This window comes from Benzoatithermus flavus, from assembly GCF_037908215.1.
Classification (GTDB): Bacteria; Pseudomonadota; Alphaproteobacteria; order Geminicoccales; family Geminicoccaceae; genus Benzoatithermus; species Benzoatithermus flavus.
Window position 1 is genome coordinate 1 of record NZ_JBBLZC010000025.1, and the last position, 54,196, is coordinate 54,196.

Below are 54,196 nucleotides of genomic sequence, written 5' to 3' on the forward strand. Positions count from 1 at the left end.
GACGGACGCGGATATAGCCACCCCCGGCACCCGGCGCAAGACCTTTCGTGAAACTCGCCCGACAAAAAACACCGCCCAAGACAAGGCCGGCCTCCACCCACTACCCGGGAACGGGTCCGGATCCGGGCGGGCCGTCGCTTCGCGCCGATCCGATCGGGGAGAAGGGCATCCGCCGCCGCGAGAGGCCGGGCGGCCTGCTCCTGGCTGGGCGCGCTCGAGCCGTTTGCAGGAGGCCGCCGGCGGGCCGCGGCCGGGCGCCCGGCCGTGCAAGGCAAGGGGAGAGGAGGGACTTCAGGAGAAAGACTGGCAAGGGATGAAGCTCGTGGCATCTCCGCTTCTCGTCCTCCTTCTCGTCCTCGCTGCCTTCGCCGTTTCTTTTTGGGTTTTCCGTCCTCTTTCCCTGCCGCTCGCACCTTCCTGTCGGGTCGGTGCCGTCGCTTCGAGCTGCCGCCCTCTTGCAAGCTTTTTTCACCCCGTCGCTGTGCACCGCGTCGGGGGGGTTATCCACAGGCGGCAGGGTTATCCACAGGTCGGGGGCGGGCGGGGGAGCGTTAGAAGAGTTATATATTTGTTAGATATAAGTTAGAGGGCGGGATTCGCCTTACCGATCAAGGGGTTACGGCGAAAAATGTTAATGATGTACCGAATCGATGTTAATGATGTACCGAATCGATGTTAATGATGTACCGAATCGATGTTAATGATGTACCGAATCGGGGTATCCATCGTATGTTATTCAAGTCTAATATGTGGATAACTCCGGCAGGCGTGAACGATGTACCGAAAGAGGGGGCGGGAGGGGGTGGCAGACCCGCCCGGGCGGGGGCGCGGCGGCGAACAGGTCTAGGATTTAAATGCTATGAGCCCGGGGGTTCACGCTTTGTGAATGATATACCGAACCGGTGGTTCGCGTGTGAATGATGTACCGAATCAGAGCAGGGCCGACACCGGTTCGGCCGGGCGCTCCGGCGTCTGCCGGGGCCAGAAGCAGACGACGATGCGCTCGTTGCTCGCCCAACGCCTGGCCTCCGTCCGCTCCGTGCCGGACATGCCGCCCTCGGGCGCATCGCAGCGCAAGGCGATGTGATAGTCGGGCAGCGCATCCTCCTCGACCACCCGCCTGAGCTGCAGCTTGAAGAAGCGGGGCTCCAGCACCGAGCCGCATTTCTCGATCAGGCGCGGCAGCGCGATCATCCAGCGGTCCTGGTAGCCGCAATGCTTCCTCGCCAGCTCGTAGAGCCGCCGCTCGAGACCCATGGTCAGGTTGAAGTAGGCCGGGTTGATCGTCAGCACCCGCCGGTCCTTGACGATGGCACGGAACATCCAGTCGTTGAGCGTGATCTCGCAGGCCGCCATCACCTTCTTGCCGGCCTTGTTGCGCCGCTCGATCACGCGGAAGGTCTCGATCCAGCCGAAGCCGCGCCGCTCCTTGATCTCGTCGGCTTCGATCGTGGTGACGATCGTGGTCGAGCGCAGGCGGAACATGGCATCCAGAAGCAGTTCGTAGGCGCGCTTGCCGGAGCCCCGGCCCGTCACCTGCAGAAGGTTGTGGGCGTTGAAGCGGATGGTCTTCTCGACCGGCAGCCCGCGCTCGAGCCGGTCGTTGATGATCGAGGCGAGATAGATCAGGACGTCCTTGTCCCAGATCGTGGCGATCCCCTTGTCGCCGGGGCGCACCTCGACCTTGATCTTGCCGTCGTCGTAGACGAGCGGCTTCATCCTGGGCGCCTTCTGCAGGGAGAAGAACGGGAACTCCATCAGCGCCCGGTCGTCCTTGATCGGGGCGTTGATCAGGCTGTCGAGGAAGAGATCGACCTGCTTGCCCGTCATGCCGCGCGCTCGCTCATGGGCGCTCTCCCGGTCTGGCGCGGCGGCGCGATGGATCGAGCACGGCCCTAGGCCACGCGACCGGCGGTCGTCTCGCGCCGGCGCCGGTCGCGGATCTCGCCGGCCGGCACGGCGTAGCCGGCGCCGGCGAGCGCTTCCAGCACCAGGGCGCGCAAGGTCGTCTCTTCGGCCGCCATCCGGGCTCGGAGCTGCCGGACCACGCCCGCCGGCAGGCTCAGCGTGAGCTTGCGGTCGGGCCCGCCGGCCATGGCCGGACCGGCCGCTTCGTCCCCGATCGGTGCCCGTGCCAGCATCGTTGCCGTTCCCCCCTCGTCGGGCTCGCCGCACCAGCCATTGCCATACTTACGGATATCCGCAAGAAGTAAATTATGGTTGATCATGATCCAGATTGTCTAGGCTGGAGATTATCGGCCCCATGACCGAACCCGGGATTGCCCGCCGGCTGTCCGCCTTGTCGCCCCGGTAGCCGGGCGACTAGCCTGCCGCCGCCTGCCGGGCCGCCGCGCGGCCGGCAGCGAGCGATCACCCGAGAGAACGGAACATGGCACACGAAGGCGAGGACGGCCGCGCGCGGTGCCCGCGCCTGCTCCTGGGCGCGATCCTGCTCCTGGGCGCGCTCTTGCGGGTGCTGGCGCTCGGCGCCGAATCGCTCTGGAGCGACGAGGGTTTCACCTGGTGGTGGGCGCAGCAGCCGCTGGTCGAGCTGTGGGGGGCCAACGGCCGGCTCGAGACCAACCCGCCACTCTACTACACGCTGCAGCATCTCTGGCTGGTGTTCGGCGATTCCGAGACGGCGCTGCGCTCGCTGCCGGCCCTGTTCGGGATCGCGACGATTCCGCTCGCCTACGCGGCGGGTCGGGTCGTGGGCGGCCGCCGTGCCGGCCTGCTCGCGGCGCTGCTCCTCGCGACCTCGGCCGTTCACGTCTATTACAGCCAGGAGGCGCGCGCCTACACGCTCCTGACCGCGGCCGCGACTCTGGCCGTCCTCGGCTTTCTGCGCTTTCTCGCCACCAACGACCCACCGCCCGCAACGGGTGGCCGGCAGGGCCTTGCCGCCTACGCGCTCGGCACGACGGCGGCCCTCTACGCCCACAATACCGCCCTGTTTCTGCCGCTGATCGCGAACCTCGCCGCCCTTCTCTGGTGGGTCGCGCGCGCCCGTCGGGAGCGCCGCTTCCTCCTCGCCTGGCTCCTCGCCAATCTCGGTCCGTTCCTGCTCTGGCTGGGCTGGCTGCCGGTGGTCCTGACGCAGGCGGGGGGAGCGCCCACGATCGCATGGCTGCAGCAGCCCGCTCTGCCGAGTGCCGTCCGCGAGGCCTTGCGGCTCTACAGCTTCCGCTACCTCGCCGCCCCCTGGCTCGACCTCGCGGCACCCGTGGCGCTCCTCGCCGGCTGGGGGGTCCTCGCCGCCCCCCCTCGGCGGCGACCGCTGGCACTCGTGCTGCTCGCCTTCGTCGCCGGCGTTCCGGCCCTCACCTACCTCGCCGGGCTCCTCGGCCGGCCGCTCTGGGTCGAGCGCACCCTGCTCTGGCCCCTGCCGCTCGGGCTCGCCCTTCTCGCCACGGGCCTTCTCGCCGTCCGTCCGCGCGGCCTCGGGCTCGTGCTCCTCGCCCTTCTCGCCGTCATCCAGGCCGGCAATCTCCGGGGGCTCCACGCCCTGCCGCAGAAGCCGCCCATGAGGGCGCTCGCGGCCGATCTCGCGCGCGACTGGCGGGCCGGCGACGGGCTCCTCCTCCTGCCGCAGGGGATCCAGTTCTCGGCCGCCTACTATCTCCGCCGCCACGGGCGCATGCTCGAGGCCGTGGGTCTCGGCGAGGACCCTGAGCGGTTGGCGCCCAGCCCGCTCGTCCTGGCCCACCCGCTCCGGCCGCCTGTGGGCCTGCCGGTCGTCCATGCGAGCCTCGCCACGCTGGACGAGCGGCTGCAGCGGTGGGAGCGGGTCTGGCTGCTCGCCCGGCGGCGCGACCGGCTCGATCCCGACGGCAGGGTGATGGCGAAGCTCGCGAGATTCGGCCCGGTGGCCCGGGTGCAGCACTATCCGCCTTATCTCGAGCTGATCCTGATCGATCGCGCGCGCGGGCCCTGAGCGCCCGCCTCCCGTCGCCGCTGCTTTCGCGCTACCTTTTCCGACGGAACGACGGGAGGAGGGGCCGTCATGCAGCTCGACCCCGGCCAGCGCAGCCTCGACGGCATTGCGCTGCTGCGAGCGCTGGCACCGGCCGACCGGACGGCGCTGGCGGCGCGCTGCGGCTGGCGGCGCCACAGGACCGGCGAGCTGATCTTGAGCCCGGAATCGGCCAGCCGCGACGTGCTGTTCGTCGTCGAGGGCCGGGTACGGGTCGTGACCTATGCCGCCTCGGGGCGCGAGGTCGCGTTCGCCGTGCTCGCCGCCGGCAGCCACGTGGGCGAGCTCTCGGCGCTCGACGGCGCCCCCCGCTCGGCCGCGGTCGAGGCGCTCGAGCCCTGCCTCGTCGCCTCGCTGCCGGCCACGGCGTTCCAGGCCCTCCTCCTGGCGCAGCCTGCCCTCGCCCTCGAGCTGCTCAAGGCCCTGGCGGGGGTGATCCGTCGGAGCGACGAGCGCATCGCCGAGCTCAGCGTGCTGGGTGCCATGCCCAGGGTCTATCGCGAGCTGCGCCGGCTCGCCCGGCCGGAAGGGAAGGGGGCCGTGATCGTCCCGCTGCCGACCCAGGAGGCGCTGGCGGCGCACGTAGGTGCCACCCGCGAGACGGTGGCGCGGGCCTTGGGCCAGCTCGTCAAGGGCGGGGTCGCCGTGCGCCGCGGCCGCGAGCTCCTGATCCGCGACCTCTCGCTGCTCGAAGCGCTCGGCGAGCCCGAGACGTGAGGGCTCAAAGGGTGCGCGTCACCTTCTGCAGGCCCCGCGGCCGGTCCGGATCGCGCCCGCGCCGGCGGGCCAGGGCCGCGGCCAGCGGGTAGAAGGCGAGAAGGGCCGGGATCGGGTCGAGCAGAGGGTGCAGAGGCGGCGGCAGCGGCAGCGGCCGGCCGGCAGCTGACACGGGCGTCGCGCTCGCGAGCAGCACCTCGGCCCCGACCCCGGCGAGCTCGGCCGCGAACGCCCGCACGTCCTCGCCGCCGGGGTCGGCGAGCCCGTAGGCCAGGACCGGAAAGCCCGGCCCGATCACGGCCTTCGGGCCGTGCCGGATCTCGGCGGCGCTCAGGGCCTCGGCGAGGAGGCCCGTGGTCTCCTTGAGCTTCAAGGCGGTCTCGGATGCCACGGCGAGGCCGGGGCCGCGGCCGACGACATAGAGGCAGGACGCCCGCTCCAGCACCGGCAGGGCCGGCGTCCAGTCGCAGGTCAGGGCCGCCGCCAGGCGCTCCGGCAGGCGGGCGAGGGCAGTGAGGAGAGCCCGGTCCTGCTGCCAGGTCGCGACGAGCCGGGCCGCGGCCGCGAGCGTCGCGACGACGCTCTTCGTGGCGGCGACGCTCCGCTCCGGCCCGGCCTGCTGCGGCAGGACGTGCTCGGCGGCCTGCGCCAGGGGCGAGCCTGTGTCGTTGACGATGGCGGCGGTGATCGCGCCGCCGGCGCGGGCGGCCGCGAGCGTGTGCACGAGGTCGGGGCTGGCGCCGGACTGGGAGAGGGCGACGACGAAGCCGTGGCGGAGGTCGAGCTCGGCGCCGTAGCGGGTGACGAGGGAGGGTGGCAGCGAGGCCGTGACCCGGCCGGCACGGATACCGACGAGGCTCGCGAGATAGGCGGCGGCGTGGTCGGAGCTGCCGCGCGCCACGGTCGCGACGAACGCGGGCTCGCGGCGGCGCAGGGCCGCGGCGAGAGCCGCGTAGCGCTCCTCGTCCTCGGCCAGGAGCGCGGCGACGCGCTCGGGTGCCGCCCTGGTCTCCTGCAGCATCAGCGAGGTCAAGGCGGTCTTTCCTTCATGCGACGTCCGGGAACTCCGGCGGCGCGGCGCCGGTGGCGACGAGCCAGGCCCCGCGCAGCGGCGCCGGCTTTTGCACCGCCGGCAGCACGGCACCTGGAAACGCGCCCGCGATCGACGCCCGGTAGGCCTCGGCGAGGCCGCCGCCGAGGCAGAGCGGGGCCGCAGGCTCGGGCGCCAGCGCCCGGGCCAGCCTCAGGAGATGCGCCGTCCCCTCGGCGAGCAGGCCGGCAGCCAAAGGGTCGTCCGCTCCGGCCGCGGCCACGATCGCGGGTGCCAGGGCCGCGAAGTCGGCGGCACGCGCCCGCTCGAGCCAGGCGAGCACGCCTTCGCGCGCGCGGCCGAGCCGAGCTTCCACGGCGGCCCACAGCGGGCTCGGTGCCGTGACGGCGGCGCAGCCGTCGAGATGGTCGAGATACTCGCCCACGAGCCGGAAGCCGAGCCAGGCGCCGCTGCCGCGATCGGCCACCGGAAAACCCCAGCCGCTCCTGATCTCGAGCGGCCCGCCAGCGGCCCGCCGGTAGGCGGTCACACCCGTCCCGACCGCGAGCAGCACACCGGGCCCGGCGCCGAACACGCCTGTAAACGCCGTGTAGCCGTCGCTCGAGAGGCGGCGCCCGGCGAAGCCCGCAAAGGCCGCGGCGAAGGCGTGCCGCTGTGCGGGGCCGCTGATCCCGGCGAGGCCGGCGCTCACCACGGTGCCGGGGGCGGTCGCCTCGGGCGCGAGCCCGGCCGCGGCACACGCGCACCGCCAGGCCGCGTCGACGGCAGCGAGCCCCGCCGCCGGATCGCGGTAGAGGTTGGCCGGCCCGGCGCGGCAGGCGGCGAGCTCCCGCCCCTCCCAGGTCAGCAGGGCCGCGGCGGTCTTGGTGCCGCCGCCGTCGACGGCGAGGACGTAGCGGGTCCGGCGCATGCGGCGACGATAGCAAAGGGATGTCGGCGGGCAAGGACGGCAGGAAAATCCGGCTCTGGTTGCCGATTGGCATCGCACTGATATCCTGATCGCCCGACAGGAGGCGTCATGGACACCGAAGCCAGGCTCGAGCGCTACCGCGATGCCGATCTCTGGCCCGCCGAGCGGTCGCTCGCGGCCATGCTCGAGAACCAGGAGAGCGCCTTCGCGGCGGTGAGGCGCGCCCTGCCGCAGCTCGCCGCGGCGGTCCGCGCCGCGGCGGCCCGCCTGCGGGCGAACGAGCAGGGCCGGCTGGTCTATGTCGGTGCGGGAGCTTCCGGCCGGCTCGCGGTCCAGGACGGGGTCGAGCTCCATCCCACCTTCGGCTGGCCGCACGAGCGGCTCGCCTGCCTCGTCGCCGGCGGTGCGGTGGCGCTCACCCGCTCGGTCGAAGGGGCCGAGGACGATGCGGCGGCGGCCCGTGCCGCGGCTTCGGCGCTGCGCCTGGGCGAGGGCGACGTCGTGATCGCGGTCGCGGCCTCGGGCGCCACCGCCTACACGCGCGCGGCGCAGGCCGTGGCGCGGGCGGCGGGCGCTCTCACGGTGGCGCTCGCCAGCAACCCGCAGGCCCCGCTCCTGGCCGAGGCCGAGATCCCCGTGCTGCTCGCGACCGGCCCCGAGTTCCTCGCCGGCTCGACCCGCATGACCGCCGGTACCGCACAGAAGATCGCCCTCAACCTGCTCTCGACCCAGCTCATGATCGAGCTCGGCCGGGTCTACGACGGCCTTATGGTCAACGTCGTGCCGGCCAACGCCAAGCTCGTGCGCCGCAGCCACCGCATCGTCCAGGCGATCGCGGGCGGCAGCCTCGAGGAGGCCGCGGCGGCCTGGGAGCGAGCCGGGCGCGACATCCGCCTCGCCGTGCTGCTCCGCGACGGGCTCGATCTCGCGGCGGCGAAGGACCGGCTCGCCGCGGCCGGGGGCGATCTCCGCCGCGCCCGGCCGCGGCGGCGCTGAGCACCGCCACCGGACGGGAAGGCCGGTCGTGCCGAGCTCGGCATTCCGCCCGGCAGCCCGGTGACGGCGACCGTGTGCCACGGCTGTCTCGCCAACGGCGGGCCGATCGGGCTCATCCGCCCGGTCGATCGCGACGACCGCTACGGCTTCGTCGCCGAGCTGCGCCGCGGCTGACCTTCGAGCAGGACCGATCCCATGGAAACGACCGTCCTTTCCGGCCAGATCCTCACGCCGGCGGGCTGGATCGCCGGCACCTTGCGGGCGAGCGCGCAGATCCTCGGCATCGAGCCCGGTGCGGCGCCCGTGGATCGCTTCGTCGTTCCGGGCTTCGTCGATCTCCACGTCCACGGCGGCGCGGGGGCCGACTGCATGGAAGGAGCGGATTCGGTCCGCCGCATGGCCCGCTTCCACGCCCGCCACGGCACGACGGCGCTCCTTGCCACCACCGTCACGGCGGCGGCCCGAGATCTTCGCGCCGCCATGGCCGGGATCGCGGCGGCGATGGCAGCACCGGCGGCTTCCGCCGCCCGCGTGCTCGGGGTCCATCTCGAAGGCCCCTTCATCAATCCCGCGGTCCTGGGCGCGCAGCCGCCCTTCGCCATCCCGCCCGATCCGGCGCTGCTCGAGGAGCTGGCGGCGGCCGCTCCGATCCGGGTCGCGACCTACGCCCCCGAGATCGACCCGGACGGTGCGCTCCTCGCCTGCTTCCGCCGCCTCGGCATCAAGGCGCAGATCGGTCACACCGCTTGCAGCTACGCCGAAGCCAGCACGGCGCTCGCCGCCGGGGCCGCGGGCTTCACCCACCTCTTCAACGCCATGTCGGGCCTGCATCACCGCAAGCCCGGTGCCGTGGGCGCTGCCCTGGCCCATGCCGAAGCGGCCGAGCTGATCCTGGATTTCCAGCACGTCGAGCCGGGTGCCGCGCTCGTCGCCCTTCGCGCCGTCCCGGGGCTCTACTGCATCACCGACGCCGTGGCCGCGGCCGGCATGCCGGACGGCACTTACCGCCTCGGCAGGCGTGCGATCACGAAGCGCGGGTCTTGTGTCCGGCTCGAGGACGGCAACCTCGCCGGCAGCGTGCTGACCATGGACCGGGCCCTGCGCAACCTGCTCGCGCTGGGCCTCCCGCTCGCCGAGGCCGCCCGCCGGTGCAGCACGCTTGCCGCCGATCATCTCGGCCTTGCCGATCGCGGCCGGCTCGTTCCCGGTGCCGCCGCCGATCTCGTCGTGCTCGACGCGCACGGCCGGCTGGAAGCGGTGCTGGCCGAGGGTAGGCCGGTCGAACCTGCCACCGCCTGAGGGGCGGAAGCCGGCCGGCGGCGGCCTGGGCACGATTTCATGATGCCCACCCGGCCGGGCGCACTATGATAAAGCTTCTTGTCATGGATTGCCGCGTTCCCACCCGCACGGGTGCGAAGCGCGCGAAGGAGGATCCTATGGCGGAGATATTGGGCTCTGATTTCAACGATATCCTGATCGGCAGCGACGACAGCGACCAGATCTACGGCTTTCAGGGCGACGACCTGCTCCTCGGCATGAGCGGCAACGACGAAATCCATGGCGAGGAAGGGGCCGACCTGCTCGTCGGCCTCGACGGCGACGACCTGCTCTATGGCGGCAGCGATGCCGACGTCTTCGCCTTCGGCGAGGGCAGCGGGCACGATACGATCGCCGACTTCGCGGACCAGCAGGACCGGATCGATCTGACGAGCCTCACGACCCTTCACGATTTCGGCCAGATCCTGGCGCACAGCAGCCAGAGCGGGGCGGACACGGTGATCGATCTCGGCGCCGCGGCGGGCCATGCCGGTGGGGAGGACGTGCTGACGCTCGCCGGCTTCGATATGGCCCGTCTCGATGCGAGCGATTTCATCCTGAGCTGAGCCCGCGGCACGGGGACCGGCGCACGAGACGCGCCCGCTCCTTAAGAATATCGGCTCCCGGCCGGCGGGACGGGGCTTTCGGCCTGCCGGCGGCGGCCCGGCCTTCTCGGAGCGGGCCGCCGGGAAGGAGCGCGCGTGCCGTGCCGGCTTCAGGTCTGGAACTTGCCCTCGACGTACTTCAGGAGCAGTGCCAGGCAGTCCTCGACCGGGAGTTCGTCGGTCGGCACCACGAGCTCCGGGCTCTCGGGCGGCTCGTAAGGGCTGGTGATGCCGGTGAATTCCGGGATCTCGCCCGTGCGCGCCCGGCGGTAGAGGCCCTTGGGGTCGCGGCTCTCGCAGGCTTCCAGCGAGGCCTTGACGTAGATCTCGTGGAACGCGTCCTTCGCCGCCTCGCGCGCCCGCTCGCGATCCGCGCGGTAGGGCGAGATGAACGAGCTGATGACGAGAAAGCCGGCATCGGCGAACAGCGCCGCCACCTCGCCGACCCGGCGGATGTTCTCGGCCCGGTCCTCGGGGCTGAAGCCGAGATTGGCGTTGAGGCCGGAGCGGATATTGTCGCCATCCAGCACGTAGACCTGATAGCCCTTGGCGAACAGCTCGCGCTCGAGGGCGAGGGCCAGGGTCGACTTGCCGGCGCCCGAGAGCCCGGTGAACCAGAGCACGCCCCCTTTGTGCCCGTTGCGCGCGGCACGGGCGTCGCGGGTCACGGCGTGGCCCACGGCGGTGATGTTGGTCGACTTCACCGTGACCAGCCGACGCTGGTCCGGATAGCCCTCCATCGAGATGATGCCGCCGCCCACGGGCAGGTAGTCCTCGACCAGGACGAACCGGCCGGTGACCGGATTCGCGTCGTGCTCGTCGAGTGCCAGGAGCCGCTTGGTGCGCAAGACCACCTCGCCCGCCCCGTTGCGCTCGATCCTGTCGGCGGGCCGGGTCGAGAGGTCGGTCGTGTCGATCACGTGCTCGATCGCCTCGACCGTGACCGGGGCCTCGAGCGTGCCGAGCTTCAGCGTGTAGCCGTTGCCGATCCGCAGCGGATGGTGACCGAGCCAGAACAGGCGCGCCTTGAACACGTTGCTCTCGATCGGCGCCTGCTCGAGGTGGCTCATCACCTCGCCGCGCTCGACGAAGATCTGCTCGGTGAGCGTCACACCGATGCTCTGCCCGGCCTCGGCGGTCTCGGGCACCTCCGGCACGTGCCAGGCCTCGATCGACTTGATCCGCGCGGTCTTGTTGGAGGGCGAGAAGATCACCGCGTCGCCCACCTTGAGCCGGCCGCTCTCGATCCGCCCGGCGATGATCCGGCGCTGGTCGAACTTGTAGACGTCCTGGACCGGCATGCGCAAAGGCCGCTCGGTCGGCAGCTCCCGGTGCTCGAAGCCGTCCAGGGCCTGGATCACGGTCGGGCCCTGGTACCAGGGCATCCGGGCCGCGTGCTCGACCATGTTGTCGCCCTCGCGGGCGGAGATCGGGATGATGCAGGAAGGCACCACGCCGAGCCCCTTGAGGTAGGCGCGGTAGTCCTCGGCGACCTCGCCGAACCGATCGGCCGAGTAGCCGACGAGATCCATCTTGTTGACCAGGACCGCGACCTGCTTCACGCCCAGAAGCGAGAGCAGGTAGCCGTGCCGGCGCGACTGCTCCTGGACACCCTCCTGCGCGTCGATCAGGAGCAGCGCCGCTTCGGAAGAAGCGGCGCCGGTCACCATGTTCTTGAGGAACTCCTTGTGCCCCGGCGCGTCGATGATGACGTAGGGGCGCTTTTGCGTCTTGAACCAGATCTGGGTGGTGTCGATCGTGATCCCCTGGTCGCGCTCGGCCTGGATCGCGTCCAGAAGGAAGGCCCACTCGAACGGCATGCCGCGCCGCTCCGACATGGCCTTGATCGCCTCGTATTTGCCCTCGGGGAGCGAGCCGGTCTCATGGATCAGCCGGCCGACGAGCGTGGATTTGCCGTGATCGACGTGGCCGACGATCACGATCCGGAGCGGGCGGGTCTCGCGTGCGGTCTGGGTCATGGGCTCGCTCCCGCCTCACATGTAGCCGGCGGCGCGCAGCCGCTCGAACGCGTCCTCGCTCTCGTGGTCCATGGCCCGGCCGGCGCGCTCGGGGATCCGTGTGGTCTCGAGCTCGGCGATGATGGCGTCGAGCGAATCGGCGTTGCTTTCGATCGGGAAGGTGATGTCCTGGTCGCCCAAGGAGCGGTAGCGCTTGCCGTTCTTGGCGAAGTAGAGGTCGATCACCGGGATGTTCTCGCGCTTCGTGTACTTCCAGATGTCGACCTCGGTCCAGTGCAGGAGCGGGTGCACCCGGACGTGCGTTCCTTCCGGGAAGCTCGTCATGTACTGGTTCCAGAACTCCGGCGGCTGGTCCTTCAGGTTCCAGCTGTTGTCCTCGCTGCGCGGGCTGAAGTAGCGCTCCTTGGCGCGGATCGCCTCCTCGTCGCGCCGGATGCCGAGGATCAGGCCCTTGAAGCCGTGCTTGGCGATCGCGGCCTTGAGGCCCAAGGTCTTGCGCGCGGCCGAGCGGGCGGCCGGCGGCAGGGTGGGATCGGTCTCCTCCACCGGCGGGCAGAGCTCGCGGATGAAGTTGAGCTTCCACTCCTTGGCGTAGCGGTCGCGGAAGGCGTACATCTCGGGGAACTTCTTCTCGGTGTCGACGTGCATCACCGGGAAGGGAACGTGGCCGAAGAAGGCCTTGCGGCACAGCCACAGGACGACGTTGCTGTCCTTGCCGAGGGACCAGAGGATGGCGAGCTTGTCGAGCTTCGCGAACGCCTCGCGCAGGATGTAGATGCTTTCCGCTTCCAACGCGTCGAGATGGTTCATCCCAAGGATCCCAAGATGAGCGGCGGGCCGGGGCAGGGGCTCGGCAGGGCGGAACGCGGCGGCGCAGCCCGACCGGCCCGCGCGGCCATCATCCGGTGGGGTTGCGGTTTCCTCGGTGGCCGGCCGGCAGCGCCGGACGGGACGCGTGCCGACGCCCCGTCTCGCCGGTGCGAGACGGGGCTTTATTCACATCTCCCGGCCCGGCGTCAACCCGCCCGCGCGCCACAGCCGGTGTGGAATGGCCCGGCCGCCATCCTCCGGGGTGACGGGCCGCTACCAGTAGCGGACACGGCCCGTGTCGACGTGGACGAAGTCCGAGGCCGGGTAGTAGCCGACGCCGCCGCGCCTCAGGCTGATCGCGGCGAGGCGCAGGCTCCGCAGGCTACGGTCCGGCACCCGCAGGTCGACCGCCATGGCCCGCATGTGCAGGCTGTTGCGGGCCACCCCTTCGCTGCGGCGCCGCAGCATGGCGTTGGTCTCGGGCGTGCGGTAGCCGCAGACCACTTGGATCGGCGCCTTCGATTCCAGCCGCTGCCGCAGCGCCCAGAGCAGATCGAGCAGCTCGGGATCGATCGGGCGGGCGCGATCGACCCGCCAGTCCCGCAGGTGATGGGTGAAGGCCCCGAGGCCCTCGGGCAGGTAGCGGCCGTCGGCGAAGTAGACGGCGTTCAGGGTCTCGCCGGTATGGAGATGATGGAGGAGCAGCGAGCGCTCGCGCCGCGCGGCTTCCGCCTGCCGGGGGGCGAGGCCCAAGAGCGCGAGCATGGCGGGCGTCATCAACGAAAAAGTGAAATTTCGCCGCGAAAGGCGTCCCTCGAGGCCCTGTCCGTTCATGGCTCTTCCCTGTGGCGAGGCTCGTTATTGGCCGATCTTGAACCAACGTCGCAAGATCGGCGATCGATCGTCGCCCCCGCAGTACGCAGGCGAGGAAATCGTGTCAACCGCGACAACGTGCCGGTGGCCGGGCCCGCCTCAGCCGAGCGCGGCCTTGACGAGCGCGCTCGCGGCCCGCGCGTCGAGCGCGTCGCCGTGCCGGGCCTTCAAGGCCGCCATCACCTGGCCTATGGCCTTGGGCGAGCGCTCCGGCAGCCCGGCCACGATCTCCTGGACGCTGGCCGCGAGCTCGGCCTGGGTCAGCGCGCGCGGCAGATAGGCCTCGAGGATCGCCCGCTCGGCGCGCTGCGGGCCGGCGTCCTGGCCCTTGCTCTCGAGGAGCGCGATCGTCTCCTCGAGCGACTTCAGGAAGGAGCGGATCGTGCGCGTGACCGCGGCATCGTCCGGAACCTTCGCGTCCTTGGTCGCGGCGGCGACAAGCGTGCCGAGGAGGTTCTTCCTGAGCTCGTCCCTGGCCTTCATGGCCGCGAGCCGGTCGGCCCTGATCCGCTCGATCAGCATGGCAGCTCACCCTTCGCCCTTGCCGCTGCGGCGGCTTCCTGCCACGGGGCCCGCCGCCGATCCAGCCCGGGGCGAAAGCCCGAGCGCGGCATCGAGATGGCAGCTCTGCGGACCGAACACCCAGGAGGTGACGTTTCCGGCCAGGCGGCACTCGGCGATGCGCCAGCCGGCCGGGCTCTCGAGGCAGACCCGCTCGCCGAGCCCGTAGCTGCGGCCATGGGCCCGGCAGGTGCAGGGGCGCGTTCCGGGCGGGCCGAGCTCCTGGGCGCTGGCGGCTGCCGCGAGCACTGCCAGCAGGACGAGCCCGAGCCGGCCGCGCGCGAGGAGAAGCCCGATGCCGCCGTCCATCGCCGCCTCCCGTCCGCCCGAAGGTTCCGGCCACCGGCCGCCACGGGCAGATCCCGTACCATCCGGCAAGACTGGCCGGAAACGGCTGGCCTGTCCACGGCACCGCTGCCCGCGACGTCGATGCCGGCTATCCTGCCCGCTCGCGCCAGGGAGGATCGGGACGACCGACCATGACCGCCGCCACGCTCGCCCGGGGCTTTCTCGCCGGGTTCCTCGCCGTGCCGCTGTTCCACCAGACGGCGCTGCTCCTTCTGCGCCTCGCCGGCATCGCCCCGGGAGCGACACCCTGGGATCCGGCACCCGTGCCGCCCTTCGGCGTGCCCGCGGTGATCTCGGCCGCGTTCTGGGGCGGACTGTGGGGCATCCTCCTCGCCCTCCTCGCCCCCCGGTTCGGGGAGAAGGCCGGTGCCTGGTGGCTGGGCGCCCTCCTGTTCGGGGCGGTGGCACCCACGCTCGTCGCCTGGTTCGTCGTCCTGCCGCTGAAGGGGCGCCCGCCGGGCGGCGGCTTCGCCTGGCCCGGGATCGTGGTCGGCCCCATCGTCAACGGTGCCTGGGGCCTGGGTGCGGCCTGCCTGCTCGCGGTGCTGGGAGCCGCCCGCCCGGGACCGGCACCCGGCCGCGGCGCAACCCGGCCATGACACGGCCCTGCTGGCCGGCGGCCGGACCGCCCATTATATAAGGAAAGTCTTAATTAGAACGGGACCGCCGATGAGCAAGGACTTCCTGGCGCTCGAGAAGGAGTACGTCGCCCGCTCGCGCGCGCTGCACAAAGACGGCGGCGCGCCGCTGCGGGCGTTTCGCGACCTGGTCCAGGCGGCGAGCGGCGATGGCGCCCTCTCCCACAAGCAGAAGGAGCTGATGGCGCTCGCGATCGGCATCGCCATCCGCTGCGAGGGCTGCCTCGTCTTCCACACCCGCGCCTGCGTCAGGCTCGGCGTCACCCGCGCCGAGCTGCTCGAGACGATCGGGGTGGCGGTCGAGATGGGCGGCGGGCCGTGCGCGGTCTACGGCGCCGAGGCGCTCGCCTGCTTCGATCAGATGACGGCGGCCGCCTGATCGCCCCGCTTCTCCCAGAGCGAGCCTTCGAGGAAGGCGCCGTCCTCGGCGAGGCTCTCCCAGAAGAGGAGGCGCAGCTCCCGGCCGAGCCCGGCCTCGAGCTCGGCGCGCTCGAGGCAGAAGGCGAGAGGGAAGCCGTGCCGGCGGTGCTGCTCCGGGCCGAACGAGCACAGCAGCACCCGCCCGCCGGGGCGCAAGGCCGCGAGCAGACGGCGCCACTGGGCCGGGCCGGGCCTGAAGCGGATCACGACGAGGCTGGCGAAGGTGCCGAGATCTTCGAGCGCGTCCGGCGCGTCGAGATCGGCCGCGCGCGTCCGCACGGCGAGCCCCTGCGCCGCCGCCGCCCGCTCGAGCCGGGCGATCGCCGTCGGCGAGACGTCGACCGCGGCGACGGGCAAGCCGCGGCCCGCGAGCCAGAGCGCGTTGCGCCCGTCCCCCGCCGCCACGTCGAGGAGCGGCCCGCGGGGCAAGGCGCCGGCGTGACGGACCAGGAAGGGCTCCGGAGCGCCCGGCCCCGTCGCCGCGCGCTCCCGCCAGCGCGCGTCCCAGCGCTTGCGGTCGAGGGTGCTCACGCGGCGAGCGCCTGCGCGATCCAGGCCTCGAGCTGCGCCTGCGGCATGGCACCCGTCGTGCGCGCGACCGCGCGCCCGTCCTTGAACAGGATCAGGGTCGGGATGCTGCGCACGCCATAGCGCGCCGCCACCTCCGGCACGGCCTCGGTATCGAGCTTGGCGAAGCGCAGCCTCGGCTCGAGCGCCTTGGCCGTGGCCGCGAACACCGGGGCCATCATCCGGCACGGCCCGCACCAGGCGGCCCAGAAATCGACCAGAAGCGGCAGGTCGCTCCGGGTCAGATGGCGCTCGAAGCCGGCCGCATCGAGCTCGATCGGCTCGCCGCGGAACAGGCGCTCCTTGCACCGGCCGCAGCGCGCGGCCAGGGCCGGGCGATCCTCCGGCACGCGGTTCACGGTAGCACAGGCGGGGCAGACGATGTGGCGGCTCATGGGCGAAGGCTCCGGGCGGCAGCGAGCAACGGCGGGTGTCATATAAGCACGGGGCCGGCCGCGGCCGAGCCGTCGCCAGTGCCGTGACGGGCGAGGCGGCGTTATCCGACGTCGGATGAGGACGGCATGACCGGCCGGGGTGCTTGCGCTATGCTCGGCCGACAGGAGGTGGCCATGACCGTTTCACCCCGTGCCCGGATGACCGCCGACGCGTTCATCGCCTGGGCGATGGAGCAGCCCGAGGGCGAGCGCTACGAGCTCGTCCAGGGCGAGATCGTCGCCATGGCGCCGGAGCGTTCGGCGCATGCGCTGACCAAGGCCAGGATCTGGCGGGCACTCGACGACGCGATCGCCGCTGCCGGCCTGCACTGCACGGCCTACCCGGACGGCATGTCGGTCGAGGTCGACGAGGACACGGTCTACGAGCCGGACGTGCTGGTGCGCTGCGGCGAGCCCCTGCCGGACGAGGCGGTCAAGCTCCAGGACCCTCTGATCGTGGTCGAGGTGCTCTCGCCCTCCACCCGGGCGCGGGACGCGGGCGCGAAGCTCGAGGACTATTTTCGCCTGCCGTCCTTGCGCCACTACCTGATCGTCAAGACCGAGAACCGGAGCGTCATCCATCACCGCCGCGGCGAGGCGGGGCGGATCGAGACGCACATCCTGCGCGGGAGCGGCCGGCTCGAGCTCGAGCCGCCGGGGCTCGTGCTGACGGTCGAGAGCTTCTTCCGGCGGTGAGGCCGCAGGCGCCGCCGCGGTCACCGCACCCGCGTGCCGGCGTCCTCGTTCCGGTGCCGGGGCTCGTCCGAGCGCGGCAGCGGCGCTTCCGGCAGCGGCGTCCACAGAACCTGCTCGATGCGCCGCGCCCCGGTCGCGAGCATGACCAGGCGCTCGAAGCCGAGCGCCATGCCGCTCGCCGGCGGCATGTGGGCGAGCGCGGCGAGGAAATCCTCGTCGAGCGGGTAGCGCTCGCCGTAGACCCGCTCCTTCTCCGCCATCGCGAGCTCGAAGCGCCGGCGCTGCTCGTGCGGGTCGGTGAGCTCGCCGAAGCCGTTCGCGAGCTCGACCCCGCAGGCGTAGAGCTCGAACCGCTCGGCGACGCGCGGATCGCCGGGCGTCGGCCGGGCGAGGGCGGCCTCGGCCAGAGGGTACTCGAAGAGGATCGTGGCCCGGCCCAGGCCCAGATGCGGCTCGATGCGCTCGACCAGGATGCGGCTGAACAGGTCGGACCAGCCGTCGTCGGCGGCGACGCGGATCCCGGCGGCCCGGGCGGCGGCGGCGAGCGCGTCGCGGTCGACGGCGCCCGTGGCGTCGATGGTGGCGAGAAGATCGATGCGGGCGAAGTGCGCGAACGCCTCGGCCACGGTGAGGCGCTCCAAAGGCGCGAGCGGATCGGCCGTGCGCCCCTGCCAGGAAAGGGTCCTGGTACCGGCCGCCGCCGCCGCCGCGGCGAGGAGGGCCCCGCAGTCCGCCATCAGCGTCTCGTAAGGCTCCCGCACCCGGTACCATTCGAGCATGGTGAACTCGGGATGGTGCAAGGGTCCGCGCTCGCGGTTGCGAAAGACGTGGGCGAAGGCGAACAGGCGCTCCTCGCCGGCGGCGAGGAGCTTTTTCAGCGCGAACTCGGGCGAGGTGTGCAGCCACAGCCGGGCGGCTTCCGTTCCGTCGGGCGCGAGCAGGCGTGTGGCGAAGGCATGAAGATGGGCCTCGTTGCCGGGCGAGGCCTGGAGGATCGCAGGATCGGCCTCGACGAAGCCCTGCTCCGCGAAGAAGCGGACGAGCGCTGCCTTGATCCGGCCGCGGGCGAGGAGAAACGGGCGGCGATCGGCGTGGACGTGGCCCTGCCACCAGGGCGAGGCGAAAGCTCGGCTCATGGCTCCTTCGGCCCGACGGTCTCGGCACGGGCCCTGCCGGTGCCGGGCCCGGCCATGCTCTGGACCTTGCGGCCGTCCCGGGCTAAGGGCACGCGCTGACACGCTCCGGCGTCGCCCCCGCGCGCCCCTCCCACGAAGGCAGGAACATCATGGCCAAGGTCATCGCGAGCTCGCTGCGCAAGGGCAACGTCGTCGACCTCGACGGCAAGCTCTACGTCGTCCTGACGGCGCAGAACATCCACCCCGGCAAGGGCACGCCCGTCACGCAGCTCGATCTCCGCCGGATCAGCGACGGGGTCAAGATCTCCGAGCGCTTCCGCACCACCGAGCAGGTCGAGCGCGCCTTCGTCGAGGCCAAAGAGCATCACTTCCTCTACGAGGATGCCGAGGGTTTCCACTTCATGAACCCCGAGACCTACGACCAGGTGACGGTGAGCCGCGACGTGATCGGCGACCAGGCGGCCTATCTGCAGGAGGGCATGGCCTGCCTGCTGAGCCTGCACGAGGGGGTGCCGATCGCGATCGAGCTGCCGCAGCGGGTGGTGCTCGAGGTGGTCGAGACCGAGCCCACGGTGAAGGGTCAGACCGCCTCCTCGTCCTACAAGCCGGCCGTGCTCTCCAATGGTGTGCGCACCATGGTCCCGCCGCACATCACCGCCGGCACGCGCGTCGTCATCATGACCGAGGACGGTTCTTACGTGGAGCGTGCCAAGGACTGAGGCCCCGGACCGCCGCCGTGAGGCCCGGCTCCGCCCTCGCCCGTGGCTCGCGCGATCTCCCGGCGCTCCTCGCCCGCGCCGCGGCCGGCGTCCTGACGGCCTTCTCGAGAGCCGCCCTTCCGCTCAGGTGATCACGTCGGGCCCGGTCCTGCCGGTGCGCTTCTTGATCTCCGCCACCTCCTCGGCGAGGGCGACGAGCGGGGCGAGGAAGGCCTGGGTGTCCTCGTCGATGCGCACGGGCTCGTAGCGCTCGAGATAGACCCGCAGCGTCGCCCCTTCGGTGCCGGTGCCGGAGAGCCGGAACACGACCCGGGCCCCGCTCCGAAAGCCGATCCGGATCCCCTGGTGCTCGCTGAACGAGCCGTCGACGGGATCGCGATAGGCGAAGTCGTCGGCGAGCGTTACCGTCTCCTCGCCGAGCCTGCGGCCCGGGAGGGCCGGGAGCTTCGCCCGGAGATCGCGCACGAGCGCCTGGGCGATACCGGCATCGAGCGCCTCGTAGTCGTGCCGGCTGTAATAGTTGCGGCCGAACTCGGCCCAGTGCCGGCGCACGATCTCGGGGACGCTCTGCCGCCGCTTGGCCAGGACGTTGAGCCAGAGGAGGACCGCCCAGAGCCCGTCCTTCTCGCGCACGTGGTCCGAACCGGTGCCGGCGCTCTCCTCGCCGCACAAAGTGGCCATCCCGGCATCGAGCAGGTTGCCGAAGAACTTCCAGCCCGTCGGCGTCTCGAAGCAGGGGATGCCGAGCTTTGCGGCCACCCGGTCGACCGCGGCCGAGGTCGGCATCGAGCGCGCCACCCCCTTGAGCCCGCCGGCATAGCCGGGAGCGAGGTGGGCGTTGGCGGCGAGCAGTGCCAGGCTGTCCGAGGGGGCGACGAACAGGCCGGGGCCGTGGATCAGGTTGCGGTCGCCGTCGCCGTCGGAAGCGGCGCCGAGATCGGGGGCGTCCGGCCCGTTCATGAGGGCCACGAGCGCCGCGCAGTGGACGAGGTTCGGGTCGGGATGGTGGCCGCCGAAGTCGGGGAGTGGTGTGGCGTTGACGACCGTGCCTTCGGGTGCCCCCAGCATGTCCTCGAGGATGCGTTTCGCGTAAGGGCCGGTGACGGCGCTCATGGCATCGAAGCGCATGCGAAAGCCCGAACGGAACAGGTCGCGGATGGCGTCGAAGTCGAACAGGCGCTGCATCAGCCGGGCGTAAGCCTCGACCGGGTCGACCACCTCGACCGTAAGCTCGCCGAGCCGGGTCTCGCCCAAGGTGGCGAGATCGAGGTCGGGGACCTCGGCCCGGCGATATTCCGTGATGCCTTGCGTGCGGGCATGGATGGCTTCCGTCACCTTCTCGGGTGCCGGGCCGCCGTTGGCGATGTTGAACTTGACGCCGAAATCGCCCTCGGGCCCGCCCGGGTTGTGCGAGGCCGAGAGGATGATCCCGCCCGCGGCCTTGAGCTCCCGGATCAGGTTGGAGGCGGCGGGGGTCGAGAGCAGGCCGTTCCTTCCCACCACCACCCGGCCGACACCATTGCCGGCCGCCATCTTCAAGATGGTCTGGATGGCGCGCTCGTTGAACCAGCGCCCGTCGCCACCCAGCACGAGCGTGCCGCCCGCGAGCTCGGGCGCGCAATCGAAGATCGCCTGGACGAAGTTTTCGAGGAAGTGCGGCTCCTGGAACACCCGCACCTTCTTGCGCAGGCCCGAGGTGCCGGGCTTTTGGCCCGGGATCGGCCGGGTCGGGATCGTCGTCACCTGCATCGCGCGCCTCCCTCGCTTGCGGCTGCCCGGCTTCTCTTAGCGCCGGCATCGCCGCTTGCGAACGACGGCGTGCGGGGCGAGGTTCCGCCGACCCTCAGCGGGCACGAGCGCGAAGCAGGACGAGGCTCGCGGCGGCAAGCGCGAGGCTCCGGCCCGGAGCGGAACGGCCGGCCGCCTCCGGGACGGCCGTGTCGAGAAGGACGTCCCAGCCGGCGCCGATCGCCGGCAGGACGAACGGCACGGGATGACCCTGCGCGTTCAGGAGCAGGAGAAGGATCTCGGCCGCATCGGCGAGCATCAGGCCGAGGCAGCGATTCGCAGGCTCGCGCCAGCGGGCCTCGCTCATCTCCCGCCCGTCCTCGGCGAGCCAGGTCACGTCCTTGAGCCCGGCGGCAACCGCCTCGCGGCCGTGCAGGAACCGGGTCCGGCGCAGGATCGGATGCGCCTGCCGCAAGGCCACCACCCGGCGCACGAAGTCCATGAACGCCCGGTCCTCGGCGGCGAGATCCCGCCAGTGGCACCAGCTCAGCTCGTTGTCCTGGCAGTAGGCGTTGTTGTTGCCGTTCTGGCTGCGGCCGAACTCGTCGCCCATGAGCAGCATCGGCACGCCCTGCGCAAGGAGCAGCGTCGTCACGAGGTTGCGCCGCTGCTTCTCGCGCAAGCGCCGGATCCCGGGATCCGTGGTCGGTCCCTCGACACCGTGATTGGCGCTGAAGTTGGTGTGGTGTCCGTCCCTGTTGTGCTCGCCGTTGGCCTCGTTGTGCCGCTCGGCGTAGGTGACGAGATCACGCAGCGTGAAGCCGTCGTGGCTCGTGACGTAGTTGATCCCGGCCTGGGGCGGGCGGCCGCGCGGCTCGAAGAGCTCGGCCGAGCCCAAGATCCGGCCGGCGAGCTCCGGCAGTACCGCCTCGTCGCCGCGCCAGAACCGGCGGACACAGTCGCGGAAACGGTCGTTCCACATCGCGAACGGCGGCGGGAAGTCGCCCTGGCGGTAGCCGCCGGGGCCGAGATCCCAGGGCTCGGCCACGAGCTTGAGCCCGCCCAAGCTCGGATCCTGGGCGATCGCCTGGAAGAAGGGGGCCTCGGGCGAGAACGAATCCTCGCGTGTGCGCCCCAAGGTCGTGGCGAGATCGAAGCGGAAGCCGTCGACCCCCAGAGCGGCCCAGTGACGCAAGCTGTCGAGGACGAGCTGCAGCACGCGTGAATGGGCGAGATTCAGCGTGTTGCCGCAGCCGGTATGGTTGACGTAGCGGCGCGGGTCGGCCGGCTCGAGCCGGTAGTAGCTGGCATTGTCGAGGCCGCGCCACGACAGGGTGGGGCCGAGATGGTCGGTCTCGGCGGTGTGGTTGAAGACCACGTCGAGCACGACCTCGATCCCGGCCGCATGCAGCGCTCGGATCGCAGCGGCGAACTCGGCCGCCGGATCCCCGCTCGCGGCGAAGCGCGGCTCGGCGGCGAGGAAGGCGTAAGGGTTGTAGCCCCAGTAGTTCTGGAGCCCGAGCCGGACGAGGCGCAGCTCGTCGAGGAAAGCCGCGACCGGCATGAGCTCGACCGTGGTGACGCCGAGCCGCACCAGATGCTCGATCACGGCCGGATGGGCGAGGGCGCGGTAGCTGCCGCGCTCCGCGGCCGGGACGGCGGGATGGAGCCGCGTGAGCCCCCGGACATGGGCCTCGTAGAGGACGCTGCGCTCCCAAGGGACGCGCGGCCGGCCGGGATCGCCCGCCGCCGCGGTGGGGGCCGGCAGCATGACGCCTTTGGGCACGAAGGGGGCGCTGTCGCGCGGGTCCGGGACGAAGGGGGCGGCGGGATCGACCAGGTTCGGCCCCGCCCAGCGGAAAGCACCCCTGACCGCCCGGGCATGGGGATCGAGCAGGAGCTTCGCCGGGTTGAAGCGGTGCCCGCGCTCCGGCGCCCAGGCCCCGTGCGCGCGCAGGCCGTAGAGCTGGCCCGGGGCGAGGCCCGGGAAGAAGCCGTGGAACACCTGGTCGGTGCGCTCGGGCAGCCCGAGCCGCGCGATCTCGTGCTCGCCCGCGGCATCGAACAGGCAGAGCTCGATGCGCTCGGCATGGGCCGAGAACACGGCGAGGTTGACGCCATCCCCTTCGAAGCTGACGCCCAAGGGAAACGGCCGGCCGGAGCGGGGGCGGCCCCACGACGGGGCGGCGGGTGAGGTCACGCGGCGATCTCGAGCGCTGGCTGCGGGCGATGCATCCGAGCGCCGGCAGCGCGTCCTGGGGGAAGCCTTGCTCTCGCCGCGAAGACTAGCACACCCCGAGGCTCGCGGCAGTCCGCCATCCGGCCGCACGGTCGCGAGCGACGGGAAGCACGAGCCCGAAGGATGCCGTGACGGCCACGATAGCGGCCGATGCGCCAAGTATCCATGCGCCGGAACCACGGCGCTTCGTGGCCGGCTTTACTTGCCGGCGGCAAGTGACGGACTGCCCGCCGCCGCTTCACGACGGCAATGTTTGCCGACGACTGCGCGGATGCTCGGCACGCTCCCCGATAAGTCGCTTTATGGAAAACGGGCCGATGTTCCCAGCCTTCTCAACCGCCGCCGATCATGGCATGGTATGCCATGATCGCCGTCGAGCCGGACCCTCCGCCGCCGCGCAGCGAGGCCATGCAGGCGTTCGAGGCCTCGCGCCGGCAGAGCGGCTCGTTCGTGGAAGCCGTCGAGGCCATCTGCGTGCCCATGCTGGTCACCGATGCCACCCTGCCGGGCGCCCCGGTGATCTTCGCCAACCCGGCCTTCCTCGAACTTTCCGGCTACGCTCTGGACGAGGTGCTCGGGCGGGGACCGCAGCTCCTCGACGGGCCGGGGACCGAGCCGGAGACGGTCCGGGCGCGCGCGGCCGCGCTCACGGCGCGGCGGGACGTCACCCTCGAGCTCCTGCAGTACCGCAAGGACGGCAGCGCCTTCTGGGCGGCGGTATCCGCGTGCGCCCGGGCCGACGCGACCGGGCGGGTCGTCCATCATGTCCTGTCGTTCCTCGACGTCACGCGCCGCCGCGAGGCCGAGCTGGCGCTGCAGCGCCTGAACGAGGAGCTGGAGCGGCAGGTGAGCGAGCGGACGCGGGCGCTGGCGGCGGCCGATGCCCGCCTCGCGGCGCTCGGCGAGCAGAACCGGCTGCTGCAGCAGGAGGTCAACCACCGCGCCAAGAACAGCCTGGCCCTGATCTCCTCGCTTTTGGTCATCCAGGCCCGGCAGCAGACGGACAAAGGCGGGAAGGCGGCCTTCCTGGAGGCGCAGGCGCGTCTGGGTGCCATGGCCCAGGCCTACGATCTGCTCGACCGGTCCGAGGACGGCAGGCGGGTCGATCTCGCCCGCTATCTCGAGAAGCTGTGCGCGTCGCTGCCCCTGCCCGATGTCGGCGGTCGGATCCGGCTCGCCCTGGACGCGGCGCGCGGCGTCCCGATCGAGGCCAGGACCGCCGTGAGTCTCGGCCTCGTGGTCAACGAGCTCGTCACCGGCGCCGTGAAGCACGCCCCGCCGACGGCGAGGGCGGCGACCATCGTGGTGGAGGTGCAGCGGCCGGCACCCGACCGGGTGCGGCTCCGTCTCCGCGACCACGGCAGCGGCATGGTCGCGGCGATGCAGGAAGGGACGCTCGGCTGCCGGCTGGTTCACGCCCTCGTGCAGCAGATCGAGGGCGAGATCGCGATCGAGAGCGACGGCGGGGTGACGGTCACGCTCTCCTTTCCCATCTAGCCCGACGCGGCCGGGCGACGGTCCGCAGGAGCGGGCGGGAAGACCGGGCGCCCCTACGGCCTTCCCGGCCATGGAGAGAACGGAAACGATGCAGGATGGTGCCCGCTGGTACGAGCTGCGCTACGACGCGGCGACCGACAGCCTCCTCGTGCGCCTGGCGACGGTCCCTCCCGAGACCCCGGTCCGGCAGCGGACGCTGGAGGGCGGGCTCCTCGTCGTCCACGCGCGCGAGGACGGGCAGCCGGTCGCCTGGGAGGTCCGGCAGGCCTCGCGCGCAGGACCGCTTTTGAGCCAGATCCTCGCGAGCCTGCGCGAGATCAGCGGTGCGCTCGATGCGCTCGTCGCCGAAGCCCCCCGCGATTTCGCCGCGTTCCTCGCCTGGGAGGCGGCACAAGACGGGGCCTTCGAGCGGCTTCGAGGCGAGGTCCGCCGCAAGGCGGGCGGCGACGACGCTCATGCCCGGCTGATCGTGAACCTGTTCGCGGCGCTCGACCAGCGCTGGCAGCGCGCGGACCAGCGGCTGCATCTCTCCTCGCTGCGGGTGGTGAGCCCCAAGGCCGAGGCCGTGCTCTACCCGCCGGTCGTGGTCCGCCGGACCCGCGCCGGTGCTGAGCCGGACAAGGGCGAGATCGAGCCTGTGCTCGTGGCCGAGGTGGTGCCGGAGGATGCGGACCAAGCGGCGCTCGCACCGCGGCTCGAGGCCTACGAGGCGATCCCGGCACTCCGGCGCATCCTCCTCTTGACGCTCGGGCGGCCGCGCGTCGTCTGGCGCGTGCGCGACGCGGCCGGGCGCTGGCAGGAGGGAAAGGCCGAAGGCCGGGCGGCGCAGGTGGCGCTGGACGAGCTCGGCCTCGTCCTGCCGCTGGACGCGGTCTATGCCGGTCCGGCACCGGCCTGAGCCGGCGCTCACCTTCTCTGCCGTCCCTTCGCCGGTCCTGTAGTAGCCGTCACATTCGCCTCCGGACGGATCTATTATGGTCCGGGCTGCAGATCCCAAGACGGGCTGCAGTCAAACGCGGAGGGAATGCCATGCTGAACGAGCATGCCTCAAGTCGCGCTCGGGTCATGACGGGCTCCGCCCTGATGCTGGGTCTTCTGGCCTTCGCCGGCGCTCCGGCCGAAGCGGCGAGCACGTTCTCGTTTCCCATGGTGCGCGCGAACGGGCTCGATGCGGGCTGCGCGCCCAGGGCTGCCGCCTATGTCACGATCCGCAGCCTCGGCTTCGCCGAGCGGATGACCGTCACCGTCCGCGGCCTCCCGCCCGGCACGGCGCTCGATCTGTTCACCATCCAGGCCGCGGACTTCCCGTTCGGCATCGGCTGGTATGTCGGCGACCTCGAGGTCGGCCGGGACGGCACGGTCACGAAGAGCTTCGTCGGCCGCTTCAACGTCGAGACCTTCGCGCTCGGCGCGGGCCAGAGGCCGGTGCCGGCCCCGACCCATGCCGGCGACGCGCGCGGCCGGAACCCGGCCTTCGCCCCGATCCACACCTACCATCTCGGCATCTGGTTCAACTCGCCCGCCGACGCGGCGAGAGCGGGCGGCACCTGCCCCGCGAACGTGACCCCGTTCAACGGCGAGCATAGCGCGGGCGTGCAGGTGCTGAGCACCCGCAACTTCGTCGCCGCCGGCCCCTTGCAGCGCGTCGACTGAGCCGGGCACCGCAGCCCCTTCCCTTCCGCACCCGCTGGTGGCGCGGCCGGGCCGGCTTCGGGCGAGCTCGGCCCCGCCTCTTCGCGGCAGAAGGGCACGGGCAGGCATGCGGACCGGGGACGCGGCCGCCGCCGCCGGCATCCGGGCGGCGCCGGCGCCCGTTCCGGGCCGCAGGTCCGGGTTCTGCCGCCATCCTCTTGGATTCTTCGCGCTTTCCTGCCAACTTCGGACGTTCTCGGCAGTTATTCTGCTATCCCGGCAAGTCGTCACGGGCGCGGAGATAGTCGCATGGCATGCCGTCTCTATCGTCAAGGTGATATCCTCCTCGAGCCGATCCCGGCCGTGCCGGTCGGCTGCGCCGAGCTTCCCGCGAGGGAGCGCAAGGGCGAGCTCGTCCACGTCCTCGCCGAAGGCGAGGTCAGCGGCCATGCGCACTGCATCGCCGCCGGACCCGACATCCGGTTCCTGCGCCGGCAGGACGGCAGCGATCCGCTCGCGGTCGGCTATCTGGCGCTGAAAAAGCTGGCCCGCCTCGTCCACGACGAGCACGGGGCCATCGAGCTGCCGCCCGGCAACTACCGTGTGATCCAGCAGCGGCGCTACGATCCCGGAACCGGCCTCTGGCGCCGTGTCCAGGACTGAGGGCACGCCGCCCCATCCCACGGCACGCGCGGTCGAGCGGCTCTACCGGGTCTGCGGGCTGGCACCGCCCATCGTCCTCGTGGCCGGAGACGCGCCCGCTTTCGTGCGGCTGCTCGCGGCCACCGGGGCCCGCAACGTCACCGCGCTCGTCGTTCTCCTGGGGCTCGGCAGCCTGGTGCCGGGGGGCTTGGCGCTCGTCGCCGGCAGCTCGGGCGAGCACGATGTCTCGATCCAGGTCCTGCTCCTGGTCCTGGGCGTGATCGTCCTGCTCACTGCCTTCGGGCCGTGCGAGGGTAGCGAGCCCACCCAGGCCCGGCTGCGCGCCGACCGCGGCGCCGTCCTGCTGCTCACCGCCGCCGCCGCGGCGGCGTTCGCGGCGCTCGCCGGATCGCTGCGCGCCGGGGTCGCCGCCTTCGCGAGCCTCGCGAGCCTCATGGGCGTGCTGCGGGCGGCCGTGCTCGCGAACGGCGGCCTGCCCGGCCGGCTCGGCCTGGTCCGTCGTCACGGCATCGGGCTCACCGCCCTCCTCGGCCGGCCGATCGACGACGTCCTCGCCCGTACCTTCGAGCGGGCGCTGGCCGATGCGCCCGGCCGGACGGGCCGACCCGTGCCGCCGCCCGCCGAGGAGCCCGGCTGGAACCGGCTCGAGGAGCTGGCGCGCCGGCGTCTCGACTGGACGCAGCGCGAGCACAGCCTGGTCCTGGGCCGGCTGGTGCCGGCGCACCGCCGGCGCACGCTCCATGCGGCCCGACAGCTCACGGACCCGCCGCCGCTCCTGCGCGCAGCCCTCACCGTCGACGACGTGTGCGAGGCGGCGGCCCTGTTCGAGCGGGCGGCGGTCGTCCTGGTGCGGGGCGAAGCCGCCGACCGGCCGATAGCGAGCGGGTGGCGGCGCTGGTGGCGGCCGGCCCGTTCGCCCTATGCCGAGGTGCTGGCGCTGCTCCAGGCGAGCCCGGTCGCCTGCCTGCTCCTGGCCATGGCACCCTGGCGCGGGCTCGCCGACCGCCTGCTCGCCCGTCTCGTGGCCGAGGATCCCGATCCGGGGCTGCGGCTGGAGGCGATGGAGCGGATCGGGTTCGCGCGCTTCTTCGCGGCCCTCGGGGCGGCACCGCTCGACCGGGGGCCGATGGGTGCTCTCTTCGTCACCCGCTCGCCGCTGACCCCCACGGCGCTGGTGCGGGTCGAGGACACGGTGCCGGACGAGCACGGCCGGCCGCGCGTGCACTGGCTGCCGGTGCCGCCGCACGTCGCCACCGCGCACGAGGCGGTCGCCTGGACCTTCGGCAAGAGCGAGCGCGACTACCGGCCCGTGGTCGAGACCTGACGCGCGGCGGATGCCGGCGTGGGCCGCCCGCGGATGACGGCGTGCGGCCGGTCGTCTAGACTGGGAGCGATGTCGGCCTCGCGGGCGACCATGCGCGAAAGGAGCATGGTGCGCCGCCGGCCCGGTCGAACGAGCCCAGCGCCGCCTCATGTCCGCCGCAGCCGCCGAGATCGCCACCGAACGATCCGATGCCCCGCCCGGGCCGGCGGCGGCCGGGCCGGAACCCGGGCGACGCCTCGCCGCGCTGCGCCGCCTGCTGCGGCGGCGACCGACCATCCTTCCCGTCCTGGTGCTCGTGGTGGGCACGACCTGCACGCTGCTCGCGGCCTGGCAGGTGGCGCGGGTCGCGGCCGAGCGCGACCTCGAGCGCTTCCACTACCTGACCCGCCAGGGGCTGGATGCGATCCGCGACCGGCTCGACACCCACATCGCGCTCTTGCGCGCCACGGCCGGGCTGTTCGCAGCCGAGAGCGGGGTGAGCGCCGAGGCGTTCCGGGCCTATGCCGACCGGCTGCGCTTACGCGAGCTCTATCCCGGGGTGCAGGGCATCGGCTTCGCGCGGCGCGTCGCCCGCGGCGAGGAGGAAACGCTGGTCGCGGCCATGCGGCGACTCGCCGGCCACGCGGGGTTCCGGCTCTGGCCCGAGAGTGTCGGGGCGGAGGAGCGGACGGCGATCCTCTATCTCGAGCCTCTGGACGCGCGCAACCGGGCGGCGCTCGGCTTCGACATGTTCACCGAGCCCACCCGGCGCGCGGCCATGGCGCGGGCGCGCGATACCGGCGAGGCCGCCGCCTCGGGCCGGGTCGAGCTGGTCCAGGAGATCGATCCCGCGCACAAGCAGGCGGGCTTTCTCGTCTACGTGCCGGTCTATGCCGGGGGTGCCGTGCCGCCGACGACGGCGCTGCGCCGCGAGCGGCTCGTGGGCTGGGCCTACAGTCCGTTCCGCGCCGGGGATCTGCTCCGCCACGTTCTCCCCCAGGGCGAGGCGCCGGACCGCGCACCCGAGCTCGCGTTCGCCGTCCATGCCGGGACGGCCCCCCTGCCGGCAAGCCTGCTCCACGCCTCCGAGCCGCTGCCGCCGGCGGCCGCCGTGCCGGCACCCGGCCGCTACCGCGCGGTCCTGCCGCTCGAGGTCGCCGGCACGCCCTGGGTCGTGGCCTTCACCACCCGTGCCGGCTTCGAGCGCGGTTCGAGCCGGGACCTCGCTCCCTGGCTCGCGGCCGCAGGTCTGAGTGCCACCCTCGTCCTCGCCGGCGCCGCACTCGCCCAGGCCCGCGCAGCGGCGGCCGCGGAGACGGCGCGCGAGGCCTTGCGCGAGCTCAACCTCTCGCTCGAGCGCCGGGTCGCCGCGCGCACGCTCCTGCTCGAGCGTGCCCGCGACGCGCTCCGGGCCGCGAACGCGAACCTCGAGGCGGCGGTGGCCGCGCGCACGGCCGAGCTTGCGGCCGCGAACGAGGAGGTCCAGCGCTTCGCCTACATCGTCAGCCACGATCTGCGGGCACCCCTCGTCAACGTCATGGGCTTCACGAGCGAGCTCGAGGTGGCGCAAGGTAGGATCGCCCGGTTCTACCGGGCCGTGGCCGAGACGGCACCCGGGCTCGCGGGCACAGAGATCGAGGCCGCGATCGAGCAGGACCTGCCCGAGGCGATCGGCTTCATCCGCTCCTCGACGGCGAAGATGGACCGGCTGATCAACGCGATCTTGAAGCTGTCGCGCGAGGGCCGGCGCACGCTCCAGCCCGAGCGGATCGAGCTCCAGGAGCTGCTCGAAGCCATCGCCCGCAGCCTCGCGCATCAGCTCGAGGCGGCCGGGGTCGAGCTGCGCATCGAGGCCCCCGTCACGCTCGAGAGCGACCGGCTCGCCCTCGAGCAGATCTTCGGCAACCTCCTCGAGAACGCGGTCAAGTATCGCGATCCGGTCCGGCCGGGCTGGATCGCGGTATGCGGCCGGGCCTCGAGCGAAGCCACGGTCGCGGTCGAGGTCACGGACAATGGCCGCGGCATCGACCCCAGGGACCACGAGCGGATCTTCGACCTGTTCCGCCGCGCCGGCGCCCAGGACCAGCCGGGCGAGGGCATCGGGCTCGCCCACGTGCGCGCACTCGTGCGCCGGCTCGGCGGCACGATCGGCTTGCGCTCCGCGCCGGGTGCCGGCACCACCTTCCGGGTGACCCTGCCCCGGACCCTGCCGAGCCGAGCCGAGAAGGGAGCGGAAGCGTGAGCCAGCGGCAAGAGCCCGTGACCATCGTCATGATCGAGGACGACGACGGCCACGCGCGCCTGATCGAGAAGAACGTCCGCCGCGCCGGCGTGTGCAACGCGATCCTGCACCTGCGCGACGGCACCTCGGCCCTGGCCCGTCTTCTCGAGCCCGAGTTCGCGGCGAGCCCGCTTCTGGTCCTTCTCGACCTCAACCTCCCCGACATGAGCGGGACCGACATCCTGGCTCGCCTGAAGAGCCACGACCGGCTGCGGCTGGTACCCGTCATCGTGCTCACCACCACCGACGACAGGCACGAGGTCCAGCGCTGCTACGATCTCGGCTGCAACGTCTACATCACCAAGCCCGTCGACTACGACGCCTTCGCCCAGGCCATCCGGCAGCTCGGCCTGTTCCTCTCGGTGATGCAAGTGCCCGAGGCCGCGACGTGAGCGGTCCGGTACCGCGCGCGGCCGAGGCGGCACCAGCACCGGTCCGCGTGCTCTACATCGACGACGATCCCGGCCTCGGCCGGCTGGCACAGAAACACCTCGCCCGCCTGGGCCTCGAGGTGACGCTCGCGACCAGCGCCGAGGCGGGGCTCGCGCGGCTGCGCGCCGGTGCGGTCTTCGACGCCATCGCGCTCGACCACTACATGCCGGGCAAGACCGGGCTCGAGGCGCTCGCCCTGATCCAGGCCCTGCCCGATCCGCCGCCGGTGATCTTCGTCACCGGCGCCGACGAGGGGCGGATCGCGGTCGCGGCCCTGAAGGCCGGGGCCGCCGACTACGTGATCAAGGACGTGGCCGGCGTGTTCTTGGACCTGCTCCATGCCGCCATCGGCCAGGCGCTCGCGCAACGGCGCCTGCGGCGCGAGAAGGAGGCGGCCGATGCCGCCATGCGCGCGGCGCGCGATCGGGCCGAGCTGCTCCTGCGCGAGGTCAACCACCGGGTCGCGAACAGCCTGCAGCTCGTGGCGTCCCTGGTCAGCATGCAGGCGGCCACGGTCCAGGACCCGGCGGCGCGCGAGGCGCTGATCGAGACGCAAGGGCGCATCGCCGCCATCGCCCAGGTCCATCGCCGCCTCTACACCTCGGACGACGTGCGCTTCGTCGAGCTCGACGCCTACCTCGCGAGCCTGGTCCAGGAGCTCGAGGAGGCCGTGGCCGCGGCCGGCCGCCGGCATCGCCTCCTGCTCGAGGCCGAGCCGGTCGCGGTCTCGACCGACAAGGCGGTCGCGCTCGGGGTCATCGTCACCGAGCTGGTCACCAACGCCATGAAGTACGCCTACCCCGCAAGCCGGACCGGCGACATCCGCGTGCGGCTCGCGCACCGGCCCGAAGGCACGGTCGAACTCGCGGTCGAGGACGACGGCACCGGCTGGCGCGGCGAGGCACCGGCGCGCGGCAGCGGCCTCGGCACCCAGGTGGTGCGGGCGATGGCGGCGAGCCTCAAGGCCCAGCTCCTGTTCGACCCGGCCCACCGCGGCACGCGCGTCGTCCTCTCCTTCTCCTCGTGAGCCCGCCGGCGATTTTTGCTGCAATGCACAAAAACACCCCTTGTGCCTGGCAATGGCTTACCTTATTTATTGTGCATTGCAGCAAAGACCTCGGAGTCCCGTCATGGCCACCGCCGCCGCCTCTCCCTTCCCCGGCACCTTCAAGCTGCCCGAGCTGAAGCTGCCCACGTTCGACCTCGAGGCCGTGTTCGCCCTGCAGAAGGCCAACCTCGCCGCCGTCCAGGAAGCGCAGAACGTGCTGCTCGACGCCGCCCAGGCGATCGTGAAGCTGCAGCACGGCTATGCCAGCGAGCTGGTCGCGGAGGTCGAGGCGGCGCTCAAGGCCAAGGAGCCGAAGAAGCCCGAGACCGTCGTCGCCGACGCCAAGGCCGTCGCCGAGAAGGCGGTCGCGGCCGCGAAGCAGGGTGTCGAGCTCGGCGTCGCCGCCCAGCGTCGCGTCGCCGAGCTGGTGACGCAGCGCGTCCAGGCCAACCTCGCCGAGCTCAAGAGGCTCGCGGCCTGAAGCATCGGCACCGCGAACCCGCCGCTGCCGCCCGCCTCCCGGCGGCGGTGGCGGGTGCCCCGAAGCGGCCCCGGGCATCTCCTGCCCGGGGCCGCTTCTTTTCCGGCGCCGAAGCGCCCGGTTTCCCTCCGCCGCGCGCCTCCCGCCGGCGGACGGTGCCGGAAATCGTTCGGGCAGAAACGCCGTGCGCGCGTTCCCGGCCGGGGTCGCTCGGTGGCAGGGCATGAGGCGGCCCGGCCGCTCGGGGGACACGCACGAAGCCCGGCATGACGGCACGAAGCTAGGAATACATGCAAGATCCGCCGGGCGCTCCGGCTCGCCGGCGCAGGACACGGCTTTCCCGCACACCTGTGCCCCGCAACGGCTATATTGCATTGCAGCAATAGATTCTGCCTGCAGAAGCCCCGATTGGCACAGGATCAGGGTTTCATCGGCTATTGCATTGCTGCATTGCACCATGATGGGTGGTGGGGCGACGGCCTCCTCCTATCTCTCGGGGCGGCCGGCTCCGCCGAGAAGGGCCGGCCGGGTCGGGGAGGATGGCCGCGCACGCCGCGGCTGTGAAGGCCTCCCGGCTTCCGCGGGCCTCGGCCCGCCGGCGCCGGTCTTGCCGGAGATCGGACCCATGAACCCGTTCAAGAACGCCCTTGCCGCCTGGGCCCGTCAGCGCGAGCTCCGCGCCGTGCTCGCCGAGCTCGCGGCCTGTTCCGACCGCGAGCTCGCCGAGCTGGGCCTCGCCCGCGGCGACATCGTCCGGGTGGCCCGGGAGGAGGCGGAGCGGCGGATCGCACCTTCTTCCGCTCGTGCCGGGCAGCCCCCGGCCCTTCTCGTCCAGGGGCGCTATCGGGCCTGCTGAAGCGCTCTTGCGCGGGGGCCGCCCCGAGGATGCCTCGGCCGCGTGCCCGAGGCGCCTTGCCCGTCCGCATCGCCGGCCGCCCGCGCCGGCGGCCTTCCTCATGACAGGACACCTACGATGCCCGATCCCACTTCCGGCGCGCGGCCGCGCACCGTTCTCGGCGGCCTCCTGCTCCGGGCTCGCGAGCAGCTTCGCTACTGGCGAGCCCTCCACGTGCTGCGCCGGCTGGACGACCGCGACCTCGACGACATCGGCATCGCGCGCGTCGATTTCCCGGCGCTCGCCCGGCGGCACGCGCGCGGTGCCACCCCTCTCGTGCGCCCGTTCCGGGATCGGCGCGGCACCCTGCCGCCGAACGCCGGCTGAACACGGGACGGGTTCGGCGCCGCCGCGGCAGCAAGGCGGCCGAGGACGGCGCCCCTCCGCCCGGCACCCCGGGAGGGATCTCCTCCACGCTCGCGTGGAGGAGCCTGCACAGGCTCCCGACCTTCGGGCCACGTTCGCCCTTCTGTTCCACGCCGCGCTCGAGCGCCCTATCCGACGTCGGATGACGGCCGGCGGCTGTCGGCGGCGCCAGGGGCGAGGATGGCCTCGCTGCCGCTTCGGGCCGCCGCCGTGAAGCGGAACCGCGAGATCGGCGAAAAGCGTCAGCCCCGCAAGGCTTCCCGCCGCGGCCTCAGCCGCGGCTCGCGAGCAGGCTCGCGTAGAGATCGCGATAGTGCTGCGCCGCCCGGTCCCAGCCGACGGCGCGGGTCATCGCCCGGCGGACCATGGCTTCCCAGAGGGCGCGGTCGCGGAACAGGCCGATGGCGCGCGCGATCGCATCGGCGAGCGCCTCGGCCGTGACGGGCGCGAACTGGAAGCCGGTCGCGACCCCGTCGGCGAGCGCCGCCTCGTTGGCGTCGATCACCGTATCGGCGAGCCCGCCCACCCGGGAGACGAGGGGAAGCGTGCCGTAGCGCAGCCCGATGAGCTGGGTGAGGCCGCACGGCTCGAAGCGGGACGGCACCAGGATCACGTCCGCACCGCCCTGGATCAGGTGCGAGAGCGGCTCGTCGTAGCCGGCGACGAAGCCGATCCGGCCGGGATGGGCGCTGGCGGCCGCGCGGAAGGCGCTCTCGAGCCGGGGATCGCCGCTGCCCAAGACCACGAGCTGGGCGTCGTGGCCGAAGATCTCGGGGAGAACATCGAGGATGAGATCGATCCCTTTCTGGCCCGTGAAGCGGCTGACGGCACAGAACAGGCAGGCCCGCTCGCGCGGCTCGAGCGCGAAGCGCTCCTGCAGCGCCTGCTTGTTCCGGGCCTTGCCGGGCAGGGGATCGGCGGCATCGTAAGGGGCGGCGAGATGGGGGTCGCGCGCCGGGTCCCAGACGGCGGTATCGATGCCGTTGGTGATGCCGACGAGATCGGCGGCGCGCGCGCGCAGCAAGCCGTCGAGCCCCATGCCGTGCGTGGGGGTCTGGATCTCGCGGGCATAAGTGGGGCTCACCGTGGTGAGCCGGTCGGCATAGAACAGGCCCGCCTTGAGAAAGCCGATGCTGCCGAAATATTCGAGCCCGTGAAGCGAGAAGGCGCTCGAGGGCAGCCCGAGCTCGCCTAAGAGATAGGCCGGGAACACGCCCTGGAAGGCGAGATTGTGGATGGTGAACACGGTTCCCGGCCTGGGAGCGCCGCCGAGCGCCAGATAGGCCGGGGCGAGGCCCGCCTGCCAGTCGTGGCCGTGGACGATCTCGGGCCGCCAGCTCTCGAGCAGCCCGGTGCCGATCCGGTGCGCGACCCGGGCGAGGGCGGCGAAGCGGCGGTGATTGTCGGGCCAGTCGCGGCCGTCGGGGCCGAGATAGGGATTGCCCGGCCGGTCGAACAGATGCGGGGCGTCGAGCAGAAGCAGCCCGGCTCCCGCCGCACTCCGCGCGGCAAGGAGCCGGGCCGGGCCGCCGAAGAGATCGTCCAGCGCCGCCACGGGCTCGACCCCACCCACCTGCTCCCACACCGACCGGTAGGCCGGGAGCAGGGTGCGCATCTCGACCCCCAGAGGCGCCAGCGCCAGCGGCAGGGCGCCGGCGACGTCGGCGAGCCCGCCGGTCTTGATCAGCGGAAAGAACTCGGGCGTCACCGACAGCACGCGCATGATCGCTTCCCTCCGGCGGTCTCGGGCGAGAGGCAGGGCCGCACCGTTCCTGCCATATCCCGCCGCGCGGGGCGAGCCGGGGCGCGCTCGCCCGCTACCCTCCGCCCATGCTAGGAGACGGCGCGAGGGCGCCAGGCGAAGGAGCCCGCGATGGCCGGCGTGCTCGCCCGCATCCGCATCGACGAGGAGGAAAGCCGTGCCACCGGACTGCCGCTTCGGTGCGAGGATCGCGGATCGAGGTGATCGTGCCGTGAGGCTGCCGGCGCGGCTCGCCGGCCTGCTCGCCTGCATCGCCGTCGCTGCCGCCCCGGCGGCCCGGCCGGCGGGCGCGCCGGCAGCCAGGTACGTGCTGGCGGTGAGCTGGCAGCCCGCCTTCTGCGAGCTGAACGAGCGCCGGCCGGAATGCCGGGACCAGACCGGCGAGCGGCCCGACGCCACCCGGTTCTCGCTCCACGGGCTCTGGCCGGAAGCGGGCGAGTATTGCGGGGTCGATCCGGATCTGCGCCGGCGCGACCGGCCGGAAAGCTGGCAGCTTCTGCCCGAGGTAGCACTCTCGGCCGAGACGCGCCGGGCGCTGGAGGCGCTGATGCCGGGCACGCGCTCCGGCCTCGACCGCCACGAATGGCTGCGCCACGGCACCTGCTACGGGGCTTCGGCCGAGGAATATTTCCGAGCATCGATCCGGCTCGTGCAGACGCTCAACGAGAGCCGGGTGCGGGACCTGTTCGCGCGCCGGATCGGCGGCAGGCTGACGCTTGCGGAGATCCAGAAAGCCTTCGACGACGCCTTCGGCCGGGGGACGGGCGAGCGGGTGGGCGTGGTGTGCGAGGGCAAGGGCGCGGACCGCCTGATCACCGAGCTGCGCCTGCGCCTCGAAGGGACGATCGACGAGGGCGCCACGCTCGCCGGCCTCATGGCCAGCGCGCCTCCGGCGCGCGAGCGCTGCCCGTCCGGGAAGGTCGATCCCGCCGGCCGCGCCGCGGCGGCAGGCCCGAGGCGTCGCCCGACCCGATCGAGCGTCCGCTGGCGCGGCCGTTCCCCCGGTGATCGGGGCGCTGCTGCGCAGGACCGGCGGCGACGCACCTTCCCTTCCGCCGGGAGCCCCGGCCGCTCATGCTCATCGAGCGCGCCGAGCCGGTCGGCTTGCGTTAGAATGACGGGTCCCGGGGGCCTCCACCGAGCGGTTTCCAGCCGGCGCGCCCCTTCGAGCAAAGGAGGCGACCCATGGCGATCGCGATCACCCTGCAGCAATATCTCGACGAGCACCACGTCCCCTACGACGTCATGGCCCACGCGCGCACCATGACCGCGCGCGAGACCGCGCGGGCCTGCGAGATCCCGGCCGACCGCCTCGCCAAGGCGGTCGTGCTGCGCGACGGCGGCGGCTATCTCATGGCCGTGCTGCCGGCATCCTGCCAGCTCGACAAGGCGCAGCTCTGGCGGCTCCTGCACCGGCCGGTCGAGCTCGCCGACGAGGACGAGGCCGCGAGCCTGTTCAAGGACTGCGAGGTCGGCGCCATCCCGGCCATGGGCCAGGCCTACGGGCTCGAGACCGTCGTCGACGAACGCCTCGAAAAGGCGCCCGAGGTCTGGATCGAGGCCGGCGACCACCAGCATCTCGTCCATCTCGCGGGCGAGCGCTTCCGGGAGCTGATGGCCGGTGCCAGGCACGGCAGCTTCGCTCACGCCTGAGCCGGGACGCCGGCGGGCGAGGAGCCCTGTTCGGACTCGCCCGCCGAGGCGCTTTCGGATCGGGTCGGGAGCACCTGACGGCGGCCTTTCCCGACCCACCGGAAATCCGCCCTAGCGGCGCAGCCGCTTGAAGTGCGCGATGAGCCCGTTGGTCGAGCTGTCGTGGCCGGTGACGGGCGCATCGCTTGCGAGCTCCGGCAGGATCCGGTTGGCCAGCTGCTTGCCGAGCTCGACCCCCCACTGGTCGAAGCTGTTGATGTTCCAGACCACACCCTGGACGAAGATCTTGTGCTCGTAGAGGGCGATCAGCGAGCCCAACCGGTGCGGCGTGAGCTCCCGGTAGAGGATCGAGGTCGAGGGGCGGTTGCCGGGAAAGATCTTGTAGGGCAGGAGCGCTGCCAGGGCCTCGCCCGCAAGGCCCTGCCGTTCCAGCTCGGCTCTCGCCTCGTCCTCGCTCTTGCCGAAGGCGAGCGCTTCGGCTTGCGCGAAGAAGTTGGCAAGGAGCTTCTCGTGGTGGTCGCCCAGCGGGGTGAGGCTCCGGGCGGCCGCCAGGAAGTCGCACGGAACGAGCTTCGTTCCCTGGTGCAGGAGCTGGTAGAAGGCGTGCTGGCCGTTGGTGCCGGGCTCGCCCCAGACGATCGGCCCGGTCTGGTAGTCGACGGGCTGCCCGGCCCGGTCCACCGACTTGCCGTTGCTCTCCATGTCGCCCTGCTGGAAGTAGGCGGGAAAGCGGGCGAGGTTCTGGTCGTAAGGCAGGATGGCGTGGGTCTCGGCCCCGAGGAAGTTGTTGTACCAGACCCCGAGCAGCGCCAGCACGACCGGCAGGTTCCGCTCCAGGGGTGCCGTGCGGAAATGCTCGTCCATGGCGAAGGCACCGCCCAGGAGCTCGAGGAAGCGGTCCATGCCGAGATGGAGTGCGATCGGCAGGCCGATCGCCGACCACAAGGAGTAGCGGCCGCCGACCCAGTCCCAGAACGCGAACATGTTGGCGGGCTCGATGCCGAAGGCACGCACCGCCTGCTCGTTGGTCGAGACCGCGACGAAGTGGCGGGCGACCGCCGCCTCCTGCCCGCCCAGCCGCGCGAGAAGCCAGGCGCGCGCGGAAGCGGCGTTGGTCATGGTCTCCTGCGTCGTGAAGGTCTTGGAGGCGACCACGAACAGGGTGCGCTCGGGGTCGAGGTCCCCGAGCGTGAGGGCGAGATGCGCCCCGTCGACGTTGGAGACGAAATGCACGCGCAAGGGCCCCTGCGCGGCGTAAGGGGCAAGCGCGGTGCAGACCATGAGCGGCCCGAGATCGGAGCCGCCGATGCCGATGTTGACGACGTCCGTGATCCGCTGCCCGGTGAAGCCGCGCCAGGTGCCGGCCCGCACCGCCCCGGCAAAGCGGCCCATCCGCGAGAGCACCTCGTTCACCGCCGGCATGACGTTCTCGCCGTCGACCAGGATCGGGCGGCCCGAGCGGTTGCGCAGGGCCACGTGCAGGACGGCACGGTGCTCGGTGTGGTTGATCTTGGCACCCTCGAACATCATCGCCCGCCAGTCCTCGACCCCGGCCGCGCGCGCGAGCTCGAAGAGAAGGCGCATGGTCGTGGCGTCGATCCGGTGCTTGGCGTAGTCGAGGAGCAGATCGTCCTCGAAGGTCAGCGAGAACCGGGCGAACCGGTCGGGATCGGCGGCGAACAGGTCGCGCAGATGCACGTTCCGCATCGCGCGGGCATGGGCTTCGAGCGCGGTCCAGGTGGGCGAGCGGGTCAGTGCCGACATGACGGGCCTCTCCTTCGATCCTCTGCGCGTCCCGCCTTGCTTGCCCCGAAGCGGGCCGTGCCGTCCAGCATCGGCGCGATGCGCGGGGCGTGTCCCCGGCTGCCCGAGGCGGTCGGCGGCTTCCGGGCCGGCGGAAATCGACGCCAGATCAGCCAAGAGTCGTGTGACATAACGAGCAGGAAGCTTCTCAGGCAAACGGCTTTCGCCTATATCCTGCCCGTCTGTTCAAGCCTCCCTGATCCTTGCTGCTGCCGGGTGGACCGCTCCACCCGGCAATTTTTATTGGACACGATTTCGATCCGCCCGATCACGGAACGATCCAGAACAGGGCGGGAGCGACTGACGAGCCGTCGGCATCCGTCCGCCGTTGCGGGAATCGAGGGTAGCGCAGCGACGCTGCTTCTGCCACGACTTGGCCTGATGCCACGAGCATACGGGTTCTTTTCGGCTCGATGCTGCCATCGGTCGCATTCGTCTTCCGGTCGCAGCGACATCTTTTCCCGGGCACTTTTCAGGAGACCCGAAGCACGCTAGATCACCGGCGTCTGTTCAAGCCTCCCTGATCCTTGCTACTGGCGCCGGATGGCTTTCTCCATCCGGCGCTTTTCTCGTCCGCCCGCCAGGGCGGCGCGCCGGCGATGCCAGAACGCCCGGACGGCATCCGCGAGCGCGTGGCCATGATAGAGGGCTTGCGCTGCGAGCCGGCCGACCCCGCCGCCGGTCCAGCCAAGCCCGAACGGCGCCAGGAGCTCGAAGCGCCGGTCGCCCTCGAGCAGCGCGGTGGCGACGAGCTCGCCACCCAGGCTCGTGGTGTTGAGCCCGTGTCCGCCGAAGGCGGTGTTGACCCATAGATCCGGCGCGAGCTCGCGGATCAGCGGCATCTTGTGCCGGGCGAAGCCCATCCGCCCCGACCAGCCGTGCTCGATCCGGACATCGGCGAGCTGCGGGTAGACCCGGGCGAGATCGCGCCGCATCAGCCGCTTCAGGTCATGCGGCGTCTCGCGCGTGCTGATCCGCCCGCCCCACAAGAGGCGGCCGTCCGGCAGGAGCCGGTGATAGCCGGTGGCGAAGCGCGTGTCGTAGACCGCGTAAGGGGCGCGGATGACCTCGGCGTGGGCACCGGTGAGCGGCTCGGTCACGACGACGTAGGTGAAGACCGGCAGCACCGAGCGCGCCAACGCCGGCAGCACGACGGGCGGGTAGGCACTCTGGCACAAGACCAGCCGGTCGACGAGGAGGACACCCTCCCTGGTGCGCACCCGCCAGCGCCGGCCCTGCCGCGCGATGGCGAGCACCGGGCTCGCCTCGTGGATCACGGCACCGAGCGCGGCCGCGGCCGCGGCATAGCCGCGGCACAGGGCCAGGGGATCGAGATGAAAGCCCTCGGGGTCGAAGATCCCGTCGTGGTAGCGGGGCGAGGGATAGGCTGCCCGCAGGCGCTCGCGCGGCCAGAAGACGAGCCGCATGCCGTGGCGCGCATTGAGCTCCCGGACCTCCCGACGCAGGGCCTCGGGCTCGTCGAACCAGGATGCGATCACCACCCCGTCCACGGGTGCGCAGGGAATGGCGTAGCGCGCGATCCGTGCGCGGACCAAGGCCACGGCATCCCGGCTCAGCGCCACGAGCGCGGCGGCGGCCGCGGGCCCCGCTGCCCGCTCGATCGCCCGAAAAGAAGCGGCGAAACCGGCCGAGACCATGCCGCCGTTGCGGCCCGAGGCACCGGCACCGACCGTCTCGGCCTCGAGGAGCACCGGCTTCGCCCCGCGCTCGGCGAGCGAAAGTGCGGTGGCGAGCCCGGCGAGACCGCCGCCGACGATGCCGATTCCGGCCTCGAGCGTGCCCGTGAGCGCCGGTCGCGGCGGTGGAGCCGGAACGCGAAGGTGGTAGTAGCTGCTATTCAGCATGTTGAAGCATGATCAGGAGGCAGCGGCCACGCTCGCGGCCGGCATGCGTGGAACGTCGGGGAGAAGCCCGCCCGAGCGCAAGGGACGCCGGGCGGATAGTGAGAGGAGGAAAGCGATGCCGCAACCGGGCTCGTACGGCAATCTCAGCCGCAACACGCTCGCCTTCGTGCTCGCCGGCGGGCGCGGCTCGCGCCTGAAGGAGCTGACCGACCGCCGCGCCAAGCCCGCGGTCTATTTCGGCGGCAAGACCCGGATCATCGACTTCGCGCTCTCGAACGCGATCAATTCCGGTATCCGCCGCATCGGCGTCGCCACCCAGTACAAGGCGCACAGCCTGATCCGGCATCTGCAGCGCGGCTGGAATTTCCTGCGGCCCGAGCGCAACGAGAGCTTCGACATCCTGCCGGCGAGCCAGCGCGTCTCGGAGACCCAGTGGTACGAGGGCACGGCGGACGCGGTCTACCAGAACATCGACATCATCGAGTCCTACGGCGTCGAGTACATCATCGTCCTCGCCGGCGATCACGTCTACAAGATGGACTACGAGTTCATGCTGCGCGACCACTGCGAGGCCGCTGCCGACGTCACCATCGGCTGCCTCGAGGTGCCGCGCCTGGAAGCGACGGGCTTCGGCGTGATGCAGGTCGACGAGCAGGATCGCGTCGTCTCGTTCCTCGAGAAGCCGGCCGACCCGCCGGGCATTCCGGGCAGGCCCGAGATGGCGCTCGCCAGCATGGGCATCTACGTCTTCAAGACCGAGCTCCTGTTCGACCAGCTCCGCCGCGATGCGGCCGATCCGAACTCCTCCCACGACTTCGGCAAGGACATCATCCCCTACCTCGTGCGGCACGGCAAAGCGCTGGCGCACCGCTTCCCCAAGTCGTGCGTCAAGTCCAAGGCCGAGCACGAGGCCTACTGGCGCGACGTCGGCACGGTCGATGCCTATTGGGAAGCCAACATGGACCTCACCCGGGTGGTCCCGGATCTCGATCTCTACGACAAGGACTGGCCGATCTGGACCTATTCCGAGCTCACCCCGCCCGCGAAGTTCGTCCACGACGACAAGGGCCGACGCGGCATGGCGGTGAGCTCCCTGGTCTCGGGCGGCTGCATCGTCTCGGGCGGGGAGCTCCACGGCACGCTCCTGTTCACGGGCGTGCACGTCCACTCCTGGACCAGGCTCGAGCAGTGCGTGGTGCTGCCCGAGGTCGACATCGGCCGCCATGCCAGACTCACGAAGGTCGTGATCGACCGTGGCGTCAAGATCCCCGAAGGGCTCGTGGTCGGCGAGGACCCCGAGCTCGACGCCAGGCGCTTCCGGCGCACCGCGAGCGGGGTGTGCCTGATCACCCAGGCCATGCTGGACAAGCTGGCCGCCTGAGTGGGGCGACCCTGCCGCTCAGGCGGCGCGCCAGCGGCGTACGAACTCGTCGAGCTCGACGGGGTTCAGGTTCGAGACCGCGGCGAGCGCGAAGCCGCCTTCCGTCCAGAGCCGGAGATGATAGCCGTCGCTGGTCGCGGCCAGAAGTGCGGGGCGGTCGCCCGCGGCCGGCCAGACGAACAGGTCGATCCGGTGCTCGCGACGGCGATAGACCAGGACCGCGGCCTCGTGGTGGTCGACATAGTCGCGCCGCCCGCCGATCAGCGCGAACCCCGCCTCGCTCAGGTCCTTGACCGGCGGCGAGAAGGCGACCCGGCCGTCGAACCAGGGCTTGACCGTGTGCTGGTCGGAGGACGGAACGTCGATCCCGTGGCCGGGCTCGAGGGAGCGGATATGGGCGGCGACCAGGGCCGCGGCCAGGTCCTGTCCGCCGTTCGCGCCGACCAGCCGAGGGCCGAACCGGCTGCCCAGCACGAGGCCCAGGAGCAGCGAGGCCGCCATGCCGCTGCCCAGCACGCGGCGGGAGATGCCACCTGCCGCTGCCGCCGGCGCGCCGGCGCGCACGGTCTCGCGCAGCCGGCGCCGGACGGCGGCGTGCGCGGCCGGCGGCAGGCGATGGCGGGTGGCGCGGCCGCGGATCGCCGCCCGCAGGGCGCGCAGCCGCGCGAGCTCGCTGGCGCAGGCCGGGCAGGCGGCGAGGTGACGCTCGAGCTCGAGCGCGTGCGCCGCATCCAGCTCGCCATCGAGGCTGGCATCGAGCAGCGGGGCCACGTCCTCACACGCCATGACGACGCTCCCGAGCCGGGGGTTCCTTCGCCCACGTCAGCAGCAGCCGGCGCGCGCGGGCGAGCCGCGACATCACGGTGCCGATCGGGATCTGCAGAATCGCGGCGATCTCCTTGTAGGACAGGTCCTCGAGCTCGCGCAGCACCAGGACCTCGCGGAACGCGGGCGGCAGGCGCTCGATCAGGCGGTCGACCAGCGCTCTCTCTTCGAGCCGGCCGATGATCGCCTCGGGATCGTCGCCGGGCCCGGCGACGTCCTCGATGAACGCGGTCCCGTCCTCCCGCTCGAGCGCGCCGAACGGGATCACCTCGGCCTGGCGCCGGCGCCATCCCGGCAGCGTGTTGCGCACGATACCGAGCAGCCACGGCCGCGCCTCGCCGTCCCGGCAACTCGCGAAATAGCGCCATGCCCGCAGGCAGGCCTCCTGCACGATGTCCCGGGCGTCGTCCGGGTCGCGCGCGAGCCAGCGGGCGAGGTTGTAGGCCGCATCGAGATGCGGCAGCACGAGCGCCTCGAAGCGGCGCAGATCTTCGGATTCGGCCACGGCGGCTCCAACCGCTTGCGATCCTGGGATGCCGTACCGCCGGCGCGCGACGCTTATTCCCCAACAGCCGTGGGACGGAATAAACACCGCGCCCGTCCGGTAGGAGCCTCGGGAGTCATCTTCCTCGGGAGGTTCCGTCATGGACGAGACAGGGCGCGGGCAGTCATCCGGTCGCGCGGCCGCCCGCTCCGCACGCCATCGGCCGAGCGTATCACGGCCGTCCTCTCGTGCCACGGCCCGGATCCTTGCTGCGGCATCGCTCTGCCTGCTCGCCGCCGGCTGCACGGGTGCCGATATGGACCGTGGCGCGGCGGGCTGGGTTCCGCCCGGCGAGGAGCGCCTGTCGCTCGTGGCGGCCGCCCGCCCCGACCGGTGGCGCGCGGTGCGCTACGCGGACGACTGGCAGGCCGAAGAGTATGCCCGGGTCCGAGCCGCGGATCTGCAGCTCGAGTATCTCGACCTCGCCGCGGAGCCCGGCAGCCCGGTAGCGCTCGCCGCGAGCTTCGATCTCGTGCGCGCCGTCGCTTTGTTCCGGCGCAACCGGGCGGGGGTCTCGGCATGGGGCGACCTCGGCCGGGTCGAGAAGCCCGGCGGGACGCTGTTCTACCGCCCCTACCGCCTCGGGGAGCGGGCCTGCTTCGGCTTCGAAGGCACGCTCGCCCGGCGCGGGGAGGATCCGCTGGAGCGGCCGTTCGAGACCTTGCTGGGCTATGGCTGCACCGATGCCGGCCTGCTCACCGCGGCCCGGATCGAGACCGTCCTCGACGGGATCGGCATCGGGCGCGCCGCCAGCCCGGCCCGCCTGCCAGCCCTGCCCCCGGCCGGGGCCGCGCTCGACTTCGCGCGCGGCAAGGCCGACCCCGATCAAGGCCTCGCCGCGTTCCCGCTCCTGCTGGCACGACACTACACGCTCGCCGATGCCGGCGAGGTGCCGGAAAGCCCGTCGTCCATCCGGCTCCGGGAATAACCGGCGCGCCGCACCGGTAAGGCCCCGCGTGGACGATCCTAAGGCCACGAGGAGACGACGATGAGCGACGACGGCACCGATCGCCGGGGCCTCCTGAAATGCATGGCGTGGGTGGGCACGGGCGTGGTGTGGACCATGGCGGGCGGCATCCCGCGCTCGATGCCGCTCGCGGCCGCGGCCGAAGCGGGGGCGATGGGTGACGACGGCTTCAGCTTCGTGCAGATCAGCGACAGCCATATCGGCTTCGCGAAGGACGCCAACACGGACGTGCCCGGCACGGTGAAGGCCGGGATCGACCGCATCCTCGCCCTGCCCCGGGCCCCCGCCTTCCTGCTGCACACGGGCGACATCTCGCATCTTTCGCAGCCTGACGAGTTCGACCTCGCCGACCAGCTCATCGGTGCTGCGCGCCTGCCGGTGTTCCATGTTCCGGGCGAGCACGACATGCTGGTGGACGAGGGGGCGAGCTACCGCGAGCGCTACGGCAAGGGCACCAAAGGTGCCGGCTGGTACAGCTTCGATCATGGCGGGGTGCATTTCGTCGGCCTCGTCAACGTGGCCGACCTCGCCCCCGGCGGGCTCGGCCGGCTCGGCGATGCGCAGCTCGAGTGGCTCGAGGACGATCTCGCCGGCCTCGGGGCGGAAACGCCCGTGGTCGTGTTCGCCCATATCCCCTTGTGGTCGGTCTATCCCGAATGGGGCTGGGGAACCGAGGACGCGGCGCAGGCGCTCGCCTATCTCAGGCGCTTCGGCTCGGTCACGGTCCTGAACGGCCACATCCACCAGGTGATGCAGAAGGTGGAGGGCAACGTCACCTTCCATACCGCGATGTCGACCGCCTTTCCGCAGCCGCAGCCGGGCGCTGCCGCCTCGCCCGGGCCCTTGAAGGTGCCGCCGGGCGAGCTGCGCCGGCTTCTGGGCACCACCGACGTCGCGTTCCGGCCGCACGCGGGCCCGCTCGCGCTCGTCGACCGGCCGCTCGCGGGAGGCTGAGCCCATGCCGGTCCGTCCCTGGCTGCTCGTCCTGGGCCTCGCCGTCGCCACGCCGGCCGAGGCCGCCACCACCGTCCGCATCGACAACTTCGCCTTCGCGCCGGCGGCGCTCACGCTGCCGGTCGGCAGCGCCGTGACCTGGGTGAACGGGGACGACATCCCGCACACCGTCACCAGCGCCGATCACGCTTTCGGCTCGGCGGTGCTGGATAAGGACGGGCAGTTCACGATGCACTTCGCGCAAGCCGGCACCTATCGCTACTACTGCCGGCTGCACCCGCACATGACCGGCACGATCCGGATCGTGCCGGGCCGAGGCTGAGCCGGCTGCCGCGGCGCGCCGCGCGCGGGAGCGGTCGGGGCCGGCTTGCGGCGACATGCCTCCTTGCCGGGGGGCGGAGAAGAACGATCTGCGGCCGGGGAGGCGCCGCGACGCCGTCCCTGACCACGGCTCCGCCCCCGCCGCCACGGAAGGGATGGAGCTTTGCGCCGGTTCATCGCATTGTCGGCGCCGGCAAGGATCCTTGACAGCGGCCCACGGCAGCGCGGCCGGGCACGACCGGCCGTTCGCACGGGCCGGCCCAGCGGGAGAATTCTCGGCCATGCGGCCTCACGTGTTCATCCATACCAACCATCGCCAGCTCGCCGGCGCTCTGGTCTCGGCGCACTCGATGCGCAGCCGGTCGCGCCATGCCGACAAGTTCGACGTCTCGTTGATCCAGCAGAAGGACTATCCGTTCTTCGCCCGCTACGAAGGCCGGCCCTATCTCAAGGGCGGGATCAGGATCGAGTGGCGCAACGACGACCTGCAGTCGTTCACGCCGCTGCGCTTCATGCCGCCCGAGCTCATGGGCTACGAGGGCCGGGCTCTCGTGGTCGATCCCGACGTGTTCGCGGTCGCCGACGTCTGGGAGCTGCTCGCGCGCGACATGGGTGGCAAGGCGATCCTGTGCCGGACGCACGAGGGCGTGAAGCGCACCGTGCGCGGCGCTTATGCCAGCTCGGTCATGCTGCTCGACTGTGCCAAGCTGAAGCACTGGAAGGTCGAGCAGCAGTTCGACGAGCTGTTCCGGTTCGAGCGCGACTATCGGAACTGGGTCGGGCTCCTGGACGAGGATCCGGCGACGATCGGCGCCATCGAGCCGCAATGGAACGACTTCGACCGGCTGGCGCCGGACACGAAGATGATCCACAACACGCGCCGCATGACCCAGCCCTGGAAGACCGGGCTGCCGGTCGACTTCCGCCCGGTCGAGCATTTTCCCCTGTTCCCGCCCTTCGGCTGGCTCATGGTGGCGCGTAGGAAGCTGTTCGGCGATTACGGACTCTTGGGCAGCTACCGCCGCCATCCCGATCCGCGGCAGGAAGCGCTGTTCTTCGCTTATTTGCGCGAATGCCTCGAGAGCGGCGCGATCGGCGAGGATCTGATCCGCGACGAGATGCGGCGGAATCACCTGCGCCACGACACGCTCGAGCGCGCCCGGACGGCACCCACGGTGGCCGCGGTCCTCTCGGACCTCGCGCCGCGCCGCGCGGCCTGAGCCCGCCCCGGCCGGCAGGGCCGGGCGAAGGACAACCTCGCAAGCAAGCGGATCGACCCCGATGGATCTCGAACGGGCCGGCGCGGCGGTGGTGCCGGCCGCAGAGCGCTACCGTGACGGGCTTCTGGCCGGCACCACCGCCGAAGCCCCCGCCTCGCCCGCCCGGCTCGCCTCTCCCCGGCGGCACCGGCTCGGGCTGCCGGGCGACATCGTGTTCCTGCTCGGCGCGTTCCTTCTGTTCGCGCTCGTAACCCTGCTCCTGAGCCGGCTCACGGGCGCTCCTTTCACCCTGCCGACCGAGCGGGTGAGCCCGGCCTTGGGCATTCCGGCGATCGTGCCGGTGCTCGCCGCCGGCGGCGGCTATCTTCTGGCGCAGATCGTCCGCCATCTCTGGCGTCCGCGTCCCGGCGAGGGCTGGGCCGACGTGGCACGGCTGGTCGCGGTCGATCTCGGCTTCGTCGGCCTGTTCCTCGCCGTCACCTATCTCCACTTCCATCTCAAGACCTGGATGCCGCTCGTCAACCCGCACCTGTTCGACCAGGCCTATTTCGCGGTCGACGAGCGGCTCCGCTTCGTGATCGCCGCTCTGGCGAAGGTGCGGGCCATGGTCGCCGCCGTGCTGCCCGCACCCGATCTCTGGTACCAGGGAGCGCAGGCCACGCTCGTCATCCTGGCCTTCTGGCTGCACGCGCTCGGCAACCGGCGCTGGCACCATCACAGCATGATCGCCCTGCTGCTGCTCTTGATGCTGGGTCCCCTCACCTACCTGATCGCGCCGGCGGTCGGGCCCTTTCTGTTCGAGGACGGGCCGAATGCGGTCGCGACGGTGAGCCAGCACGCCATGCACGAGGTGTTCTCGAACGTGCAGGCCGGCGGCCCCGCCTGGCTCGCGGCGCACGGCGGCGAGCATCTCACGGCAGCGCTCGCGGCGATGCCGTCGCTCCACGTGGCGCTCGCCACCCTCGTCACCTACTACGCCTTCAAGATGCGCTCGGCGTTGCTGCCCCTGATCCTGTTCCTCTCGGGCTGGATCTTCGTCGAATCGGTGGTCTCGCGCTGGCACTATCTGGTCGATCTGCCACCCGGCGTCGCGCTCGCGGCCCTCGTCATCCTGCTCACCAACCGGATCTGCCGCTGGCGCGTCGCGGGGGAGGGACGCCCGTGAGCGACCGGCCGGAGACGATCCCCGAGACGCCGCCGCCCCGGGTCTGGGCGGTCTTGTGCTACCGGGCGGGGGACAATGCCCAGATCCTGGCCCTCGCCCAGGCCCTGGGCTGGCCGTTCGAGGTCAAGCGCCTCGCCTACCGGCCGGGCGGGCGGATCTTCGACGTCTGGCGCGGCACCAACCTTTTCGGCATCGACCGGACGCGGTCGAGCCCGCTCGAGCCTCCCTGGCCCGATCTCGTCATCACGGCCGCGATGCGCAACGAGCCCGTCTGCCGCTGGATCAAGCAGCAGACGGGCGGCAAAGCGCGCTACGTCCATATCGGCAAGCCCTGGGCCGACGCCGCGCGGTTCGATCTCGTCCTCACCGTGCCGGAATACCCGGTCCCGGACCGGCCCAACGTGCTGCGCACGCGCCTCAGCCTGAACCGCGCCAATCCCGTGACGCTCGCAGCCGCGGCCGAACGCTGGGCGCCACGCCTGGCACACCTGCCCCGGCCCTATATCGCCGTGCTCGTGGGCGGCTATGCCGGCCCGCACTGCTTCGATCAAGAGAAGGCGGAGCGGCTCGGCCGCGAGGCGCGAGCCCTGGCACGGCGCCTGGGCGGCGGCACGCTCCTGGTCACGACCAGCGCCCGCACCGAGCCCGCAGCGGCCGATGCGCTCGAGGCCGCGATCGGCCAGCCCGCCCATGTCCATCGCTGGCGCCCGGACGATCCCGACAATCCCTATTACGGCTATCTGGCGCTGGCCGAGGCCATCGTCGTCACCTCCGACAGCACGATGATGCTGGCCGAGGCCTGCGCCACCGGCAAGCCCGTACACCTGTTCGATCTTCTGCTCGACGATCCGCCGCCGGCAAGCGAGCCGCTGCGGGCGAAGCTGAAACGCTGGTGGCGGCGCTGCAATCCCGGCCGCCTCAAGGCCTTCCTCTACCGCGAGATCTTCTGGGGCGGCCTCGTGCCGCGTTATCTCGTGCGCGATATCCGCGTCGTCCACGACGAGCTGATCCGCGCCGGGCGGGTGGTCTGGCTGGGCCAGCCCTTTCCCGAAGCCCCCCCGCCCCTTCCCGACGAGATGGCGCTGGCCGTGGCACGCGTGCGCGCCCTGTTCCCGGACCGGGCCGCCCCGCCCCTGCCGCACGCCGCCGCTCCGGCCCTCGCTCCGACGGCACCCTGCCCGGCAGCATCGGAAGTGCCCGGCACCCGACCGCCCTCGGCAGCCTCGATCACCAGGGCGTGATCGATCTCCCCGGTACCCCGATCCTTTGCCATTCTCGGCCGAACGGCACGGGCTGCCGAAAGGTGCGGCGATGCGATGGAAGGTGCTGGCTTGCCTGGGTCTGTTGGGCCAGGGGATCCTTCTGCCCGTGGCGGCCGCAATGGAGGTCGATCTCGAGCTCGTGCTCGCGGTCGACGTCTCGGGTTCGATGGACACCGAGGAGCAGGCGGTGCAGCAGCAGGGCTACAGCGAAGCCCTGCTCCACCCCGAGGTGCTGGCCGCGATCCGCTCGGGGCCTCTCGGGCGGATCGCGGTCGCTTACGTCGAATGGGCCGGGACCGGCGCTCAGGCCGTCGTGGTACCCTGGACGCCGATCGCCGACGAGGTCACGGCCAGGAGCTTCGTCGCCGCCCTCGACGATGCGCCTCCCGGCCGGCGGCACGGCACCTCGATCTCGGGCGCGCTTGCCTTCGCTGCCCCTCTGTTCGACGGCAACGGCTACGAGGGGCCCCGGCGCGTGATCGACATATCGGGCGACGGGGCCAACAACATGGGGCCACCGGTGATGCCGGTGCGCGACGCCGTGGTGGCGGCCGGGATCGTGATCAACGGCCTGCCGATCGCGCTCCGCCCGTCCGGCGGCTGGTTCGGCCTCGACGGCCCGGAGCTCGTCGCCTATTACCGCGACTGTGTCATCGGCGGGCCCGGCGCCTTCGTCCTGCCGGTGACCGAGGCGGGCCAGCTCGCGGAAGCGATCCGGCAGAAGCTCGTGCTCGAGATCGCGGGCCGCGTCCCCCGTCCGCAGCCCGTGGCCGTGGCCGGTAGCGACTGCCTGGTCGGCGAACGGCAGCGCCGGATATGGGAGCGCGAGCCGTGAGGGGCCGGCCCGGCGGCTCCGGGCGTCATTTGCCGCCGCCCTCTTCCCGCGCCGCCAGCGCCCGCTCGTAGAGCGCCTTCGCGTCCTGCAGGAGCGCGTGGCGCGATCCGGCACGCATGTAGGGCATGTGGCCGCCGGGATAGACGCGAAACGTGATCGGGGCGGCACCGGCCAAGGGCGGAAGCTGGTCCAGCAGGTAGCGCGAGCCGAGATAGGGGGTGACGAGGTCGGTGTAGCCGTGGGCGATCAGCACCTCGAGCGAGGGGTTGAGCGTGCGGCCGGCCTCGAGATCGTCGAGCGCATCGGCGTAGCCCTGGCGGCCCGGCGCGGTGCCGTAGTCCCATTTGCCGCTGATCTCGGGCTCGAGCAGGCGGTAGTCGATGTCGGTCGTGTAGCCGAGCTCGCCCCGGACGTAGGCGACGAAGGCCGAGGTCCAGACCGGCACGGCGCGGTCCAGCACGGGATCGGGGCCGCTGGCACGCGGGCTTGCCGGGTCCGGGTCCGGTCCGTCGACGGCGCCGTCGTAGCGGCTCAGGACCCGGCCTTGCGCGCGGGCATATTCCTTGATGAAGCGGCCGACCGGGATGCGACCCCAGCTCTGCCGCACGAGATCGGAGGCGAGGCCGGTGAGCGCGGCGAGCCGCTCGACGATGCCGGGCGGCAGCGCTCTCGGGCCCGCGGCCAGGGCCACGAGATAGTCCGAGAGCGCCCAGCGCTCGATCTCGGGCAGGCGGGCGGTCAGGAGCTCCTCCTGTCCCTGCCGCTCGAGATGGACCGCTGCCATGGCGGGCAGGGTCAGGGCGAAGGGCAGCAGCATGTGGTCGTCGTCGCGGCCGGGCCGGAGGAGGGCGAAGGCAAGGGCCGGCGAGATCAGCACGAGCCCGCTCGGGGCGATCCCGCTCTCGTCCTGCAGCGTGCGGGCGAGCACGGCGGCGCGGAAGCCGCCATAGCTCTCGCCCACGAGGAAGACCGGTGCGAGGGTGCGCCCGTTGCGGGCGAGCCAGAGGCGGATGAAGGCCGCCATGGCCGAAGCGTCCTGGCGCACGCCGAAGAACCGCCGCTCGGCCTCCTCGCCCGGTGCTGCCGCCCGGCTGTAGCCCGTGCCCACGGGATCGACGAAGACGAGATCGGTGAAGGGCAGCCAGCCATCGGGATTGTCGAGGAGCCGGGCCGGCGGCGGCAGATAGCCGCCTTCCGGCGAGAACGCGACCAGGCGCGGGCCGAGGGCTCCCAAGAGCAGGAAGGCCGAGGCCGCCCCGGGCCCGCCGTTGAAGACGAAGGTGACGGGGCGCGTGGCATCGGGCGGGTCCAGGACATAGGCGACGTGGAAGATCGCGGCCGTGATCTCGCCCCTGGTGTCGCGCAAAGGGAGCGTCCCGGCGGTGGCGGCATAAGCGAGCCGCCGGCCGTCCTGTACCAGCTCGTGCCGCGTGGTCACGGGCGCGGGCAGGAGCTGCAGGACACCGGCGCCGGCGGCTGCCGGCGGCTTCGCCGGCTCCTCGGCCACGACCGGCACGGCCAGAAGCAGGCCGGCGAGAAGTGCCGCGAGCCAGGATCGCGATCTCGATGCCGTCATGCCCGCTCCCGCCCTCATTCCTCCACCCGGCGCCGCCAGACGAAGGCTCGTTGCAGCCCGGCCCGCGCATCGCGCGCGACGATGGACCGGCGCGTGCAGGAGCAGGCCGCCGTCCGCCGGCGCACGCCGCTCATGCGCGACGCGATCTCGATCGAACCCATGGCCGTCAAGGGTCGTTGCACGACCCAGAGGTCGTCGTCCAGACGGTCGAGCATCGCGCGCCCATCCCGAAGCGGCGGGTCCGTTCACGCGACGACCAACGCCCGCCCGGAGCCGAGGCTGCCCGCCCCACGCCTCGTTCCTGTCCGCTGCGAAAAGGGCGGCACCGCCGGGCCAGGGACCCGGCGGTGCCGGTCGGGGGGGAGGAGGCTTACTCGGCCGCGGCCTGCGCCGAAGGCAGGTCGCGCTCGTCGAGGCCCATCCGGGTCGCCACACCGAGGCCGTAAGCCGGGTCGGCGGCATGGAAGTGCGCGACTTGGCGGCGGACGATCTCGAGCGGCACGCCCTGCATCGCTTCCGCGATGTTGTCCATGAGCCGGCCTTGCGCCGCGGGGCCCATGAGGCGGAACAGCCGGCCGGGCTGGCTGTAGTCGTCGTTGCCGACCCGATGGCTCCAGCGGTCGGCATCGCCCGCGATCCGGAGCGGCGGCTCACGGAAGCGCGGGTCCTCGACCGGCCCGCCGAACGAGTTGGGCTCGTACCAGGCGTTGCCGCGGTCCGGGATCTCGAACAGCATCGAGCCGTCGGCGTGGTAGTGATGGACCGGGCAGCGCGGCCGGTTGACGGGCAGCATCTCGTAATGCGTGCCGACCCGGTAGCGGTGCGCGTCGGCATAGGCGAAGATGCGGCCCTGCAGCATCTTGTCGGGCGAGAAGCCGATCCCCGGCACGATGTTGGAGGGCGAGAACGAGGACTGCTCGACTTCCGCGAAATAGTGCGCAGGATTGCGGTTCAGCTCGAGCACGCCGACCTCGATCAGGGGATAGTCCGCGTGCGGCCAGACCTTGGTGAGGTCGAACGGGTCAAAGGGCGTCGTCTCGACGTCGGCCTCGGGCATGACCTGGACGCACAGGCGCCAGCGCGGGAAGTCGCCCTTCTGGATCGCCTCGTAGAGGTCGCGCTGGGCGCTCTCGCGGTCCTTCGCGATCACCTGCTCGGCCTCGCGGTTGGTCCACCACTTGATCCCCTGCATGGACTTGAAGTGGAACTTGACCCAGAACCGCTCGCCGGCCTCGTTCAGGAACGCGTAGGTGTGCGAGCCGTAGCCGTTCATGAACCGGTAGCCCTGCGGCAGGCCGCGGTCCGAGAACAGGATCGTCACCTGGTGCAGGCTCTCGGGGCTCAAGGACCAGAAGTCCCACATCGCCGTGGGCGAGCGTAAGTTCGTCGCGGGGTGCCGCTTCTGGGTGCGGATGAAGTCCGGGAACTTCAAGGGGTCGCGGATGAAGAAGACCGGCGTGTTGTTGCCGACGAGGTCCCAGTTGCCCTCCTCGGTATAGAACTTGACCGCGAAGCCGCGCACGTCGCGCTCGGCATCGGCCGCCCCGCGCTCGCCGGCTACGGTCGAGAAGCGCAAGAACACCTCGGTCTCTTTCCCGATCGCGCCGAACAGCTTGGCCTTCGTATAGCGCGTGATGTCGTTCGTGACGGTGAAGGTGCCGTAGGCGCCCGAGCCCTTGGCGTGCACCACGCGCTCGGGGATGCGCTCGCGGTTCTGGTGCGCGAGCTTCTCGATCAGCTGGTAGTCCTGCAGGAGAAGCGGTCCGCGCGGGCCGGCGCTGAGCGAATTCTGGTTGTCGGCGACCGGCGCTCCGGCCGTGGTCGTCATCGTCTTCGGGCGCGTCATGATCGTTCCCCTCGGTGGTCTCGCGTCCCGGCCCACCACGAGGGCCGGCCCGAGGCGAAAGCTAGGGGCCGATATCGATAACATCTAATATTATTGTCCAATCTGCTCGATAAGATAATCCTATCGTGCATGGTGACGCTGCGCCAGCTCCGCTACCTTGAGGCCCTCGCCCGGCACCGGCATTTCGGGCGGGCGGCGGCGGCTGGAAGAGGGGCACGGCCTCAGGAATCAGGCGCTGGGCTGGTGCCGGCAGGTGGACGGGGCGGCCATGAGCGGCTTCGGCGCCTGCTCGCTCGCGACCATCGTCCAGATGGTGGCGAACGGGCTCGGTGTCACGCTGCTGCCCGAGCTCAGCCTCGCCTTCGAGGTGCGCGATCCCAGGATCGCGCCCGTGCGGCTGGGCTCGGGCGCGCCGAGCCGCACGCTGGGTCTGGCCTGGCGCCGCTCCTCGCCCAGGCGGCGCGACTTCGTGGCACTCGGCCGGCTGCTCGCGGCCAGCCGGCCGGCGGCGGGCGCAGCGCTCACGAGCTAGCGCTGTCACCAGCCGGTCGCTGCGCCTCGGACAGGGAATCCTTCTCGCCCGGAAACGTGCCGCCGCAGACCAGCCCGGCGAAGCGCCGCTCGACCGGGCTGAGCTCACGGAAATAAGCCCCCAAGGAGATGTCGCAGGTGGCGGCCATGGTGGCCCGTGCCTGCAGGTCGTTCATCATCCGTCGCTGCTGGACGACGGCTGCACCGTAAGCTTGCACCTCAGCGCAGGCCGGAAGCAGGGCGAGGGCGGCAAGGGGCAGGAGGCGTAGGCGCATAGGAGGGCTCCCGACGCAGGAAGGCACGCGTTTAGGATTTATAACCTATAAAAGGCCATAAAGCAAGATAAAGCGATATATGATCCTGCAACATCG

At 71.7% G+C, this 54,196-nt stretch carries 54 protein-coding genes; 31 read left to right on the top strand and 23 right to left on the bottom strand.

Annotated elements, in window-relative coordinates; translation table 11 throughout:
• Window positions 1-930 precede the first annotated feature (930 nt).
• Entirely contained in the window at window positions 931-1,830 is a 900-nt protein-coding gene (locus tag U1T56_RS19435; protein WP_418161157.1) for a replication initiator protein A, read from the bottom strand.
• 65 nt (window positions 1,831-1,895) lie between these two features.
• Window positions 1,896-2,141 (bottom strand): hypothetical protein, encoded by a 246-nt coding sequence (locus U1T56_RS19440; protein ID WP_418161158.1) that lies wholly within the window; start codon window positions 2,139-2,141, stop codon window positions 1,896-1,898.
• A 248-nt stretch (window positions 2,142-2,389) separates the two neighbouring features.
• Here U1T56_RS19440 and U1T56_RS19445 point away from each other — a divergent pair, with 248 nt between their 5' ends.
• Both U1T56_RS19445 and U1T56_RS19450 read left to right on the top strand, forming a co-directional pair.
• Window positions 2,390-3,934: a glycosyltransferase family 39 protein gene (locus U1T56_RS19445; protein WP_418161159.1), complete on the top strand. Its 1,545-nt coding sequence runs from the start codon at window positions 2,390-2,392 to the stop codon at window positions 3,932-3,934.
• A 69-nt stretch (window positions 3,935-4,003) separates the two neighbouring features.
• On the top strand, window positions 4,004-4,690 hold the full coding sequence (locus U1T56_RS19450) for a Crp/Fnr family transcriptional regulator (RefSeq protein ID WP_418161160.1): 687 nt from the start codon (window positions 4,004-4,006) through the stop codon (window positions 4,688-4,690).
• Between the two features lie 4 nt (window positions 4,691-4,694).
• Here U1T56_RS19450 and U1T56_RS19455 read toward each other — a convergent pair whose 3' ends face one another.
• Window positions 4,695-5,723: an SIS domain-containing protein gene (locus U1T56_RS19455; protein WP_418161161.1), complete on the bottom strand. Its 1,029-nt coding sequence runs from the start codon at window positions 5,721-5,723 to the stop codon at window positions 4,695-4,697.
• Window positions 5,724-5,736: 13 nt separating this feature from the next.
• Window positions 5,737-6,651 carry a glucosamine kinase nucleotide-binding domain-containing protein gene (locus tag U1T56_RS19460; RefSeq protein WP_418161162.1) on the bottom strand — a complete coding sequence of 305 codons (915 nt, stop codon included), beginning with the start codon at window positions 6,649-6,651 and terminating at the stop codon, window positions 5,737-5,739.
• Window positions 6,652-6,759: 108 nt separating this feature from the next.
• Here U1T56_RS19460 and U1T56_RS19465 point away from each other — a divergent pair, with 108 nt between their 5' ends.
• From U1T56_RS19465 to U1T56_RS19475, 3 genes are all read left to right on the top strand, one after another.
• The gene (locus U1T56_RS19465) at window positions 6,760-7,647 is read left to right on the top strand and encodes an N-acetylmuramic acid 6-phosphate etherase (RefSeq protein WP_418161163.1); all 888 of its coding nucleotides are present in this window, start codon (window positions 6,760-6,762) and stop codon (window positions 7,645-7,647) included.
• A 195-nt stretch (window positions 7,648-7,842) separates the two neighbouring features.
• Window positions 7,843-8,946, top strand: coding sequence for an N-acetylglucosamine-6-phosphate deacetylase (locus U1T56_RS19470; RefSeq protein WP_418161164.1), 1,104 nt, complete (start codon window positions 7,843-7,845; stop codon window positions 8,944-8,946).
• Window positions 8,947-9,083: 137 nt separating this feature from the next.
• Window positions 9,084-9,530: a calcium-binding protein gene (locus tag U1T56_RS19475; RefSeq protein WP_418161165.1), complete on the top strand. Its 447-nt coding sequence runs from the start codon at window positions 9,084-9,086 to the stop codon at window positions 9,528-9,530.
• A 149-nt stretch (window positions 9,531-9,679) separates the two neighbouring features.
• On the opposite strand, the gene cysC is transcribed toward U1T56_RS19475, so the two are convergent.
• From cysC to U1T56_RS19500, 5 genes are all read right to left on the bottom strand, one after another.
• On the bottom strand, window positions 9,680-11,548 hold the full coding sequence (gene cysC, locus U1T56_RS19480; protein ID WP_418161166.1) for an adenylyl-sulfate kinase: 1,869 nt from the start codon (window positions 11,546-11,548) through the stop codon (window positions 9,680-9,682).
• Between the two features lie 15 nt (window positions 11,549-11,563).
• Window positions 11,564-12,358 carry a sulfate adenylyltransferase subunit CysD gene (gene cysD / locus U1T56_RS19485; RefSeq protein WP_418161167.1) on the bottom strand — a complete coding sequence of 265 codons (795 nt, stop codon included), beginning with the start codon at window positions 12,356-12,358 and terminating at the stop codon, window positions 11,564-11,566.
• Between the two features lie 273 nt (window positions 12,359-12,631).
• Window positions 12,632-13,135, bottom strand: a complete 504-nt coding sequence (gene mepK, locus U1T56_RS19490; RefSeq protein ID WP_418161215.1) for a peptidoglycan L,D-endopeptidase MepK — start codon at window positions 13,133-13,135, stop codon at window positions 12,632-12,634.
• Window positions 13,136-13,330: 195 nt separating this feature from the next.
• Entirely contained in the window at window positions 13,331-13,753 is a 423-nt protein-coding gene (locus U1T56_RS19495; protein ID WP_418161168.1) for a GatB/YqeY domain-containing protein, read from the bottom strand.
• A gap of 6 nt (window positions 13,754-13,759) precedes the next feature.
• The gene (locus U1T56_RS19500; protein ID WP_418161169.1) at window positions 13,760-14,101 is read right to left on the bottom strand and encodes a hypothetical protein; all 342 of its coding nucleotides are present in this window, start codon (window positions 14,099-14,101) and stop codon (window positions 13,760-13,762) included.
• A gap of 170 nt (window positions 14,102-14,271) precedes the next feature.
• Between U1T56_RS19500 and U1T56_RS19505 the strand changes: the two genes are divergently transcribed.
• On the top strand, window positions 14,272-14,739 hold the full coding sequence (locus U1T56_RS19505) for a hypothetical protein (protein WP_418161170.1): 468 nt from the start codon (window positions 14,272-14,274) through the stop codon (window positions 14,737-14,739).
• A gap of 70 nt (window positions 14,740-14,809) precedes the next feature.
• A complete protein-coding gene (locus tag U1T56_RS19510) occupies window positions 14,810-15,157 on the top strand; it encodes a carboxymuconolactone decarboxylase family protein (RefSeq protein ID WP_418161171.1) in 348 nt (115 codons plus the stop codon).
• Here U1T56_RS19510 and U1T56_RS19515 read toward each other — a convergent pair.
• Together U1T56_RS19515 and trxC are read right to left on the bottom strand one after the other, a co-directional pair.
• Window positions 15,136-15,729 carry a methyltransferase domain-containing protein gene (locus tag U1T56_RS19515; RefSeq protein ID WP_418161172.1) on the bottom strand — a complete coding sequence of 198 codons (594 nt, stop codon included), beginning with the start codon at window positions 15,727-15,729 and terminating at the stop codon, window positions 15,136-15,138. The genes U1T56_RS19510 and U1T56_RS19515 overlap by 22 nt on opposite strands.
• Entirely contained in the window at window positions 15,726-16,160 is a 435-nt protein-coding gene (gene trxC, locus U1T56_RS19520) for a thioredoxin TrxC (protein WP_418161173.1), read from the bottom strand. The genes U1T56_RS19515 and trxC overlap by 4 nt, the downstream gene beginning before the upstream one ends.
• A 174-nt stretch (window positions 16,161-16,334) precedes the next feature.
• Between trxC and U1T56_RS19525 the strand changes: the two genes are divergently transcribed.
• Window positions 16,335-16,895 carry a Uma2 family endonuclease gene (locus tag U1T56_RS19525; RefSeq protein WP_418161174.1) on the top strand — a complete coding sequence of 187 codons (561 nt, stop codon included), beginning with the start codon at window positions 16,335-16,337 and terminating at the stop codon, window positions 16,893-16,895.
• 20 nt (window positions 16,896-16,915) lie between these two features.
• Here the strand turns inward: U1T56_RS19525 and epmA are convergent, their stop codons facing one another.
• Window positions 16,916-18,031 (bottom strand): EF-P lysine aminoacylase EpmA, encoded by a 1,116-nt coding sequence (gene epmA / locus U1T56_RS19530; RefSeq protein WP_418161175.1) that lies wholly within the window; start codon window positions 18,029-18,031, stop codon window positions 16,916-16,918.
• A 149-nt stretch (window positions 18,032-18,180) separates the two neighbouring features.
• On the opposite strand from epmA, the gene efp reads away from it, so the two are divergent.
• Window positions 18,181-18,750, top strand: coding sequence for an elongation factor P (efp, locus tag U1T56_RS19535; protein ID WP_418161176.1), 570 nt, complete (start codon window positions 18,181-18,183; stop codon window positions 18,748-18,750).
• Window positions 18,751-18,873: 123 nt separating this feature from the next.
• On the opposite strand, the gene U1T56_RS19540 is transcribed toward efp, so the two are convergent.
• Both U1T56_RS19540 and glgX read right to left on the bottom strand, forming a co-directional pair.
• Entirely contained in the window at window positions 18,874-20,499 is a 1,626-nt protein-coding gene (locus U1T56_RS19540; protein WP_418161177.1) for an alpha-D-glucose phosphate-specific phosphoglucomutase, read from the bottom strand.
• A 94-nt stretch (window positions 20,500-20,593) separates the two neighbouring features.
• Window positions 20,594-22,678 carry a glycogen debranching protein GlgX gene (gene glgX, locus U1T56_RS19545; RefSeq protein WP_418161178.1) on the bottom strand — a complete coding sequence of 695 codons (2,085 nt, stop codon included), beginning with the start codon at window positions 22,676-22,678 and terminating at the stop codon, window positions 20,594-20,596.
• 402 nt (window positions 22,679-23,080) lie between these two features.
• On the opposite strand from glgX, the gene U1T56_RS19550 reads away from it, so the two are divergent.
• The 11 genes from U1T56_RS19550 to U1T56_RS19600 all read left to right on the top strand — a co-directional run bounded on the left by U1T56_RS19550 (window position 23,081) and on the right by U1T56_RS19600 (window position 33,276).
• Window positions 23,081-24,214: a sensor histidine kinase gene (locus tag U1T56_RS19550; protein ID WP_418161179.1), complete on the top strand. Its 1,134-nt coding sequence runs from the start codon at window positions 23,081-23,083 to the stop codon at window positions 24,212-24,214.
• A gap of 88 nt (window positions 24,215-24,302) precedes the next feature.
• The gene (locus U1T56_RS19555) at window positions 24,303-25,112 is read left to right on the top strand and encodes a Uma2 family endonuclease (RefSeq protein WP_418161180.1); all 810 of its coding nucleotides are present in this window, start codon (window positions 24,303-24,305) and stop codon (window positions 25,110-25,112) included.
• Window positions 25,113-25,243: 131 nt separating this feature from the next.
• A complete protein-coding gene (locus U1T56_RS19560; RefSeq protein WP_418161181.1) occupies window positions 25,244-25,867 on the top strand; it encodes a hypothetical protein in 624 nt (207 codons plus the stop codon).
• 288 nt (window positions 25,868-26,155) lie between these two features.
• Window positions 26,156-26,509, top strand: coding sequence for a hypothetical protein (locus tag U1T56_RS19565; RefSeq protein WP_418161182.1), 354 nt, complete (start codon window positions 26,156-26,158; stop codon window positions 26,507-26,509).
• Complete coding sequence (locus U1T56_RS19570; RefSeq protein WP_418161183.1) at window positions 26,496-27,833, top strand: DUF6745 domain-containing protein; 1,338 nt, start codon at window positions 26,496-26,498, stop codon at window positions 27,831-27,833. The genes U1T56_RS19565 and U1T56_RS19570 overlap by 14 nt, the downstream gene beginning before the upstream one ends.
• 148 nt (window positions 27,834-27,981) lie before the next feature.
• On the top strand, window positions 27,982-30,054 hold the full coding sequence (locus U1T56_RS19575) for a CHASE domain-containing protein (protein ID WP_418161184.1): 2,073 nt from the start codon (window positions 27,982-27,984) through the stop codon (window positions 30,052-30,054).
• Between the two features lie 29 nt (window positions 30,055-30,083).
• Window positions 30,084-30,485, top strand: a complete 402-nt coding sequence (locus U1T56_RS19580; RefSeq protein WP_418161216.1) for a response regulator — start codon at window positions 30,084-30,086, stop codon at window positions 30,483-30,485.
• Complete coding sequence (locus U1T56_RS19585; RefSeq protein WP_418161185.1) at window positions 30,482-31,552, top strand: sensor histidine kinase; 1,071 nt, start codon at window positions 30,482-30,484, stop codon at window positions 31,550-31,552. Before U1T56_RS19580 ends, U1T56_RS19585 begins: the two co-directional genes overlap by 4 nt.
• A 103-nt stretch (window positions 31,553-31,655) precedes the next feature.
• The gene (locus tag U1T56_RS19590) at window positions 31,656-32,054 is read left to right on the top strand and encodes a phasin family protein (protein ID WP_418161186.1); all 399 of its coding nucleotides are present in this window, start codon (window positions 31,656-31,658) and stop codon (window positions 32,052-32,054) included.
• 625 nt (window positions 32,055-32,679) lie between these two features.
• Entirely contained in the window at window positions 32,680-32,910 is a 231-nt protein-coding gene (locus tag U1T56_RS19595) for a DUF1127 domain-containing protein (RefSeq protein ID WP_418161187.1), read from the top strand.
• 117 nt (window positions 32,911-33,027) lie between these two features.
• The gene (locus tag U1T56_RS19600; protein WP_418161188.1) at window positions 33,028-33,276 is read left to right on the top strand and encodes a YjiS-like domain-containing protein; all 249 of its coding nucleotides are present in this window, start codon (window positions 33,028-33,030) and stop codon (window positions 33,274-33,276) included.
• 310 nt (window positions 33,277-33,586) lie between these two features.
• On the opposite strand, the gene glgA is transcribed toward U1T56_RS19600, so the two are convergent.
• Window positions 33,587-35,038 (bottom strand): glycogen synthase GlgA, encoded by a 1,452-nt coding sequence (glgA, locus tag U1T56_RS19605; protein WP_418161189.1) that lies wholly within the window; start codon window positions 35,036-35,038, stop codon window positions 33,587-33,589.
• 250 nt (window positions 35,039-35,288) lie between these two features.
• Here glgA and U1T56_RS19610 point away from each other — a divergent pair, with 250 nt between their 5' ends.
• Both U1T56_RS19610 and U1T56_RS19615 read left to right on the top strand, forming a co-directional pair.
• Complete coding sequence (locus U1T56_RS19610; RefSeq protein ID WP_418161190.1) at window positions 35,289-36,344, top strand: ribonuclease T2 family protein; 1,056 nt, start codon at window positions 35,289-35,291, stop codon at window positions 36,342-36,344.
• Window positions 36,263-36,730: an aminoacyl-tRNA deacylase gene (locus U1T56_RS19615; protein WP_418161191.1), complete on the top strand. Its 468-nt coding sequence runs from the start codon at window positions 36,263-36,265 to the stop codon at window positions 36,728-36,730. Before U1T56_RS19610 ends, U1T56_RS19615 begins: the two co-directional genes overlap by 82 nt.
• Window positions 36,731-36,841: 111 nt before the next feature.
• On the opposite strand, the gene pgi is transcribed toward U1T56_RS19615, so the two are convergent.
• Both pgi and U1T56_RS19625 read right to left on the bottom strand, forming a co-directional pair.
• Window positions 36,842-38,494 carry a glucose-6-phosphate isomerase gene (pgi, locus tag U1T56_RS19620; protein ID WP_418161192.1) on the bottom strand — a complete coding sequence of 551 codons (1,653 nt, stop codon included), beginning with the start codon at window positions 38,492-38,494 and terminating at the stop codon, window positions 36,842-36,844.
• Window positions 38,495-39,063: 569 nt separating this feature from the next.
• A complete protein-coding gene (locus U1T56_RS19625) occupies window positions 39,064-40,398 on the bottom strand; it encodes an NAD(P)/FAD-dependent oxidoreductase (RefSeq protein ID WP_418161193.1) in 1,335 nt (444 codons plus the stop codon).
• Between the two features lie 115 nt (window positions 40,399-40,513).
• Between U1T56_RS19625 and glgC the strand changes: the two genes are divergently transcribed.
• Window positions 40,514-41,779, top strand: coding sequence for a glucose-1-phosphate adenylyltransferase (glgC, locus tag U1T56_RS19630; protein ID WP_418161194.1), 1,266 nt, complete (start codon window positions 40,514-40,516; stop codon window positions 41,777-41,779).
• A gap of 18 nt (window positions 41,780-41,797) precedes the next feature.
• Here glgC and U1T56_RS19635 read toward each other — a convergent pair whose 3' ends face one another.
• Both U1T56_RS19635 and U1T56_RS19640 read right to left on the bottom strand, forming a co-directional pair.
• The gene (locus U1T56_RS19635) at window positions 41,798-42,565 is read right to left on the bottom strand and encodes an anti-sigma factor family protein (protein ID WP_418161195.1); all 768 of its coding nucleotides are present in this window, start codon (window positions 42,563-42,565) and stop codon (window positions 41,798-41,800) included.
• On the bottom strand, window positions 42,555-43,109 hold the full coding sequence (locus U1T56_RS19640) for a sigma-70 family RNA polymerase sigma factor (RefSeq protein WP_418161196.1): 555 nt from the start codon (window positions 43,107-43,109) through the stop codon (window positions 42,555-42,557). The genes U1T56_RS19635 and U1T56_RS19640 overlap by 11 nt, the downstream gene beginning before the upstream one ends.
• A gap of 295 nt (window positions 43,110-43,404) precedes the next feature.
• Between U1T56_RS19640 and U1T56_RS19645 the strand changes: the two genes are divergently transcribed.
• From U1T56_RS19645 to U1T56_RS19675, 7 genes are all read left to right on the top strand, one after another.
• The gene (locus U1T56_RS19645) at window positions 43,405-44,076 is read left to right on the top strand and encodes a hypothetical protein (RefSeq protein WP_418161197.1); all 672 of its coding nucleotides are present in this window, start codon (window positions 43,405-43,407) and stop codon (window positions 44,074-44,076) included.
• A 60-nt stretch (window positions 44,077-44,136) separates the two neighbouring features.
• Window positions 44,137-45,069: a metallophosphoesterase family protein gene (locus tag U1T56_RS19650; protein WP_418161198.1), complete on the top strand. Its 933-nt coding sequence runs from the start codon at window positions 44,137-44,139 to the stop codon at window positions 45,067-45,069.
• 4 nt (window positions 45,070-45,073) lie between these two features.
• Window positions 45,074-45,391: a cupredoxin domain-containing protein gene (locus tag U1T56_RS19655; RefSeq protein WP_418161199.1), complete on the top strand. Its 318-nt coding sequence runs from the start codon at window positions 45,074-45,076 to the stop codon at window positions 45,389-45,391.
• 280 nt (window positions 45,392-45,671) lie between these two features.
• On the top strand, window positions 45,672-46,610 hold the full coding sequence (locus tag U1T56_RS19660) for a glycosyltransferase family protein (RefSeq protein ID WP_418161200.1): 939 nt from the start codon (window positions 45,672-45,674) through the stop codon (window positions 46,608-46,610).
• A gap of 61 nt (window positions 46,611-46,671) precedes the next feature.
• Window positions 46,672-47,775: a phosphatase PAP2 family protein gene (locus U1T56_RS19665; RefSeq protein ID WP_418161201.1), complete on the top strand. Its 1,104-nt coding sequence runs from the start codon at window positions 46,672-46,674 to the stop codon at window positions 47,773-47,775.
• A complete protein-coding gene (locus U1T56_RS19670) occupies window positions 47,772-49,016 on the top strand; it encodes a mitochondrial fission ELM1 family protein (RefSeq protein ID WP_418161202.1) in 1,245 nt (414 codons plus the stop codon). Before U1T56_RS19665 ends, U1T56_RS19670 begins: the two co-directional genes overlap by 4 nt.
• 70 nt (window positions 49,017-49,086) lie before the next feature.
• Window positions 49,087-49,872 carry a DUF1194 domain-containing protein gene (locus U1T56_RS19675; protein WP_418161203.1) on the top strand — a complete coding sequence of 262 codons (786 nt, stop codon included), beginning with the start codon at window positions 49,087-49,089 and terminating at the stop codon, window positions 49,870-49,872.
• Between the two features lie 25 nt (window positions 49,873-49,897).
• Here U1T56_RS19675 and U1T56_RS19680 read toward each other — a convergent pair whose 3' ends face one another.
• The 3 genes from U1T56_RS19680 to U1T56_RS19690 form a co-directional block, all read right to left on the bottom strand.
• Window positions 49,898-51,448, bottom strand: a complete 1,551-nt coding sequence (locus U1T56_RS19680) for a S10 family peptidase (RefSeq protein WP_418161204.1) — start codon at window positions 51,446-51,448, stop codon at window positions 49,898-49,900.
• Between the two features lie 14 nt (window positions 51,449-51,462).
• On the bottom strand, window positions 51,463-51,663 hold the full coding sequence (locus tag U1T56_RS19685; protein ID WP_418161205.1) for a hypothetical protein: 201 nt from the start codon (window positions 51,661-51,663) through the stop codon (window positions 51,463-51,465).
• A 155-nt stretch (window positions 51,664-51,818) separates the two neighbouring features.
• Window positions 51,819-53,294 carry a catalase gene (locus U1T56_RS19690; protein ID WP_418161206.1) on the bottom strand — a complete coding sequence of 492 codons (1,476 nt, stop codon included), beginning with the start codon at window positions 53,292-53,294 and terminating at the stop codon, window positions 51,819-51,821.
• A 157-nt stretch (window positions 53,295-53,451) separates the two neighbouring features.
• Between U1T56_RS19690 and U1T56_RS19695 the strand changes: the two genes are divergently transcribed.
• Complete coding sequence (locus tag U1T56_RS19695; RefSeq protein ID WP_418161207.1) at window positions 53,452-53,826, top strand: LysR substrate-binding domain-containing protein; 375 nt, start codon at window positions 53,452-53,454, stop codon at window positions 53,824-53,826.
• Here U1T56_RS19695 and U1T56_RS19700 read toward each other — a convergent pair.
• A complete protein-coding gene (locus U1T56_RS19700) occupies window positions 53,816-54,100 on the bottom strand; it encodes a hypothetical protein (RefSeq protein WP_418161208.1) in 285 nt (94 codons plus the stop codon). The genes U1T56_RS19695 and U1T56_RS19700 overlap by 11 nt on opposite strands.
• Window positions 54,101-54,196 lie beyond the last annotated feature (96 nt).

Excerpts from the sequence above, each read along its gene's own strand:
- U1T56_RS19510 (WP_418161171.1), top strand. The coding sequence starts at position 14,810 with ATGAGCAAGGACTTCCTGGCGCTCGAGAAGGAGTACGTCGCCCGCTCG.
- U1T56_RS19660 (WP_418161200.1), top strand. The coding sequence starts at position 45,672 with ATGCGGCCTCACGTGTTCATCCATACCAACCATCGCCAGCTCGCCGGC.
- mepK (WP_418161215.1), bottom strand. The coding sequence starts at position 13,135 with ATGACGCCCGCCATGCTCGCGCTCTTGGGCCTCGCCCCCCGGCAGGCG.
- efp (WP_418161176.1), top strand. The coding sequence starts at position 18,181 with ATGGCCAAGGTCATCGCGAGCTCGCTGCGCAAGGGCAACGTCGTCGAC.
- U1T56_RS19580 (WP_418161216.1), top strand. The coding sequence starts at position 30,084 with ATGATCGAGGACGACGACGGCCACGCGCGCCTGATCGAGAAGAACGTC.
- U1T56_RS19445 (WP_418161159.1), top strand. The coding sequence starts at position 2,390 with ATGGCACACGAAGGCGAGGACGGCCGCGCGCGGTGCCCGCGCCTGCTC.
- U1T56_RS19575 (WP_418161184.1), top strand. The coding sequence starts at position 27,982 with ATGTCCGCCGCAGCCGCCGAGATCGCCACCGAACGATCCGATGCCCCG.
- glgA (WP_418161189.1), bottom strand. The coding sequence starts at position 35,038 with ATGCGCGTGCTGTCGGTGACGCCCGAGTTCTTTCCGCTGATCAAGACC.
- cysC (WP_418161166.1), bottom strand. The coding sequence starts at position 11,548 with ATGACCCAGACCGCACGCGAGACCCGCCCGCTCCGGATCGTGATCGTC.
- U1T56_RS19470 (WP_418161164.1), top strand. The coding sequence starts at position 7,843 with ATGGAAACGACCGTCCTTTCCGGCCAGATCCTCACGCCGGCGGGCTGG.
- U1T56_RS19475 (WP_418161165.1), top strand. The coding sequence starts at position 9,084 with ATGGCGGAGATATTGGGCTCTGATTTCAACGATATCCTGATCGGCAGC.
- cysD (WP_418161167.1), bottom strand. The coding sequence starts at position 12,358 with ATGAACCATCTCGACGCGTTGGAAGCGGAAAGCATCTACATCCTGCGC.
- pgi (WP_418161192.1), bottom strand. The coding sequence starts at position 38,494 with ATGTCGGCACTGACCCGCTCGCCCACCTGGACCGCGCTCGAAGCCCAT.
- U1T56_RS19665 (WP_418161201.1), top strand. The coding sequence starts at position 46,672 with ATGGATCTCGAACGGGCCGGCGCGGCGGTGGTGCCGGCCGCAGAGCGC.
- U1T56_RS19460 (WP_418161162.1), bottom strand. The coding sequence starts at position 6,651 with ATGCGCCGGACCCGCTACGTCCTCGCCGTCGACGGCGGCGGCACCAAG.
- U1T56_RS19505 (WP_418161170.1), top strand. The coding sequence starts at position 14,272 with ATGACCGCCGCCACGCTCGCCCGGGGCTTTCTCGCCGGGTTCCTCGCC.
- U1T56_RS19540 (WP_418161177.1), bottom strand. The coding sequence starts at position 20,499 with ATGCAGGTGACGACGATCCCGACCCGGCCGATCCCGGGCCAAAAGCCC.
- U1T56_RS19560 (WP_418161181.1), top strand. The coding sequence starts at position 25,244 with ATGCTGAACGAGCATGCCTCAAGTCGCGCTCGGGTCATGACGGGCTCC.
- U1T56_RS19590 (WP_418161186.1), top strand. The coding sequence starts at position 31,656 with ATGGCCACCGCCGCCGCCTCTCCCTTCCCCGGCACCTTCAAGCTGCCC.
- U1T56_RS19635 (WP_418161195.1), bottom strand. The coding sequence starts at position 42,565 with ATGGCGTGTGAGGACGTGGCCCCGCTGCTCGATGCCAGCCTCGATGGC.
- U1T56_RS19465 (WP_418161163.1), top strand. The coding sequence starts at position 6,760 with ATGGACACCGAAGCCAGGCTCGAGCGCTACCGCGATGCCGATCTCTGG.
- U1T56_RS19565 (WP_418161182.1), top strand. The coding sequence starts at position 26,156 with ATGGCATGCCGTCTCTATCGTCAAGGTGATATCCTCCTCGAGCCGATC.
- U1T56_RS19655 (WP_418161199.1), top strand. The coding sequence starts at position 45,074 with ATGCCGGTCCGTCCCTGGCTGCTCGTCCTGGGCCTCGCCGTCGCCACG.
- U1T56_RS19555 (WP_418161180.1), top strand. The coding sequence starts at position 24,303 with ATGCAGGATGGTGCCCGCTGGTACGAGCTGCGCTACGACGCGGCGACC.
- U1T56_RS19550 (WP_418161179.1), top strand. The coding sequence starts at position 23,081 with ATGATCGCCGTCGAGCCGGACCCTCCGCCGCCGCGCAGCGAGGCCATG.
- U1T56_RS19595 (WP_418161187.1), top strand. The coding sequence starts at position 32,680 with ATGAACCCGTTCAAGAACGCCCTTGCCGCCTGGGCCCGTCAGCGCGAG.
- U1T56_RS19615 (WP_418161191.1), top strand. The coding sequence starts at position 36,263 with ATGGCGATCGCGATCACCCTGCAGCAATATCTCGACGAGCACCACGTC.
- U1T56_RS19525 (WP_418161174.1), top strand. The coding sequence starts at position 16,335 with ATGACCGTTTCACCCCGTGCCCGGATGACCGCCGACGCGTTCATCGCC.
- U1T56_RS19435 (WP_418161157.1), bottom strand. The coding sequence starts at position 1,830 with ATGACGGGCAAGCAGGTCGATCTCTTCCTCGACAGCCTGATCAACGCC.
- U1T56_RS19685 (WP_418161205.1), bottom strand. The coding sequence starts at position 51,663 with ATGCTCGACCGTCTGGACGACGACCTCTGGGTCGTGCAACGACCCTTG.
- U1T56_RS19440 (WP_418161158.1), bottom strand. The coding sequence starts at position 2,141 with ATGCTGGCACGGGCACCGATCGGGGACGAAGCGGCCGGTCCGGCCATG.
- U1T56_RS19650 (WP_418161198.1), top strand. The coding sequence starts at position 44,137 with ATGAGCGACGACGGCACCGATCGCCGGGGCCTCCTGAAATGCATGGCG.
- U1T56_RS19495 (WP_418161168.1), bottom strand. The coding sequence starts at position 13,753 with ATGCTGATCGAGCGGATCAGGGCCGACCGGCTCGCGGCCATGAAGGCC.
- U1T56_RS19600 (WP_418161188.1), top strand. The coding sequence starts at position 33,028 with ATGCCCGATCCCACTTCCGGCGCGCGGCCGCGCACCGTTCTCGGCGGC.
- U1T56_RS19700 (WP_418161208.1), bottom strand. The coding sequence starts at position 54,100 with ATGCGCCTACGCCTCCTGCCCCTTGCCGCCCTCGCCCTGCTTCCGGCC.
- U1T56_RS19450 (WP_418161160.1), top strand. The coding sequence starts at position 4,004 with ATGCAGCTCGACCCCGGCCAGCGCAGCCTCGACGGCATTGCGCTGCTG.
- U1T56_RS19680 (WP_418161204.1), bottom strand. The coding sequence starts at position 51,448 with ATGACGGCATCGAGATCGCGATCCTGGCTCGCGGCACTTCTCGCCGGC.
- U1T56_RS19690 (WP_418161206.1), bottom strand. The coding sequence starts at position 53,294 with ATGACGCGCCCGAAGACGATGACGACCACGGCCGGAGCGCCGGTCGCC.
- glgC (WP_418161194.1), top strand. The coding sequence starts at position 40,514 with ATGCCGCAACCGGGCTCGTACGGCAATCTCAGCCGCAACACGCTCGCC.
- U1T56_RS19500 (WP_418161169.1), bottom strand. The coding sequence starts at position 14,101 with ATGGACGGCGGCATCGGGCTTCTCCTCGCGCGCGGCCGGCTCGGGCTC.
- epmA (WP_418161175.1), bottom strand. The coding sequence starts at position 18,031 with ATGAGCCGAGCTTTCGCCTCGCCCTGGTGGCAGGGCCACGTCCACGCC.
- U1T56_RS19645 (WP_418161197.1), top strand. The coding sequence starts at position 43,405 with ATGGACCGTGGCGCGGCGGGCTGGGTTCCGCCCGGCGAGGAGCGCCTG.
- trxC (WP_418161173.1), bottom strand. The coding sequence starts at position 16,160 with ATGAGCCGCCACATCGTCTGCCCCGCCTGTGCTACCGTGAACCGCGTG.
- U1T56_RS19625 (WP_418161193.1), bottom strand. The coding sequence starts at position 40,398 with ATGCTGAATAGCAGCTACTACCACCTTCGCGTTCCGGCTCCACCGCCG.
- U1T56_RS19675 (WP_418161203.1), top strand. The coding sequence starts at position 49,087 with ATGCGATGGAAGGTGCTGGCTTGCCTGGGTCTGTTGGGCCAGGGGATC.